This is a genomic window from Chryseobacterium piperi, assembly GCF_002285635.2.
Lineage (GTDB): Bacteria > Bacteroidota > Bacteroidia > Flavobacteriales > Weeksellaceae > Chryseobacterium > Chryseobacterium piperi.
Genome location: NZ_CP023049.2, coordinates 1787811 through 1845481 on the forward strand (window position 1 = coordinate 1787811; position 57671 = coordinate 1845481).

The following is a 57671-nucleotide window of genomic DNA, read 5'->3' on the forward strand; positions in this document are numbered from 1 at the left end:
CCTTATGGAAGTATCCCCAGGCTCTGTTTACATCACTTGCCGGCAAACTAGGATTAACCTGTACATTCGACACATTAGGCGTAACACAAGAGTTGGTTCCCGATGAAATCAAAACATCCTTTACCAATTGTGTAATATTGTAAGCCGATTCATTATAGCCCGCAGCATTAACATCAATAAAAGCACCGGCTTTTGCTGTTAAGTTAGCTCTTGGCTTAGGAACCTTCCTGGGATAAATATTTTGCGAATGATAAAAATTCAGCGAGACGAGAAAAAAAGAAAACAATAGTAGATATCTCTTCATAATATTTTTGTTTCAACAAATTTAATTTTTTTTTAAACATACCACATACATAATTAATAATATTATGTTAAAAAGTAAAGCCCTCCATTTATGGAAGGCTTTACTTTTTTTCGATATTTTTAAATATTAATTTCTATTTTTTAATAATATCCATCCTGTTCGTAATTCCAGTTTCTTACTGGCAGGATTTTCCCATTGCACTCTATACCAGTAAGTAGCGGTAGGAAGGATATTGCCTTTTAAAGTTCCGTTCCAGACAGGATCAGCTTTAGTTGCTTTGAATAACTCCTGACCATATCTATTAAAAATAGAAGCGGCAAAATTATTATAATTACTAATTCCTGAAAAATCAATGACATCATTACGTCCATCTGAATTAGGAGTGATAGCGTTGTTAATCACAAAAGTATAATAACTTAAAGCTGTATTACATTTAGCATCTTTAGTTCTTACGACCAGATTATAATTGGCATTGTCTAAAACATTGTGAAATATATTGGATGTCTGCCATGTCAATCCACCGTCAATAGAATACTCTAAAATACCGTTAGTAGGATTACTTGCCGTCAGCGTAAGCATATGGTTATCGTAAACAATATTGGTAAACTGAGGCAGGTTCGGGTTTAATAACTGACCTGTAAAAGCTTTGGAACAAGTTCCGTTGCTAATGGTTACGGTATAGGTTCCCGGAATATTCGTTGAAATCGTCTGAGTAGTTGCTCCCGTACTCCATATATAAGTATAGTTAAGCCCGCTGCCTGCGTCTAAAACTCCTGTATCCCCTGCACAAACATATACATCTTCTAAAGTAGAAGTAATAGCAGGAACTACTTCAATAGTTATCGTAGCAGGCTGGGTAGAGCTACACCCGTTTCCTCCTAACGCATACACTGAATAAGTAGTGGTCATAGTAGGTGATACTACCTGCGTATTTCCATTCCCTGTCAGGCCTACCCAGTTATAGGTAATACCGCCTGAAGCAGTTAATGTCACTGACTCTCCAGCACATATTTTAGATTTAGAAGCTGCAACGGTTGCTGTTGGAGGTCCCACGATAACAGTAACCGTTGCAGGATTTGTTGAAACACATCCATTGGCCCCTACTGCATAAACAGTATAAGTAGTGGTTACCGTAGGAGATACTGTTTGGGTATTTCCGTTACCAGTCAATCCGGTCCAGTTATAGGTTGCTCCTCCTCCCGCTGTTAAGGTAACCGACTCCCCTACACAAATCTGTGCATGAGAAGACACCAATGTAGCTACAGGAAGCGTTTTATTTTCGTTTACCGTTACATTCTCAGTATAAGTACAGGTTAAATTCCCGGGCTGAGAAGTATTCTGAACCGTCAGCGTATAAGTTCCCCCTGCATTGACTACAGGGTTTAGTGTATTAGCTCCTGAAACAATATTTCCCCCGGTAGTCGTCCACGCAATCGTAGAACCTGGAGGGATTGTAGAAGCTGAAGCGTTTAAAGTAATTTGTGACGTCGTACAGGTAATAGTTTGCGGCGCAGCTATCGTAAGGGTAGTTGTCGGTGTTTTCAACAACTGTAATGTTACTACATAACTACAACCTCCGTTTTTCACAAGTACATAAACCGTTTGGTTCCCCGGACTTGAATACGCTGTCGGCGTTGGAATCGTATTCCCATTTCCGGCATTAGCATCTGCTACGTTGACATAATAAGCGAAAGTAGCTGTTCCTACTGAAGTCATCTGTGGTTCCGCCGAAGTCAAATCATAGGTAATATTACCCGGTTGATAACATTTAAGCAACGTTGCATTTTGTACTGTAATAGGCTGAGACACCTGAATTGTTATAGTTGCGGGACTCTGGGAAACACAACCATTAGCTCCAACTGCAGTCACCGTATAGGTAGTTGTAGTGGTAGGAGTGACAGTCTGTGTATTTCCATTACCTGTTAATCCGTTCCAATTATACGTTGCTCCACCTGAAGCAGTTAATGTTACAGATTCTCCCGCGCATATTAATACTTTACTTGCGGTTACGGTAGTCGCCGGTACCGCACTGTCCCCTACTACCGTTACATTAGCAGTAGTCGTACATGTTATATTTCCAGGCTGGTAAACCTTAGAGATGGTTAACGTATAAGTCCCGGCGGCATTCACTAAAGGAGTCAATGTATTTCCACCCGAAACAATATTTCCTCCGGTAGTAGTCCAGTTGAACGTAGCTCCTGCAGGATATACTGAAGCAGACGCATTCAGGGTTATCTGTGAATTCGTACAGGTTAAAGCAGTTGGAGGAGCTATAGTCCCTGTCATCTGAGGTGCCTTGACCAATTGCAGCTGGGCTACTTTTGAACAAAATCCACTTTTTACCTGAACATAGATAGTTTGCCCACCCGCACTTGAATAAGCTGTTGGCGTCTGTATATTATTGGCATTTCCGGCATTAGCATCAGCAAGCGTAGTATAATAAGTATATGATACTCCCGGTGTTGTACTGATTGATGCCTGTGCATTTGTTAAATTATAAACTGCATTTCCAGGAGTATAGCACGCTGTTAATGTAGCATTTTGAACGGTAGGAGATGTTCCTCCCACAATAGTCACACTCGCTGTACCAGGGCATGTATTTCCGGCAATAAAAACCTGAAGCTTATAAACACCCGGTTGAGTAGCTGTGTAACTTGGATTAGTAGCTCCTGGAATAGGAGTATTATTAAAAAACCATTGGTAGGTTGCTGTAGAATTCTGAAGGGAAGCCGTAAGCACTTGCGGAGCATTATCACAAACATTGATGGAGGCAGGAAGAGCAACTCCGGTAGGCCCTACAATCTGAACACCAATATCAAAAGATCCGGCTTCTAAAAAAACAGCAGAATCAAAGTTCTTATCCTGATAATCTGCCAATACCATTTTGAAGTGATAAGTCTGACCCGGAATTACCGTCGCTTTTGCTGTCAATGGGATGGTGCGTCCGTTAAAATTCGTTTCAATCTGTGGATTATTTAAGCTTCCGAAATACTGAGCATTTTTAGGGCCACATGGTAAACTTGCAGGAATAATATTGGTTACGCTTACAGGTCCTGCACCATTGGGCAAAATCGCTAAATTAGTATAATTAGGATCCCCTACTTTTTTTAAGAGTAATGCGAACCCATCTGAAATGTTACACGTAAAATTCCCCAAAGCCTGGTATTCTTTGGAAGCAAACAAATACCTGAATGAAACCTCAGTAGAGCTTGGAACAAAATCAAACTCAATATAGGTTGCATCTCTTAATTTGGTATTGTCAACATTTAAAGCCGTTGCCAGATCAATATCCCCTCCGGAAGGCGTTAATTCATCACTTAAGGTACCCTGAAAGTCGTTACCAGCTTTTCTTGCAAATCCTGTAACAAGAACAATTCCATTGGCAAAAGGAAAATTGGTCGTTGCCTTATTAAAATACCCCCAGCTTCTGTTCTGATCACTTGCTGATAAATTAGGAGATACAGCAACATTACTTACATTAGCTGTAGTACAGGTAGATCCTCCTGCGATGAGAACATCTTTTACTAACTGAGTAATATTATAGTTCGATTCTGCATATCCAGGAGCATTCACATCAATAAAAGCCCCGGCTTTCATACTTTCAGCTGAAGGTGCTTTCATTTTAATCATCTGCCCTCTGTCCTGAGCAAAACTGAAATGACCTATAAGAACTAAAAATAAAACCAGAAATAAACTTCTTGTTCTCCTATTTAACATTTTATATTGTTTTCAACAAAAATACTATTTTTTTTGATTGAAATATAAATCTAACGTATTGTATTATTGTTAAAATAAACTTATTTATCTTCAAATATTCATTTTATTTTACGCCAAATACGAAAAAAGACTAACAAATTGTTAGCCTTTTTAGAAATATGATTAATATATTATTCAAAATTCTTTAATAAGATCCAGCCAGTTTTTAAGGCTTTTTCTTTACTTGCCGGATCATCAAAAGTTACCTGATACCAATAGGACGCGGTAGGCAAACGCTTACCCTGGAAATATCCATCCCAATAAGGTCTCACTTTTTCCGCTTTATAAACTTCACGCCCGTAACGATCAAATATACTTGCTGTAAAGTTTTTGTAGTCACTTATCCCCCGGAAATCAATGATATCATTAACATTGTCTCCATTCGGAGTAATTACATTTTTCATAACAAATGTGAAATATTCCAGGACTCCTACACAACTTGTATTTTTAATCCGCACTCTAATCGTGATGACTTTATTTTTAGGAACATTATTAAATACATTCGAAGGCTGCCATGTTAATCCGTTATCAATAGAATATTCCAAAGGTCCGTTACTTGGATTACCCGCTGTAACAACTATAGTTTCGTTACTATCATAATCTACTTTAATAATCCTAGGAGCAACAGCACGGATTACCTGAGTAGTAAATACTTTGGTACAAACCCCGTTGTCAATGGTTACTGTAAATGTCCCATTAACAGCAGTAGTAATAGTTTGTGTCGTTGCACCTGTATTCCAGGTATACGTATAATTAGGACCTGCTCCTGCATCCAAAGTAATATTATCTCCGGTACAAATCATTCCACCCGTAAGATTAGAGGTAATTGCAGGAACTACCTCTACAGTTATTGTAGCTGGCTGCAAAGACTTACATCCTTTAGGACCAATAGCATATACAGTATAAGTCGTCGTCTGAGTAGGACTTACCGTTCTTGTTGCTCCGGTTGCTGAAATATCACCCCATTGATAAGTAGCTCCTCCTGAAGCAGTCAGGATTGCAGAATCTCCGGAACATATTTTCATTTTTGAAGAAACAAGCTGAGCAACAGGGGTTGCCTCTTTGAACAGGGTTAGCTTAACCATTTTACTACAGAAGCCACCATTGGAAACCACTACATACAAGATCTGCCCATCCGTCCCATCATAACTCCCTACATTCGTAATAAAATTATTATTTTGAGCTACCGCATCAGCCTGATTGACATAAAAATGAAATACAGCACCAGTTGTAGTACTTATTAAAGGCATTGCTGTATTCAAATCAAAATTAGGAGAATTCGGAGTGGTACAAATCTGTAGTGCAGCATCATGTGCTGTAGGCGTTGTACCTCCAAGAATTGTGATAGTAGCCGACCCCGGACATTGATTTCCAGGAACCGAAACTTTCACCTCGTATACTCCAGGCTGCGTAGCGGTATATGAAATATTCGTCGCTCCGGCAATCGGAGCCCCATCTTTAAACCATTGGAAAGTCATCCCTGGAACGGTAACCACCTGAGCTTTTAGTATTTGTGGTGTATTATCACACATATGGATAGTACCAGGCAATATTGTTCCTGCCCCGTCTGTAATCTTAATTCCTATATCAAAAGAACCTCCTTCCAGGAATACAGCAGAATCCAAAGTCTGATCGTTATAATCCGCTAAGACCATTTTAAAATGATAGGCTACTCCAGGCATTACATCAGCTACAGCTGTTAAAGGCACTGTTCTTCCATTATAGTTTGTTTCAATATTACTTGAATTGTATCCTGCAAAATAAGATGCATTAAGAGCCCCACACGATAGCGGGATACCAGAATCCTGATTGGCGGGACGTATATTAGTTACACTTACCGCTCCTGCGCCTCCCGGAAGTATGGCAACATTCACATAAGGTCCTCCGGCGACCGGCTTTATAAGCAGTGCAAATGCATCTGAATAGCTACACGGAAATCCTCCGGTATATTCTTCAGAAGAAAATAAATAATTAAATTTAACCTGGTTTGAATTAGGAACAAAATCAAATTCCAAAGCCACTGCATCACGTTGACTTGACAGATTGGTATTGGTTGCTGCGGCAAGATCCGCATCCCCTTGCATTGAAATCGTTCCACCCAAGTTACCACTTACCAAAGTATTTCCAGCTTCTCTTGCATATCCTGTCGTCAAAACTATTCCGTCAGTAAAAGGAAAGTTTGTATTCGCTTTATGGAAATATCCCCAAAACCTATTATTGTTACTAACTGCATGATTCGGACTTACTGTAACGTTGGTTACATTAGGCGTTGAACAGTTGGTTCCTCCATTGATAAGAATATCCTTAACCAATTGTTCAGGAGTATAGCCTGAAGGCGCATACGAAGCTGCGTTTACATCAATAAATGCTCCTGCCTTCAAACTGGCAGCAGTAAATTTTTCCTTCTGTAATTTTCGTTGGGGTTTTTGCTTTGTATTTTGAGAAAATGCAAATACGGGAGCTAGAAGTAATATTAAAAATAAAGAGTAGTTTTTCAGTCTATAATTTAACATTTTGGTATTGTTTGTCCAAAAATAACAAAAATAAACATATCACGTTAATATTTTACCAATCAAATTAGCATTAGATAAAATAAATGATAATTTAATATTCCCATGAATCTAACTACAGTTAAAATCATATTTGAAGATAAAAAATATAGTATTTTACTTAAAATCAGAAAATAACCAATCCTAAACTAACCTTAAAGCGATAAAAAAATATAGGTATTAATTGAAGTTGCAGCTGTATTTTTTTCATTAATCTTTTTTCAGCTCATCAATTTTATTTTGAAGTTCAAATATTTTATCCTTCAGCGCCTTGATCTCATTCTTATTTGAATTTACATTGCTTTTCAGCATTACATTTTTAGCTCGTTCACTATGATCATCTTCATCCTCATTGATTTCCTCTATATCTTCCTGGATATCTTCAATATCTTCATTAATCTCTTCAATATCCTCGCTAATCTCTTCTATATCTTCACTGATCTCTTCAATATCTTCCTGGATATCCTCAATATCTTCATGAATATCTTCAATCCTCTCACGGCTTTTATTAACGGACATTTGAATAAAAATAGCCAGATAAATAGCTTCCAGGGATACCACTGTGGTAAGAATCAGGAGCATTTTATCAAATTCAATAATATTTAAGATTGGGAGAAGAAAAGAAACAATAAAAAACAACGTATGAAACACCAACGACGGAATAGAACCTACCCACCAGGTTATACCATTAGCGATTTTTTCTAACATTTCTGTTTTTTCCTGATGTGTTTTCATTCTTTCTCCTTTTATAATAATTCTTTACTCACTCCTAAGCCAAACAATGCAAAATCATATTTTGCAGGATCCTGATCATCAAACTTTCTAATAGCGATATCTAATTCTTCCACCGTTTTCCAATCATTCTGTGTTCTTGTTATTAAACCCAGTTTTCTGGAAATATTCCCTGTATGAACATCTAACGGAATAGACAGGTATTTCTGATCAATATTTTTCCAGATTCCAAAATCAACTCCTCGTTTGTCTTTTCTGATCATCCAACGTAAAAACATAACAATTCTTTTCGCAGAAGAGTTTTTATACGGAGAGCTTATATGCTTATGGGTTCTGTGTTTTTCAGCCTCTAAAAATTCCGCTCTAAATCTTTCTATAGCATAAAAGAAATTGGTTTCGTCATTTTTAACTTCAAATAAATGCTCCAGACTTTCATGTTGGATATAAACCTTATTGAATTGTTTAATAAAGTAGGTAAAATCCTGACCATTAAAGGTTCTGTGAATACTTTTATCCTGGATTGACTCTAGATCCTTTTCAGAAAAATTCATCACAAAATCATATGGAGAATTCCCCATGATGTCAAGCATTTTCTCAGCAGATTTAATAATTGCTTTTCTATTTCCCCATGATATGGTTGCAGACAAAAAGCCTGCTATTTCAATATCCTGTTTTAAAGAAAAACGATGAGGAATCTGCAGCGGATCATTTTCAATAAAATCAGTATTATTGTATTGATCTGCCTTTTCATTTAAAAAATCTCTTAATTCATCAAAATTCATATCCTCTTTAAATTTTTACGCTTTCTAATGCTTTAGGTAAAAACGTATTAGGAAAAATAGTTCTGGCTTCATCTGTAAAAACAGTCAAATCACCGTATCGGTTAGAAAAATGCCCCAGGATCAGTTTCCCGACCTCAGCTTTCTTAGCTATTCTAGCTGCTTCCAAAGCTGTTGTATGCCCTGTATAATCGGCCATTTCCTTTAAGTCATGTAAAAATGTCGATTCATGATACAATACCGTTACGTTCTTAATGATAGGAATCACCGTCTCAAGATACCTGGTATCACTACAAAAAGCATAGGAAACAGACGGAAGAGGATCAATTGTCAAAATTTCATTTTTCAGAACATATCCATCACTGAGGACAAAGTCTTTTCCCGCTTTGATATTATGATAATCACAAACCTCAATTTCATCGTATTTGGCAATCTCTTTCATATTGATATGCCTGTCTTTTGGTTTCTCTCTAAAAAGATAACCATTACAATATATTCTGTGATCTAAAGGAATAGTGTATACCTCCACCCTATTATCCTCGTATATTTTCTCAGAATAATCTTTATCTAATTCATGATAAACAACTTCAAAGCCACGATGGGTTTCTGTTATCGTAAAAATAGTTTCAAGCATCTTTTTTATTCCTTTGGGCCCGTATACATGCAAAGGCATTTCTCTACCCAGCAACCTAAAGGAAGCTATAAGTCCGGGCAGCCCAAAGCAGTGATCCCCATGAAGATGGGAAATAAAAATATGATTAATTTTCGAAAATCTTGCTTTCGCTTTTCTCAGCTGAACCTGCGTACCTTCTCCACAATCGATTAAGAAATGTCTTTCTTCCATTTCTAACAATTGTGCCGTAGGAGAAGAATTGATTGTCGGAATCGCTGAATTAAAGCCTAATATCGTTAAATAAGTACTCAAATCAATAGTTTATTACAACAAATGTACGACAGAAATTTTGTATATGAATACATACAGGGGTTTTATTACTGCCCATCAGCCACTTTCAGATAATCCAAGAATAAGTCCAATGCCTGCTTACGGTGACTGATCTTATTTTTATCTTCAGGATTCATTTCTGCAAAGGTTCTGTCATAACCTTCGGGAACAAAAACAGGATCATAACCAAATCCTTTAAATCCTTTATTTTCAGTCAAAAGATTCCCATGTGCTCTTCCTTCAAAATATAAGGCTCCGTTTTCATCGTAATAGCAAAGCACCGTAATAAAATAGGCTTTTCTATTTTCAATACCTTCCATTTCACTTAAAACCTTTTCAATATTTTTAGCAAAATCATGATCTCCTGCATAACGTGCAGAAAAAATTCCGGGTCTTCCATCTAATGCTTCAACCACCAATCCACTATCATCACCCAGACTTGGAATTCCTGTTTTTTCAAAACAATATTTTGCTTTTATCAAAGCATTGGCCCGGAAAGAGTCCCCATCTTCGACAATCTCTTCATGAATATCGTAATCGGTAAGGCTTTTAACAATATAATCCTTTCCTAAAATTTGCTGAATCTCTTCTTTTTTATGTTGATTATGTGTAGCTACTAATAATTCCATATCCTTTTTCATTTTTTAAATTAATTTTCTGAATAATGTACTCTATATCTCTTCATAAAAAGATAATAGAATAAAGAAAAGAGTATAATTCCAATGACAAGCAACAGCCATTCTGAGACTTTAAATGCTTCTGAAAAACTTTCATTTTTTGTATAAGTAATCAATAATGAAGAACATAAATTGTTGAATCCGTGCAGAAGCATTGGCAATAGCAGAGACTTGGTTTTAAAATAAACAAACCCTAAAACACATCCCAACAGCACTGCACCCACAAACTGCCAGGGATTAGCATGAACCAATCCAAAAATAACGGAAGCACTTAAAATCGCTTTCCATGGTTCTACACCTTTATTGATAAGTCCTTTTTGTATAATCCCCCTAAAAATAATTTCTTCAAAGATCGGAGCCAGAATAACTGCCGTAATAATCATAACAACCGGATCATCGGTCAGCTGGTTCATCAATTCATTGAAAAACTCATAATATTTTCCAAAGAAAGGTCCTGTTACAGGAATCTGGGCCGTAATAAACTCTGAAATTAACATCATTCCCATCATGAGAGGAAAAATGAGAAGATATGTATAGAAATTTGTTGAAGAAAAATTAAAATTGAGCTTTTTCTTAGTAGTAGGTCGTACGATAAAAAAATCGAAAAATGCTATTGCAGTCACAAATCCTGCAGAATTGGAAAGCATAAAAAACCAATCTTTTAATTGTAGGTTTTCTTTAAAAACAGCCATCCAGAAGACATTAAAAAAAGAAACGAACATTGTTCCCACAAATAATCCACCCAACAAAACAACGCCTCCCATCCATGTAAAAGTAAACTTTGGATATATGCTGTTTTCCATGTTTTTTCTTTAATAATTTATTGAACAAAGATAATTTATTTTAATGATTTATTGAAACTTTCCCCACCTGTAGGGCTTATTATATTATTCCTTTTTTTTAAATTGTTAATAAAAGAGGCTGTCTCAAAAGGACAGTCTCTTTTTAGTATTTCATTGAAAAAAGATTTCGATATTTTGAATAAAAAAAATATCTTGGAAAAAAGAAGATATAAGTCAAAAAAGCAGTCTGTTTTAGGCTGCTTTTGACATTTTCTTTAGATTGTGGGCAATTGCGAGTATGCCGATTTCTACCTCGACTTTATTTTTTCCCCGAAGCATGAATCGTTTAAAATTTTTGTTGTGTTTGAGCTCTGCAAAAACAGGTTCAACATCATGGCATCTTTGTTTTCTGAGTTTGATGCCCTTGCTGGTATTAAGAAGTTTGAAAACCTTTTCTCTGATTTTTGCCAATTTAGGATTGTTTTGTGAAGTGGTTATTTGTCCCGATTTCTGATCTTTTCTGAAGTAATTATATTTAACATAAGCTTTTATTTTCTTAGATTTTAACAAGTTGTAATTTTCTTCTGAGCCATAACCAGCATCAGCAACAAGCTCTTTGGGAGCTTTATGATAGCTTTCTTCAAAACCCAGTAAATGAGTCGCTAATGTTTTGGTGTCTGTTGGGTTGGGATGAATTGAATAATGTAAAATGAATTGTCTATGGGTAGAAATTTGTAGATTGTAAGCGGGTTTTAGTTGTCCGTTTCGCATATGATCCTCCTTCATTCGCATAAAAGTAGCGTCTGTATCGGTTTTGGAATAGGAATTTCTATCTTCTAATAATTCTTGCTGTTTTTTATATTTCTCTAAATTATCTGCCCAGTTTTTCTTAGCATAATTCAGTTTCTGACGAACTTTTGAAGCTACTTTTTTATCTTTCAAAACTTCATTGATCTTTTCGATGGTTTGAGTTACTTTTTCAGAATCTACTTCTTTAAAATCAATACTTTCTGTATTTTCAAGCTCGTCTTTGGCAACTGTTTCTGCATAGTTCCAAAGCTCTTCTAATTGCTCTGCAATCCTTTCTTTGTGTTTTTTGACAGCTCTTCCCCAAACAAAAGTATAGCGATTGGCATTGGCTTCTATCTTGGTGCCATCTACAAAAGTGGTTTTCAGACTTACCAAACCTTCCTTTTCCAAAAGAAGAACAATTTGTGTGAAAATAGCTTTAATCTCACCTTTCAATCGTTCACTACGGAACCTGTTTAAGGTGTTATGATCGGGACGGCTCATTGCAGAGAGCCACATAAAATGGATGTTTTCTTTCAAGGCCTGCTCCATTTTGCGGCTTGAATAGATATTGCTTAAATAGCCATAAATCAAAACTTTCAAAAGCATTTTCGGGTGGTAGCAAGATGTTCCGCCAGGTTTGTAGGTTTTAATTAAGCTTTTGATATCCAAGCCATCAATAATGTTTGAAACAATTTTCACAGGATGTCGCTCATCAATCAACTCCGATAAATTGGGAGGAAAAAGCAGATTTTCTTTGGGGGTGTAATCTTTAAAGACTACTTTTGACGTACTTAACACAATGCAAATTAATCAATTTGCAACTATTAGGAAAGCGAAAGCTTTCCTTTTTGCATAAAAAAGGCTATCTCTTTTGAGACAGCCTCTTATGCCTAATACAATGACCTTATTGCTGCTGATAGAAATTCTTTCTTTATTGAGAACCCATTTATATCAATAAGCGTTGATAATAAATTACAATGTAATATTATCTAAAAGATAGGCTATTGTATTATGTATAAATCTTTCTTGGGGAGTATCTACCGGACCTGTTACAGATGCACGGAAAAGACCTTCATCCCAAAAGAAAACAGCTCTTCCGCCTGTTCCGGTAATCCATCCTCCTGCATTATTTGTGGCTTCAGTAGCAAGAAGTCTACTCCCTGTCGGCAGTTGGTTCATAAATACCCTACCTGCTGTACCAGCTCCCGATAACGGTATATCTCTTGTATCTCCAAAAATACCATTGTTGACACTATCATCTGTACTTCTCGCAACAAGTGCTCCACTAGTCACATTTCCACTACCTCCAAAAGCCTGAAACAACGGCGTTCCTGAATTCGCATCAAGCAATATAAGAGCAACTCCTCCTCTATCAACAAATTCCTTAACCTTAGCAGCATCAGTAGCATTTAAACCGGCTCCGCCTACCCATCCCGTACATATCATATCATAGTTGGCCAACAGATCTTCAACCGTCATGCCTCCCAAAGTAGAAGTAATGTCGGTAATCTGAATTCTGGAAAATTTCTTATAAGTTCCAAAAGAACTATAATTATTAGCATCACGAAGCTGATTATTAAAAGGCTCCCCAGCAGAAGGAACATTCCATTGACCTACTCGTGCAACAGGCCCTCTTCTCTTTTTACCACCAGACAAACACTGAGACCAACCACTTGGTTTGTAAAATCTGACACAGTCCAGAGTAGCATCATAGATCACGGTTCCAGCAGCAACATTACCTCCCTGTGGATTAACAATATTATCCGTATTCGAATTAGTAGGAAGCACCAATCCTGAAGTATTCGTAGTAGACTGATTAATATCTAAAGCCCCTCTCGGTGTTTTTGTACCTAGCCCCACTTGCCCATATACCAGGAACAGTGTACTGCACAAAACAATAATACTATATATAAATTTCTTTTTCATTCTGTTATTTATTATTAATTGAATTGGATTTAGGAAAAATAAATACTGTTATTACAAGTCTTATTTTCCTTAAAACCTGTATAAAGCAAAGCCCTGTAAGCTTTCTTTTTGATTAATTAATAGATTATTTATTTTACTTACCGTAAATACCTTCTTTACCAATACTCCTTATATCATATAGGTTTGTATAAGTAAAAATATATACGTTAATACAGTAAAAAAATATAAAATAAGGTTATTATAATGCAGTTCTACTCAAGGCGTATGCCATTACATTATGTAAAAATAATTCCTGAGGGGTATCTACTACAGTTCCTGCTACAGCGGGTGCACGAAAAACACCTTCATCCCAAAAGAAAATAGCTCTTCCATTTGTCCCCGTAATCCATACTCTAGCATTACTTGTGGCCTCATTGGCTAGAAGTTTGTTATCTGTTGGAAGCTGAGACATTGTTATCCTTCCGGAAGTGGCAACACCTGTTAAAGCGATGTCCCTTGCATCTCCAAAAACACCATTGTTAACGTCGTCTGTTGTACTCGTTCCGTTAATTGTTCCGGTAGCCACCGTTCCATTACCTCCAAAAGCCGTAAGCAGTTCCGACCCTCTAGCTGGGTCAAGCATAATAAGAGCAACTCCTCCTCTATCTACATATTCCTTAACCTTGGCAGCATCAGCAGCACTCATATTAACTCCAGTCCCCGTACTGATAATATCAAAATTAGCCAGCAAACTTTCAACTGTTGTACCTGCCAAAGTAGATGTAACATTGGTAAACTCAAAACCGGAAACATTCTTATAAGTTCCAAATGCACTGTAATTATTAGCACTAGTAAGCTGAGAATTAAAATTCGGAAAATTGGTACTTCCAATAGAAAATGTAGACCAGAAGGCAACACGAGCAGATTCTGGTCTGCCTCCTCCTCCTGCATCAGACAAACACTGAGACCATCCACTTGCTCCGTATAACTTGATACAATTCTGGGTAGAATCATATATTATAGTACCTACTGCAACATTTCCCCCTTGAGGATTAACAATATTCCTCGTATCCGAATTAGTAGGAAGCCACCAATCCTTGTGTATTGGTTGTAGGCTTGTTAATATCTAACGCACCTCTTGGTGTAGGAGTACCAATTCCAACTTGAGCACACACTAATAACATCATATTGCATGTAGCTACAATACTTAAAATAATTTTTTTTTCATTGTTTTCTCTTTTAAATTTTTAATTGCTATAATATAATTAGTTTGATTTTTTAAAATGGCACCCGTATTCCATCATTAATACAGTCATTTTATCAAATTAACGTATTTTTAATAATTCTCAACAACGTGACACATGTTTCTTTATCAAATTCACATCAGTGAAAACAGACAAAGGTATTAAAAAAAACTACATAAAAATTATAATTATAATGCCTCTGATTTATTTGCAATAAGTAATATTTCTAAGGATGAATTACTACTTTAAGGGTGTTTGGAGGATAATCATCAGTTTTATTTGAAATCCTCATAAAAAATCCCGATTTTTGCAACTTCAAAATACACTATGCCAGACTTAATCAAAGAAATAGAAAAAAGAAAAACATTTGGAATTATTTCTCACCCCGATGCCGGAAAAACGACTCTTACAGAAAAGCTGCTACTTTTCGGGGGTGCAATTCAGGAGGCTGGTGCTGTAAAATCCAACAAAATAAAAAAAGGAGCTACTTCCGACTTTATGGAAATTGAAAGACAGAGAGGGATTTCTGTTGCAACTTCCGTACTGGCTTTTGAATACAAAGGACATAAAATCAATATTCTCGATACTCCCGGTCACAAGGATTTTGCAGAAGATACCTATAGAACGCTAACAGCTGTAGATTCTGTAATCGTCGTAATTGACGTTGCGAAAGGGGTTGAGGAACAAACTGAAAAATTGGTTCAGGTTTGTAGAATGAGAAATATCCCAATGCTTGTTTTTATTAATAAGCTTGACCGTGAAGGTAAGGACGCTTTTGATCTATTGGATGAAGTAGAGCAAAAATTAGGATTAAGCGTAGTTCCACTTTCTTTACCTATAGGAATGGGAAGTGATTTCCAGGGCATTTACAATATCTGGGAAAATAACATTCAGCTATTCCTTGAAGAAAAAAAACAAAAGGTAGGTGATACCGTTAAATTTGATAATATTAATGATGCGGCAATTGATGAATTGATTGGTGAAAAAGCTGCACAGACATTACGTGATGAGCTTGAGCTTGTACAATCTGTTTATCCCGAATTTAATCGGGAAGATTATATGAATGGAGATTTACAGCCGGTATTCTTTGGTTCTGCTTTAAATAATTTTGGAGTTCGTGAACTTCTGGATGCTTTTATTGAAATTGCTCCAATGCCACAACCTAAAGAAAGCGATACCCGTCTTGTAAAACCTGAGGAAAATACTTTTACAGGATTTGTTTTTAAAATCCACGCTAACATGGATCCTAAGCACAGAGACCGTCTGGCTTTCGTTAAAATAGTTTCAGGAACCTTCAAAAGAAATGAAAATTATCTATTGGTAAGAGAAGGTAAAAAAATGAAATTCTCATCACCTAATGCTTTTTTCGCTGATAAAAAAGAGGTTGTGGATGAAAGTTTCCCTGGGGATATTGTAGGTTTGCATGATACCGGAAGCTTCAGAATCGGAGATACTTTAACAGGTGGTGAAAAACTGAGCTTTAAAGGAATTCCGAGTTTCTCTCCGGAACACTTCCGTTATATCAATAATAATGATCCACTTAAGGCTAAACAATTGGCTAAAGGTATCGATCAGCTAATGGACGAAGGAGTTGCCCAGTTGTTTACCCTTGAAATGAATAACAGAAAAATTATCGGAACGGTAGGAGCACTCCAGTATGAAGTTATCCAATATCGTTTAGAACATGAATATGGAGCTAAATGTACTTACGAACCTCTGTCCATGCATAAGGCATGTTGGGTTGAGGCTGATGAGAAATCTGAAGAATTTAAAGAATTTGCAAGATTAAAACAAAGATTTCTTGCCAGAGATAAATACAATCAATTGGTATTTTTAGCGGATTCTTCCTTTACCATTCATATGACACAGGAGAAATTCCCGAATGTAAAACTTCATTTCATCAGTGAGTTCAATCAGGAATAAAATCTTATAGAAAATAAAAAAGCCGCCCAGTTTTTACTGCGCGGCTTTTTTTATAGTACAGATTAGATTTTATTTACTAATCATTAATTTCTTAGAAATTTTCTGTCCGTCTTTATCTACCTGCAGCATATATACTCCTGAAGGAAGCCCCGTAAGATTTAACTGTTCAGTAATTTTTCCTGTTCTGTTAATATCTTTTTTAGGATTTACTAATTTTCCATCCATCGCAAAAATAGTATAAGAAAGGCCTTTTTTCACATCACTTTCAATAGTAAAGATTCCTTTGGAAGGGTTAGGATAAATAACCAATTCGGTTTCTGCTTTCCCAGCATCAATAACTCCTAAATTCGAATTGATGGTAAAATTTGTGGTATTTACATTTAAAAATACGTTGTCAATTGCTTTGATCATTAATCTGGCATTTGATGTTACTCCTAAGCCATCAGGAACATTAAAGGTGTATGACCCGTTATTAGGAGTGCTTGCAATCAGCGTATGAGGAAAAGTCAACCCTCCGTCTGTTGAAACCAGAATCATAACGTTTGCCGTATTTATAGGAGCTGCATTGGTATTCGCTACATCCCATGTAATAGTCCTGGATTCACCAGTATTCCAGACAACTCCGGCTGCATTTTGAGATGTTACTATAAAAGGTCCCGCAGCAACTGATACCGTTAATTGAATATCATCGCGCCCGGTTTGTCCGCCAGCAGGGTTATTATCTCTTACCAATAATGAAAAAGTTAATGTCCTGGCTACAGAAGATAGTTTTTCCCATGATCTGTAATTACTTGCTGTTAATATGGTAGAATTATACCCCTCAATGATTGTAGATAACCTTGGGAAATACCTGGATGGTGAAGTGGTTGCCCATAATGACCTGAACATTGGCCCCACTGTATTCGTAGGCCTTGGAGGCATTTGTGCTGCCCCAAAATCTATCTGCTCCCAATTATAGGTAATAGCATCACCATCCGGATCATTAGCTAGTCCTGTTAATACAAAAGGAGTTTCTTTCGGTATCGTTCTATCGAATCCTGCATTAACAGTGGGTTCATTATTCCCTGTAGCTGTATTCACACTACAGTTTCTCGATGGAGAAGTAATCGTTGTATACATTTCCCGGATACTAACCGTATGGAAATAAGCATCACTGCTGTTCTGAACATTAGGAGAACAAATTCCTGCATATCCCATAATGGTACTTCCGCTTCCAGGCTCTATAGAAGTTGCTTCATTTCTGTTACATCCGTTGTTTTGGGTATGATTTGCCCCAAACTGATGTCCCATTTCATGTGCTACAAAATCAATTACAAAAGGATCACCCACCGGTGCTGCAGAGCCGGTAACACCGCCTGCTTTTACAGAATTACTACATACAGCAGGAGTATAGGCTAAACCATTATCATTTCCTTGTGTTGCCTGAAAAAAAACATGTCCAATATCATAATTTGCTAACCCTATAACGTTATTAGTTACTGTAATATTTTCATCAATCATCTGATCGGCATCAAGAGGATCGAAAGTATCTGTAGTAGTAAAAAACAACAAATCTGCATTGGCAATCAACTGTAAACTCACAGAAATATCATTTTCAAAAATTCCATTAAGACGGGCTACAGCTAAATTAACAGCTGCTAAAACGGCTGCTTTCTTCTGGGCATCTGTTCCCATACCCACCCCGGCCTGTTGTGCGGTATATGCTGTATATTCTATTGTCGTAGAAATGGCCAGTCTGTATTTACGTAATTGTCCATCCACCACCGTCTTCCCTTCTAAACCTGATCCAATATGCTTCAACGCATTATCTTCTTTAAAAAGACAATCAAATTTACTAGAAGAAATCGCATTTTTTCTGTCATATACTCTATAAGTTTTATTATCCGCGGAATAAGGATCTATATAGTACATTCCTTCTGTATTTCTAATCATCGCATTCAATCCAAAATAAGGATCCATAGAAAGCCTTATTTCAGTAGCAGGATCTCCTACTTTATTTCCGATATAAGATCTGATATCTGAATATCTTGATTGCAAATCAGGATGCATTGTTGAAGCTTCAAAAACTTCATAAGTTTCAAAAGTTCCTTTGTTATTGGGAAATTTTATTAAAACACCTTTTTCAGAAGAGATCATCATTCTGTCAGGAGCCTTTAACAACTGTGATTTAAGTTCATCTGCATTCAATCGTAATACCTCAAAGTCAGAAATACGAAGCGATGACTCTTTTGATTCTTTAACGCTTTGCTTCGAGACTTTGATCCAAGGATTTTGCTGAGCAAAACCTGTTGCCGATAGAACAAGAAAGCTTGCAAGAAATAATAATCTTTTTTTTCATATATCTATTTGTATCTATTTGATTAAGTTTAAATGTATTTCACCAGGCTTACTCAATACCTTCACTATAAGAACAGGATTGGATAGCTTTTTTTCAGCATACTCCCAATTTTCAATTTCTTTATAATTAACGATTAAAACTGGTCCTTTGGCTTCTATTTTTTCAATATGGATATCTCCATACTGGACATTCTTCAATTTTGGTTTTAATACCAGAAAGAATTCGTTATTATTTTCTAAAACAGGTATTGGAGCAGATCTTGAAAAGCCTTCATTCAGCCGACCATACAATTCTTTAATACCGGTCGTTGAATGGATTACAGAAAGCTCCTTCAGATTAATCCCGGAATTAAGCCTTCTCATTTCAACAAACTCTACATTCTCTCCACTCTGCTTCACATTCACATTATTTTTTGAATTAGCACATGAAAACATCATGAAAAATACAAAAATGTAAAAAATAGAAATTTTTATTATATAATTCATAACCAAAAATATGAAAATCTTCGCAAATGAAAACCACAAATTAAGATTTTGTAAATCAACAAATTAATATATATAAAACAACCATATATATAGCGTATACCAAAACCTATTTAAATAATTATTTTTTTTAATTATTTAAATAAAAAATAAAGAAAAATATAATTTAAAAACTCTAAAATAGCGATTTGTAATTTTTGTAAAATATTTGTAAAAATTCTACAAATCACTAGCAGTAATACACTTATGCGTTTACCAGAATAATACTATTCTTTTACAAAACACCTTTGAATATCCCACCTACTTTTACTTCATCAAAAAATTAAACTTATGAAAAAATTCATTGTATTGATAGTACTATCAACTATGTTCATCATGTGTAAAAAGAGCGAAACTACACAATCATCACTCAAAGAATCCATAAAATCGGCGGACAGTACCTTGTCTTCCGTCAATGAAAAAATACATGATATCAACAATGCAACAGGCGCTGTTTTCGATTCTGCTCATGTGAAAATTAAAGAGTTTGATAATACTAAAAATGTCATTAATGAAAAGATTGAAGCAACTACGAAAAGTATAAATTCATTATCTGACAAAATAGCCTCCACAAAACTGGAATCTAAACCGAATCAGAAAGATTCTGTTCAGAAGAAACCAGAAAAAATTATTGTTCATGTACCTTCTTCTAAAATCATTAAGGAAACAAAAGTGATCTATAAAAACGAACCTAAAAAAGAAAGTATCCCAGGAAATAAACTCATCAAAACCGGAACATTAGAATTAAATGTTGACAATGCAGAAACAGCGAAAGAAATCGCAATTCAGGAAATCAGAAAATATGACGGCTTCTTAAGAAGTGAATCCATATCATCAAACAATAACGATAGAAAAATAGCCTATTTAAGAATCAAAGTCCCGATTCAAAAATTCGAATATCTCATGAATGACCTAAGTACTATAGGCACTGTTGAAAACAAAGGCGTTGAAGTCTCCGGACAAAACTATGTTGAAAATACCATGTGTGATCTGGAAATTACATTGTATGGAAAAACCGGACAATCAATAGCCGATGATCAGCCAAAAACATTTGGGCAACAGTCTTTTACAGCTATTTCTTCGGGGTGGAATGTTATCACTGCCATTTTCCTATTTCTCCTTCCGTTCTGGCCTTTATTTCTAGTGGCAGGAATAGCTTATTATTTTTATAAAAAGAAAAAGAAAGACCTATCTGATCATCATTCAAGCTGATTTTGAAGCTATTTACCATAATAGCTATTCATTTTAATTTTATTTTAATGTTGTAAGCTATTTGGAAAAAATATTCTTCACTAATTTTATGTCAAATTAAAGTTTAGATATTTTCGCCAGGTGTAAAAGAATTAATGTCAGCGGAAGTATTAAAGGTTGAAGTATTATACATCTTGCATAATTTATTATGAATCAGATGTAAATAATTAGAATGCTTCATTAAAATGATCCTTTGTAAAAACGGATCCTGTCATCTCAAAATGACAAAAATGTGAAAAACAGGAATGAAAAATATATTATTATTTTGTGGTTTGTGATGGTGAAAAGGCTCTCAATTTGAGAGCCTTTTACTTTTATTTCATATTCACTACTTTATCTACAATATACCTTGTATTTCCTCTCCATGGCAATGCTCCTTTATATTCTTTATAATGAAGATCAAAGCTTTTTCCGCTGTTGCTCTCCAATTGTTTAAATACTTCGGGATCACTAACAGAAAATTCAAACTCATAGCTGGTAATACCTCCGGCTCTACCTTTTCCGAATCCTTCCTGAATTAACTTACCTTCATACGTTTTAAAAACGTAACCTTTTCTGATCGCATAATTCAGATAACCTGATTTTACTCCTTCGCCAAATACGAAGAAATATTTATACCATACAAATACTCCTAAAAGAAGTAAAACGATACCTAGGGTGATCCACCAGCCTTTTTTCATAGTAGTGTGTTTTAAATGTTTTTATTTTGCAATACTTCTGGAAATCACAATTTTCTGGATTTCTGAAGTTCCTTCATATATCTGAGTAATTTTTGCATCACGCATTAATCGCTCTACGTGGTATTCTTTCACATATCCATACCCGCCATGAATTTGTACTGCTTCAATAGTAGTATCCATGGCTACCTGGGAAGAATATAATTTCGCCATAGCACCGCTTTCAGAGATGTCTTTTCCTGCATCTTTTTCTGTTGCCGCTTTGAAACAAAGCATTCTTGCTGCAGTAATCTGAGTTGCCATATCAGCTAATTTGAAAGCAATAGCCTGATGATTGATAATCTCTGTCTTGAACGCTTTTCTTGTTTTAGCATATTTAAGAGCCATTTCATAAGCTCCTGAAGCAATTCCTAAAGCCTGAGAAGCAATACCAATTCTACCTCCGTTCAATACAGCCATTGCAAAGTTGAAGCCAAAGCCGTCTTCACCGATTCTATTTTCTTTTGGTACTTTTACATTGTTGAAAATCAAAGAATGTGTATCACTACCTCTGATTCCAAGTTTATCCTCTTTCGGTCCGATTTCAAAGCCTTCCCAACCTCTTTCTACAATAAACGCGTTGATTCCTTTATGCTTTTTTTCAGGATCAGTCTGTGCAATTACAATATAATAGGAAGCAGTACCTCCGTTTGTAATCCAGTTTTTGATTCCGTTTAAAAGGTAATAATCTCCTTTATCTTCTGCTGTTGTTTTTTGAGATGTAGCATCAGATCCTGCTTCCGGCTCAGATAAAGCAAATGCTCCGATCACCTGTCCGCTCGCTAATGGAGTAAGATATTTTTGTTTTTGTTCTTCAGAAGCAAATTTTTCAAGACCTGCACAAACTAATGAATTGTTTACAGACATTACAACAGCTGCAGAAGCATCTATTTTTGCAATCTCCTCCATTGCCAAAACGTAAGAAACACTATCCATTCCTGCTCCTCCGTATTTAGGGTCTACCATCATTCCCAAAAGTCCCATTTCTCCCATTTTCTTCACTTGCTCTGTAGGGAATTTTTGATCGCGATCTCTTTCAATCACTCCAGGTAGTAATTCGTTTTGTGCAAAATCCCTTGCCGCCTGCTGAATCATCAGCTGTTCTTCCGATAAATTAAAGTCCATAAAAATTAATAATTAGATGGTCGTAAATTTACACTTTTTAAGCAAATCTGAAAAAATAATTGACATTTGAAAATTATGGATAGATGTACGCTATTTTTACAAAAATGCTTATATTTAGATTTCTTTATAAATTACATAAAAAATTATGACGATCAAAAGATTATTCGATATACCTCATTATGCTTTGGAAAAATTCCCTAAAAGCGATATGTTTGTGACCAAATATCATGGGGAATGGAAAAAAACCTCTACACAAGAGTTTATCAATCAGGGAAATAAAATCTCGAGAGGGCTTTTAAAGCTAGGCATAAAACCAGGTGACAAAATTGCATTGATTACAACCAATTCCCGTACGGAATGGGCAGTAATGGACTTAGGCCTTTCTCAGATTGGGGTCGTTTCCGTACCTGTGTATCCTAGCATTTCACATGAAGACTACGAATTCATTTTTAGTAACGCCGAAATAAAGTATTGTTTTGTTTCAGATAAAGAGCTTCTGAATAAAGTCATGAAAGTGAAGCATAATATTCCTTCTCTACAGGGGGTTTTCACTTTCGACACGATCAGCGGCGCTGCCAACTGGCGTGAAATTTTGGATTTGGGAGAGGATGATTCTACTCAAATCGAGGTAGAAGATCTTTCCAACGCTATCAATACCGAAGATCTGGCAACCATAATATATACTTCAGGAACCACAGGACGACCTAAAGGAGTAATGCTTACGCACCATAATATTGTATCCAATGTTCTGGGATCAATGCCGAGAATTCCAAGGAAAAAAAGCCTGGATTATAAAGACACAAGAGTGCTCAGCTTCTTACCGATCTGTCATATTTTTGAAAGAATGCTTTTCTATCTTTTCCAATATAGTGGCTTCTCTGTATATTTTGCAGAAAGCATTGATAAAATGGGAGAAAATGTAAAAGAGGTAAAACCTCATTACATGAGTGTAGTTCCAAGATTAGTAGAAAAAGTATACGATAAAATATATAATACAGGATCTTCCGCAGGAGGATTAAAATCAAAAATATTCTTTTGGGCACTGAACCTAATTTCTAAAAAGAAAGAAGTTTCAAAACCATCCGGATTACAGCAACTTATTGCAGATAAATTAGTATTCTCTAAATGGAGAGAAGGTTTGGGAGGTGAAATCATCACTTTGGTTTCCGGTTCTGCAGCACTTTCCACCAGATTAAACCTGATGTTCCAGAATGCAGGAATTCCTATTCTTGAAGGATACGGACTAACCGAAACCTCTCCCGTAATTTCTGTAAATAGTTTCGATAAAATGAAAATCGGAACCGTTGGGCTTCCATTGGATAATCTTAAAGTAAAAATTCAGGAAGATGGAGAAATAACCGTAAAAGGACCTTCTATCTTCAGTGGTTATTTTAAAAATGATGAAATGACCAAAGAAGTATTTACCGATGATGGATATTTTAAAACAGGAGATATTGGAAATATAGATGCAGATGGCTTTTTACAGATCACTGATCGTAAAAAAGAAATGTTTAAAACATCCGGTGGTAAATATATAGCTCCACAAACTATTGAAAATCTGGCAAAAGCTTCCAAGTTCATTGAACAGATTATGGTAGTAGGTGATGGTGAAAAAATGCCGTGTGCACTTGTTCAGCCTGACTTTGAGTTTGCCAAAAGCTGGGCAATGAGAAACAATTTAACTATAGGCTCTACTCCTCAGGAAATTGCAAAAAGTAAAGAATTGAAGGAGAGAATCGAAAAAGAAATGAACGGAATCAACGAACATCTTGGAAACTGGGAAAAAATCAAAAAGATTGAGTTAACTCCCGAAGTATGGTCGATCGATGCCGGACTTCTTACTCCTACTTTAAAGCTCAAAAGAAAAGCTATCAAAGAAAAGTTCATAGATCTGTATAACAAAATGTACGAGCATCACGAATAAAACATAGACCGCTTCCTTACCGAAGCGGTTTTTTGTTGACTAATATTTATATTTTACAATAACATGAAGCTTCATTAGATCGAAATAGGTTTGTAATTTTAATATTGAATAAAACATCGAGCTTGTCATATAAAATTTAAGCATTGCTTTACTACTCTATAGTAGAAATGCTCTGATATATTCATTAACCCTATTTTAATATTACTTTGGAGTAAATATTAAAACCAGAATTAGGAATTATAAATAAAAAAAAGCTGCTTCATTTCTGAAACAGCTTTTTATATTTTAAAAAACAGTAATTAAAACTTAATTACAGATTTCATTCTTTCATTTTCTTCCATTACCAACTCATCATCTACAAGGATTTTCCCTGAATGTTCATCAATAATAATTTTCTTTCTCTGAGCAATTTCCATTTGCTTTTGAGGTGGAATCGTAAAGAACGATCCTTTTGGAGCACCTCTTTCTAATCCTACAACAGCTAAGCCATTAATAGAATTGGTTCTGATTCTGTTATAAGAAGCCAGTAATCTTTCGTCAATTTTACCTGCGTATTCTTTAGACTGCTCGATCAGATATTCTTCTTCTTTCTGAGTTTCAGCGACCAAACCATCTAATTCTTCTTTTTTGAATTTCAAGTGGTTTTTCAAATCGTCAATTTTTGAATTCAGCTCGCTTAACGTTTCATTCTTATGAGCGATTTTAGCACCAAATTCTTTAATTCTTTTTTCAGCTAGTTGAATTTCAAGATCTTGAAATTCAATCTCCTTACCTAAAGCTTCAAACTCTTTATTGTTTCTTACATTATCTTGTTGAGATTTGTATTTTTCAATTAAAGTTTTTGCGTGGTTAATAACTTCATGCTTTGTTTTGATCTGGTCATCCTGATCTTTAATATCTGCATGAAATTTTTCAGCTCTTTTTTCAAGCCCTTCTATCTCGATTTCAAGATCTTCAACCTCAATTGGCAACTCTCCTCTTGTATTTCGGATTTCATCCAATCTTGAATCTATGATTTGTAAATCGTATAAAGCTCTTAATTTCTCTTCAACTGAAATATCGTTGGTTTTTGCCATATCTAAAGGAAATAATTTACTGGGTTTGTTTTTTCGTTGGATTTTGAGATTGCAAATGTACTAAATTTTTGTGACAAAATTTCAAATAATTGTTGCGCAACCCATTGTTCTGATTCATAATGTCCTATATCACAAATCAGCATTTTAGATTCTGCTAAAAAATAATCATGATATTTAAGGTCTCCGGTAAGGTAGGCATCACATTTTTTAGATAATGCAGATTTTATTCCACTTGCCCCCGAACCTCCCAGAACTCCAACCCTCTTTATTTTTTTATTATTGAATTCAGAATGCTTGATCACGTCAAGATTAAATCTCTCTTTTACCAATTTCAAAAAATCTGTCTCATCCATCCCTTCTTCAAACTCTCCATACATTCCTAAGCCTGAATATTGATTTTCATTATCCAGATTATAAATCTGATACGCCACTTCTTCATAAGGATGTGCAGATTTCATAGCTGAAAGAATCTGCCCTTGTTTATAGCTTTCAAAAATAACAAAAATCATGTCTTCATCTGCATTCTCCCGGATATTCTTTTGCCCCGAGAAAGGATTCGAACCTTCAATGGGTCTAAAAGTCCCGTTACCATTAATGCTGAAACTACATTCATCATAAAATCCTATATTTCCTGCGCCGGCAGAGAAAAGAGATTCTTTTAATAATTCGGAATGTGTTTTGGGAACAAAAACCGTCAGCTGTTTCAGATTATTTTTTTTCGGCTGAAGAATTTTCAAATCTTTTAATCCTAAATGATTGCATATCCCTGCGTTGACTCCAAAAAAATCATTATCAAAAGCAGTATGGATAGCGTAGATAGCAATTTTATTTTCAATAGCCTTAATCACTGCTCTTTCAACATAGTTTTTTCCAGTTAAAGATTTTAAACCCGAAAAAATAATAGGATGAAAACATACAATAAAATTGAGTCCTTTTTCAATAGCTTCTGTCACAACACTTTCCAAAGCATCATGACAAACCAAAACTCCAGTAACGATCCGATCCGGCAATCCGCATAACAAGCCGACGTTATCAAAATCCTCCGCCTGCTGTATTGGAATACGTTTTTCTATTTCTGAAATTACTTCACTTATTGTCATTTATTGTGTATGTTTGCTACGAAAATAGGGATAATTTATTAAATTTAAAAAAACTCTAAGTATGGAAAGAGAACACAACCTTATTCCCGAGGATACTTTATGGAAAAGGTTTCTTTATCGTGTTATTTATCGCGCTGATACAAGGCTTGGAATGTTATTTGACGTGGTGCTGCTATTTTTGATTCTGGCCAGTACCCTGATTGTTATGATGGAAAGTGTTCCTCAGCTGGATAAGAGATTCCATTTTACATTTATTGTTCTTGAATGGATCATATCGTTGTTTTTCTCTATAGAGTATGTCTTGCGCATCATGGTTGTCAAGAATAAAAAAAGTTATATTTTCAGTTTTTTCGGAATTATTGACTTCCTTGCCCTGATTCCTTTTTATTTAAGTTTTTTCTTTCCGATCACGAAGTATTTTTTGATTTTCAGAATGCTAAGAATGTTGAGAATTTTCAGGATCTTCAATCTATTAGACTTCATGAACGATGGTTATTTCATCGTAAGAGCTTTAAAAAACAGTTCAAGAAAGATTTATATATTCCTGCTATTCCTGATTATTTTCTCTGTGATCGTAGGATCATTGATGTTTATGGTAGAAGGCGGAAGAACCGGTTTTGAAACGATTCCGCAATCTATATATTGGGCCGTGGTTACCGTAACGACAGTAGGTTACGGAGATGTTTCTCCTATTACTCCAATGGGGAAGTTTTTCGCGGTTATACTTATGCTTGCAGGCTATTCTATCATTGCTGTTCCTACAGGGATTGTAACCGCTGAGATGCGCAACAAAAGACAAAACCTGGAAAAGATCTGTGAGCGGTGTGGAAATGATGATATTGATGATGATGCAAGGTACTGCAAACAGTGTGGCAAGAAATTAGCTTAATATTCTTTATCAAAGTAATCTATTAACCCAATATCATAAAATCATGGAACCAAAAAAGAACAAACCCAACAGTTTAGTAATTATTCTTTTCGCTTTAGTCGCGTTAATGATCATCATTTATTTTATATTAGCCATGTTTTTCCCAACTGTTTTCGAACATATGAGTACAGGAGACATCCAACCTGTTCCAGATAAATAGTGCAATAGTAAAAAAATAAAGGTGGCCATGAGCCACCTTTTATTTTATCTGAACATCAGCATTTTATTTTTTAATAATTTTAGTGGTCTGCTTAGAACCATCTTTCATATCTAGTGTCATCAAATATACTCCAGATTTAATATCATTTAAATAAAGAGCAGAACCCGGTTTATCAATAGTTTTCATCAACCTTCCTGAAAAATCAGAAATAGTAATAGTCTTAACATTTGCAACCTCTGATATATTCAGGATATCATTGAATGGATTAGGGTAAAGCTTAATTCCATTTTTATTTCCACTCACCTCAGATGTCCCTAAGTTATTTTTGGTAATATTTATTGTAAACGGTCCTTCTAAATTATCTGTAAATCCACTGTAGTTCCCTATGTTTACATAATAGGTTGTTCCTGCTATAGTCGGTATTGAAATAGTTTCAGATTCTCCTGTTCCAGTATCGTCTACAGTATTTTCACATGACAAACTTCCACAGGTACCACTATACACTCCGATCTGAGAATCAAAATCACTACCTGTCGGCATAGTCACGGTAATATCAAAAGTACTTCCATCCCCAACAAATGTAAACCATGTACCATCATTCATTGTATTAGTGCAGGTATTTACAAACCCACCGTTATTCGTCGTGTTGGCTCCATCAGCTTGTACATAATTATAAGGGAATGCAGAAGCAACCAAAGCTCCTGAACATTCATCATTGGCAGGCGGCGGTGGCATAGTACCTACACAAATATCAAAGCTTTGATTGCTTCCCGCACCAAAATAGCTATAAACTCTCACGTAATAAGTTTCACCTACCGTCAGCCCTGAAATTACAGACGAAGGATCATCTGAGCAAAGAATACTGGACAAGGTTCCGCAAGCTCCGCTAAATACCTGGAAATAGGTATCGTCATCATCATCCGTCCCTACAGAAGTAATATTCAGAAGCGAAACCTTATGAGCTGTTGCCGTTGCAACAAACTTAAACCATACATCATCGTCAGGAGTACCATAACACGGATCAGGAATCAATCCGGAATCTGTAGCTCCTAAAGTATATCCTGAAGTTACTGCTCCACAATTTAAATCCGGATTCACAGTCAGCGCAATAGCATCAGCACATTCATCATTGGCAGGCAAAGACGGAACGGTTTTAAACGCAATCTCAGAACAGCCTGATGATTCGCCCGCTGATCCTACTGAGGTCACTTTTAGATAATACATTGTATTGTTAACTAATGAAGCAGGTGGCGTAAAGCTATTCGTTGTTACAGCTTGTTGGTTAACAATATCCGTTCCTCCGGGAGTTGTACCTATCGAAACCTTATATCCTGTAGCTCCGGAAACACCATTCCAGTTAATGGTAGGTGCCAATGGAACAAAAGTAGCATTATTTGTTGGGTAAGTCACCAACGGACAAGCTGGAATAGGGTTTACAGTTAACCCATTAATCGTAACCACTGATTTATACATTTCCAAATCGCCTGCGGGAGGAGAAGCAGGATCCGGATTAGTACTATCACTTCTATAGTAAAGAGTAGAATTAGGTGCCAAAGGATATACATACATCGCTTCGTCATTATTATCATCATAACCCTGAGAGTTTTCTTCAGCAGCAATAACTAAATTATCTGTATTATTATAGGGAAATGGTGTCGTAAAAGTAATTTCCACCACTCCATTGGAATTGGTAATCGTTCCAGCATAAACTTGTGTAAGCTGTGTAAGTGGTATCCAATCTGTATCAGAAGTAAAGCTCGACTTTGTTGTATGACCTAAATATACCACCCAATCCGATGAATTCGTTAAAGACATTGTCGGATCAAGATAAAAGGTGAGCCCGGTAATATTCCCAGCCGCATTTGCATTGATTTCCTGCTTTGTAAAAATCTGCTGTACGTAAGAATATCCGTAATATGTACTAATCGGAGCAGCTCCAACTTCAGTACTTCCTGTACCCAAACTAATTTGGGCGTTCAAGGCCATGCCAACCATCATTAAGCATGAAAGTAAAAATTTTACCATAAATTAAAGTATTTAGTGTTTAAAATACTAATTTACTAATAAATAGGTATATAAAATAAAATAATGACAGTTAAAAACTTAACTGTCATTATAATTTATAAAATAAATCAAATTTTATTTTTTGATTGTTTTAAGCGTTTGCTTAGAGCCATCTTTCATTTCAAGTGTTACCAGATATATTCCCGATTTCAATTCTCCTAAATGAAGTATTGATCCCGGGTTACTGATTGTTTTTACTAATCTGCCGGCAATATCAGATATCGAAACAGATTTAACAAGAGCAGCATCTGAAATATTTAATATATCATCAAATGGATTCGGATATACTTCATTTTTGGTTTTAATCACTTTAGGACCAGCTACCATTCTTGAAGATTCCGAACTGCTATTATTATTAATCGTGATCGTAAATGCTCCTTCCAGATCATCGGTATATTCACTATAATAACCTATATTTACATAATACGTAGTTCCAAGTTGAGTGTTTACAGAAATCATCTCTGTTTCCCCAGCTCCCATACTATCAACAGTACCTTCACATACTAAACTGCTGCAACTTCCGCTGTAAACTCCAATCTGAGGATCGAAATCACTTCCTGAAGGCAGAGTAACCATAATATCAAAAGCATTTCCGTCTCCTACAAACGTAAACCATGTGCCATCATTCATTCCATTGGTACAAGCAGTAATAAATCCTCCATTATTTGTTGCTCCGCCTCCATCATACTGATCATAAGTATATGGGAATGATGATGCCTCCAAAGCCCCTGAACATTCATCATTTACAGGTGGCGGTGGAATACTGCCTACGCAAATATCAAAGCTTTGATTACTTCCTGCACCAGAATAACTATATACCCTTACATAATAGGTTTGCCCCACTGTAAGTCCTGAAACCAGAGATGAAGTAGCATCAGAGCAAAGAATACTGGATAAGCTTCCACAAGCTCCGCTGAATACCTGGAAATAAGTATCCTCATCATCAACACTTCCAATAGAAGTTACATTCAGAAGAGAAACCTTATGAGTTGTTGCCGTTGCTACAAATTTATACCATACATCATCATCAGGCTCACCATAACATGGGCTTGGAGCTAATCCCGAATTTGTAGCTCCAAGCGTATAACCTGAAGTTACTGTTCCACAATTTAAATCAGGATTTACAGTTAATGTGATTGCCTGTGCACATTCGTCGTTTAACGGCAATGGAGGAGCAGACTTAAATGTAATTTCAGAGCAAGCTGATGATTCCCCGGCATCTCCAACAGAAATCACCCTCAGGTAATGCATTGTATTAGCCGCCAATGGCACAGAAAGAATAAAGCTATTGGTCGTTACATACTGCTGGTTAACCACATCGGTACCTCCAGGAGTAGTACCAAGGGAAACTTTATATCCGGTAGCTCCGGAAACAATATTCCAGGTAATCGCAGATAATAAAGGAACGAAATCTGAATTATTTGTCGGATAGGTTATCAAGGGACAAACCGGAATTGCACTCTGTGCTAGCCCTTCTATTGTAATCACCGATTTATATGATGCCAGATGCCCTACAGGAGGAAAAGCCGGGTTTGGATTAGTCCCATCATTTCTAAAATACAAGGTAGAGCCTGGTGATGATGGATACACATACATAGCTTCATCACTATTGTCATCATATCCTGGAGCATTTTCATCAGTGGCAATGACCAAATTATCTATATTATTATAAGGAAAGGGTGTTGCAAAAGTAACCTGCACCACTCCATTAACATTGGCAACTGTACCTGCAAAAACCTGTGTTAATTCATTAACAGAAATCCAATCCGACTCAGAGTCAAAGCTGGACTTTGTTGTATGGCCTAAATATACCACCCAATCCGATGAATTGGTTAGAGGCATTGTAGGGTCCATATAGAATTTCAATCCGGTAATATTCCCTGCAGCATTCGTATTGATTTCCTGTTTTGTAAAAATCTGCTGTACATAAGAATATCCGTAATACGTACTTATCGGGGCTGCACCCACATCCGTACTTCCTGTACCCAAACTAACCTGGGCACCCAAAGTCATGCTGAAGATTAATAAGCATGAAAGTAAAAATTTTGTCATAAATTAAAGTATTTACTATTTATAGACACTAATTTACCAATAATAAAGGATATAATTTAAAAAAAATGACAGCTAAAAAACTTTAGCTGTCATCCTTATTTTATCAATTAAATCAATTTTTATTTCTTAATTGTTTTAACTGTTTGATTAGAACCATCTTTCATTTCCATCGTCACCAGATACATTCCTGATTTTAACTCTCCTAATTGAAGCGCTGCTCCAGGGTTATTGATTGTTTTCACCAGTCTTCCGGCAATATCAGAAATAGAAATTGACTTCACTTTGCTTACATCTGAGATATTTAAGATATCCCCAAATGGATTGGGATACACCTTGATCGTATTCTTAGCATTTGAAACTTCAGAAGTCCCCAAATTAGGATCAAGCATATAGCTGATGTCATCAATAAGAACACTATTCGAAGGTGAGCCTGTATGCTTAAGAATAAGCTTATTCACTCCCGCCGGTACACCAGTGATGCTTAGCAAATAGTCATCAGCAGTCGTAACACTAGTAGACGTATAAGTTCCTAACACAACAAAAGTGGATGTATTAGCAGGATCTGTTAAATACCCTATCTGAACCACTCCACCAGCAGAATAATTAGCTCTACCTTTAAATTTAAAGATGTAATTATTAGATTGCAAATTAGCAATTTCAGGAGTAGCTAACATCCCAGTACTTGTTCCACTTGTATAAATATACAATGCATTAGCTCCACTTATTACAGCTCCAGTATTTGCATTTGTATAAGCCATTACCCTTGCGTACGTTGATGTAGAACCAACACTGCTCCAACATGAAGGAAGACTTCCTTCAGCTGTAGAATCAAAGTTTTCCGATAATGTCTGCGCTGTAATACAAGCTGTGATAAATGTTGCTGGTGCTGACCACGCACTCTTATCCGAAGAACTACATACAGAACGTACCCATACATAATAAGTAGCAGCAGCAGAAAGGCCTGCTAAAGACGCCGTAGTCGTAGTACTTGTACCCGATGCAACCGTAGTAGATGTAGGAGCTGTATTAGTGGTTGAATAATAATATTCATATCCACTTCCAGGAGCAGCAGATGGTGCAGTCCAGGCAATATCCGCTGTAGCAGATGTTATATTGGAAACAGCCAATGCGGTAGGCTCAGCACATGTAGGTGTCACATCAATACTGATGTTATCTACATATAATCTATTCATATTAGCTGCTGAATAAGCATTAAATCCAAAATAATACACTCCGGAAGCTGTCGGGGTAAAATCCACACTCACAGAATTCGCAGTAGTTCCATTAACAATATTAGGATGATCTGCAAGCACGGTGGTCATAGAGGTACTATTAGTAGATGTACCATAAGCTACTTTTAATTTTTCAGGATAAGTTGCAGCACTCGCATTTCCGTAGATATACTTTATTCTGTATGATGTTCCCGCTGTAAGATTCAGCCCTTGCGTATAGAACCATGTATTCGCTGCACTGGAAAAACTATAACTGTAATTCAGAACTTTAGTAGTAAAGCTACCAGCAGCTGGTGAATAGGTTGTCCAGTTATTTCCTGTTCCCACATTCTCAACAGAAGTACAACCAGGTAAAGCTGGTGTTGCTACACTTTCAAAGTTTTGAGTATAAGGAACATTCGTGGCTCCGCAAACCGTTGTAAAAGTTCTTTCCGTACAAGACGAAGAAGTACTGGTTGCATTATACGAATTCACCGTATAATAATAAGTAGTAGCTGGAATCAGCGGAGTTGAAAACATATATGAAGTAACATTTCCTACATCCTGATTATTCATCACATCAGTTCCACCCGCTGTAGTTCCTACACTTAGCTTGTAACCTGTTGCCACGGCAATAGCATCCCAGGTTATCGTAGGAGTCAAAGACTGCCCAATCGCTCCAGATGATGGCGCTGTTACTGTAGGGCAAATAATATTACGCGTTGTAAATGATGAACTCGAACAGCCCGACGCTGATCCAATACTGTTTTTAGGAATGACAGTCACATAATATTGTGTCGAATAATTCAACGGCGTTGCACTTGGAGTTGAATAAGTAGTCACCCCTCCAACATCAAGTCCATTGATAACATCAACACCACCAGCCGTAGTCCCTACATTCAAAGTATAACCTGTCGCTCCTCCGGCCGCTCCCCAAGTAATTGTAGGAGTAACGGAAATTCCTGTTGCAGCATCTGCCGGAGCAGAAACTGTAGTACAGGTAGGAGCACTTGTTACAGGTTGTGCCAGCTGAACATCATCGAAGCCAAGATAAAAATCACCCGGACTCGTACGTGTTCCTTTTAAACGAAACTTAAAGCTGGCGCCTGAAGGAATTGTTCCAGCCGGAATAGTTCCGGATACTGTTGTACAAGGTATAGCAACCTGACCGGTTATAGTAACCGGAGTCAAAATATTCACCCAGGTAGTCCCTCCATCTACAGAATAATCTGCAGCTACTGCTCCACTGATAGCAGAAGAAGAATCATAAGGCTTTGAGAGATACTTAAAAGAATACGTAAGCTCACCCCCATTAGACACAGCAGAACTGTACGTCACATTCCAGGTAGGAGCGCTACCCCATAAGTTGTAATAAATAGTTTTAGACCCGGCACAAGCTGGTCCTGCATTGGTGCCAAATCCCTGATAAGTTGAAGAATTTACCGTCCAGCCGGTAGGCAGACTGGTCCCTTCAAAACTTTCATTGACTAAAATTTGTGCAGAAGCCCCGATGCCGAGCGTCAACATACACGATAGTAGAAGTTTTTTCATATGTAGTAAAAAATTTAATTGGGTGGTAAAAATATAAAATAATTCAATTAAACTTAATAAATATTAAAAATTATTATAAATAAATAATAAATTTAATAATTTTATTACAATAAACTAAACAAACATTTAATTACAATTAAATATTCAATAATAAATGAATTGAAAAATCACAACTGACTATCAATTAGTTAAAAATATAATTCACTTTTCAATGCTATGTAAAATTTAATTAAAAACACAATAAATAAAGAAAATTTTTATTTGAATTTTTAAAATCTCCTCTCGTATAAAAACAAAAAAAAGCGGTCAAAAACCGCTTTTTATTATTGAATATATCGAATTAGTTCAGATAAAACTCATATTTATTGAGTAATTGAATCTCTTTAATCAAATCACCATTCAAGTCTACAGAATGTTTCATCGACTGCACCTCTATCTGGGAGTCATCTTCAATATCTTTAATGTAGAACTTAAATTTCTGGTCCCCCTTATTTCGATCAAGTACATTTCTGAAAAATTCTAAATCCTCAGGTCTGAAATCCATAACATCCATAACCAAAGATATACTTTTCGCAAATCTTTCAAAGGCCTCCTGAAGCTCAATCACATCATTCACATTAACAAAAACCCTACCATCTTTAACCTGCGCAAATTTTATTTTAAATATAACAAATCGTTGCACCTCAAGCTTTTCTTTCAACTTCATATAATCCCGATCCCCGAGTCTGAATGAATAAGATCCGGAATAATCTTCCAATGTGACAAATGCCACTTTTTCACCACTTCTGAACCCATCCTGAACTCTGTATTCCGTAATCAATCCCGCAACTGTATATTCTTTACCCGCGCCACCATTCTCTCTTTCCTTCTGTAAGGTTTTCCAGTCTTTTTTCTTTTCTTCAAACAATTCTTCCTGCTTATTGGCAAAAGCCTGTTCTTTATAAGCGTCAACCTCATCAAGATTTAAGAATAGAAAATTACCTTTTGGTTCTGCTTTTTTAGTTACCTCTTCAATAATCTCCTCTCCTACAAGAACCTCATCAGAAACAATTTCCGTTAAATCAACAACCTCATCCTGGGAATCCGTCTCAAGGATAGGAACTTCTTCTACAACCGCTTTACTTTCATCTTCTTTTTCTAAAACAGATTTTTTAGAAAGCCTTCCTTGTATAAACTGAAACTGATATTTAAATTCATCCAGCGGGTGGGCAGAAAGATAGAAGCCAATAGTCTCTTTTTCTTTATTAAGCTTATGCATATTTGGCCATTCAGGGCAAGGCAATAGTTTAGGCTGCTCAATTTGTACCTCTTCGGCAAAATCCGCAAACAGAGAGTTTTCCATTTCATTTTTACTTTCCTGAAAACTTTGCCCATAACGGATCAGCCTTTCCAAATTGGTTCTTCCAGCCATATCTATATCAAAATATTGACCCCTGTGAAAAGAGCTCAATTCATCGAAAGCACCAGCAACCACTAAACTTTCCGCTACTCTTTTATTCATTTGAGAAGGAAGGATCCTTTCAAAGAAATCATATACATTTTTAAATCTTCCATTCTGCCTTTCTCTGGTAATACCCTCACTCGGACCTTCTCCAATCCCCTTAATCGCCCCTAAACCAAAACGAACCTGTCCCTTTTCGTTTACAGAGAATTTATATTGAGATTCATTAACATCAGGTCCCAAAACGTCAACCCCCATACTTTTACAATCCTCCATGAACATAGTAATTGCCTCTGTATTGTTAATGTTATTACTCATTACACTCGCCATATATTCAGCCGGATAATTAGCTTTTAAATAAGCAGTCTGATAGGCAATAAAAGCATAGCAGGTAGAGTGAGACTTATTGAAAGCATACTCGGCAAAAGCTTTCCAGTCATTCCATATTTTTTCTAGCCGCGTTTCATCCAGATTGTTTTTACGTCCACCTTCAATAAATTTCGGGTACATTTTATTAAGAACATCAATCTGTTTTTTACCCATAGCTTTTCTCAGAGTATCAGCTTCACCCTTGGTGAAATTTGCCAATTTCTGAGACAGAAGCATTACCTGCTCCTGGTAAACGGTAATTCCATATGTTTCCTTTAGATACTCTTCAGTTTCAGGTAAATCATAAACAATTTCCTCGATACCATGCTTCCTGTTAATAAAGTTAGGGATATATTTAATTGGCCCCGGACGATACAATGCGTTCATTGCAATAAGGTCGGCAAATACTGTTGGCTTAAGCTCCCTCATGTACTTCTGCATCCCGGGACTTTCATATTGGAAAATCCCAACTGTTCTCCCTTCTTTAAATAACTGATAGGTTTTATTATCATCCAAAGGAATTTCATCCGGATCAATATCAACATTATGTCGTTCTTTAACCAGCTTCAATGCATCTTTGATAATGGTCAGCGTTCTAAGTCCCAGGAAATCCATTTTAAGAAGCCCTGCACTTTCCGCTACTGAGTTATCAAATTGAGAGACTAAAATATCTGCATCTTTTGCCGCAATCGTAACCGGAACAAGATTACTCACATCTTCAGGCGTAATAATTACACCACACGCGTGAATTCCTGTATTCCGGATACACCCTTCCATTTTTTTAGCACTCGCTAAAACATCATGTCGGGAATCTCCGGGAGTATTCAGAACAAACCTCATTTCATCAACAAGCATTTGTTCTTCCGGCTTTAATTTATCATATTTTGCCAAAGCTTTGGCAATATTCATTCCCGGTGTAGAAGGAATCAGCTTTGCAATATTATTGGTATCGGGAATCGGAAGATCCAAAACCCTTCCGGCATCTTTAATCGCTGATTTCCCCCCCAAAACAGAATAGGTAATAATCTGCGCTACCTGGTTCTGACCGTATTTATCAATTACCCATTTAATAATCCTGTCCCGACCCTCATCATCAAAGTCAATATCAATATCGGGCATGGAAACCCTTTCCGGATTCAGGAATCTCTCAAAAAGGAGATCATACTTAATAGGGTCCACATTCGTAATTCCGATACAGTAAGCAACGGCAGATCCTGCCGCAGATCCCCTTCCCGGACCTACCCAAACCCCCATGTTACGGGCTTCGTTACAAAAATCCTGTACAATCAGGAAGTATCCCGGATATCCGGTATTGGCAATTACATCCAGCTCAAAGTCCAAACGTTCCTTTACACTCTCTGTAATTCCATCCTCACCATATCTTCTTCTGGCTCCCTCGTAGGTCAAATGAGTCAAATAAGCCATTTCCCCTCTCTTTCCACCATCTACATCATCCTCAGCATGTATAAACTCCTGCGGAATATCGAACTTCGGAAGAAGAACATCCCGCTTTAAAGTATAAGGACTGAATTTGGCAAAAAATTCTTCATAAGCATCAAAAGCATCAGGATACGCTAAAAATGTTTCTTTTATTTCATCACCGCTTTTAATATAATATTCTCCGGTTGCTAGTCCTCTTCTTTTTCCAAATCCTTTTCCAACTGGGGTGGACAACTTTTCACCATCCTTTATACAGCTAACAATATCCTGAATATTAGAATCATCTTTATTCGTATAGAAAGTCTGATTCTGAGCAAGGATCTTCACATCATATTTATCTGCAAAATACAGCAATACTTCATTTAAGTGTTCCTCCTCAGGAAGATTATGATTTTGAATCTGAACATAAAAATCATCTTCAAAAGTATCTTTCCACCATTTGAAAAGCTCTTCCCCTTTCTGCTCACCCGTATTTAAAACAGCATCCGGGATATCTCCCAAAATACCCGAGGTCAAAGCAATCAAACCTTCCTTATATTCCGCAATCAGTTCGCGGCTGATTCTGGGAACCCCAAAATAGAATCCCTTTAAAAATCCTATACTTGAAAGTTTCGCCAGATTTTTATATCCATTAAAATCTTTGGCAAGTAGCACAACCTGGGTTCTCCTGTCCGGATCATCTTTTGTAAACTGCTTTTGTTCATATCTGTCTGAGATGTAAAATTCACATCCTACTACAGGAATCAAAGGTTCTGAAACCGGCTCTTCTTCCGTAAAAGCCTCTCCTTTCTCTTCCGCTTCCTGTTTTTTAGAAAGATATTCCTTGTGCTGTTTAGATCTGTCTGAATTCGCAGATTCTACAGCAGACACAAACTTAAACGCTCCCATCATATTTCCTAAATCCACCATTCCAACGGCAGGGAAATTATCATCAGTAGCCTTTTTAATTAAATCCGAAATACTTGAAGTCGCAGATAATGTAGAGAAAACACTGTGGTTATCAAAATTAAAATATTTACCAAGGTCAATTTCATCAATACTTCCGAAATCCTGCTGTTTTTTCTTATTATGAAAATCAGCAACCTGCCTTCTGATAACAATTCCAAAAGGCTTGATAGGATCAGGGTATAAAGATCTGAAATAAGCAAGCTGATCTTCAGAGATTTTAAGCACATCAGCAGGAATAATTCCAATCCTCATCATTTCAAAAAAGACCTGAGCCGTTGCATTTACATCGGCAGCTGCATTATGCGCTTCATCGAATTTATTCCCGTAAAGCTTTTCATAAAGCTCTTCCAATTTCGGAGGTTTAAATCTTCCTCCTCTTCCTCCACCTAACTGACAATAGTTGGTTCCCAAAACCATTGTATCAGCCTTTGGCTTTTCCTGAAGATTGTCTTTTATATTTTTTCTGAAGAATTCAGCACCTACAATATTGTAGTCGAATTCCACATTATGCCCCGAAACAATTCTTACCTTTTCTAAAACTTTTGAAAATTCCTCCAGGATCTCCTGAAGATCCCGTCCTTCTTCATTAGCAATTTTAGTAGTGATCCCATGAATCCTGGCAGCGTTAAAGGGGATATCATATCCTTCAGGCTTAATAATATAATCCTGATTTTCTATCAAAGTTCCGTCATCATCATGCAACTGCCAAGCAATCTGCACCATTCTTGGCCAGTTATCTGAGTCTGAAAGCGGAGCATTGAAATTTTTCGGTAAACCTGTGGTTTCTGTGTCAAAAACTAAATACATGTATTTTCTAGCTTTTTAATTAAAAAAGAGAATGTAAAGTTACTCCAATTTTTTTTGTCTTAAAATTAGTTTTTATAAATAGGTGCTAATCATACTGTGTATCACAACTCAATAATTTATAAAAAAAATTAAAACTCTCTGACATTACTAAGATAAACTTTAAAAGAACATTCTTTTAAAAAGAAAAAATAAATCATCAACTCAACATAATATCTATTTGTATTATAAAAATAATCAAAGAATAAATTACAAAATAAATAGCGATTACAAAATACTAACGATTGTTAGTATTTTGTTTTTTTATGTATATTTGCTTCCTATGGAAAATACACTTCACGAAAAGGTTTCTCAGGATATTTTACTTAAGGCTTATACCCATATGATGCTTGCTAAAGCCATGGCAGACATCTACGAAGAAAATAGAAATGTTTGTAAATATGTTCATAGTACTTCAAGAGGTCATGAAGCCATTCAACTGGCAACCGCTTATCAGCTAAAGAAAGAAGACTGGGTTTCACCTTATTACAGGGATGAAAGTATTCTGCTTGGTATCGGTTTTGAACCTTATCAATTAATGTTACAGCTACTGGCTAAAGCTGATGATCCTTTTTCAGGAGGTAGATCCTATTACTCCCATCCTTCAAGCAGGGATGAAAACATGCCTAAAATTATCCACCAAAGTTCCGCAACAGGAATGCAGACTATTCCTACAACCGGAGTAGCACAAGGGATTAAATATATTCAGGATTTTGACTTACAGAATTTTGAAAACAACCCCGTGGTTGTATGCAGCCTTGGAGATAATTCAGTAACGGAAGGTGAAGTCAGTGAAGCGCTACAATTTGCTGCTCTACACCAGCTTCCTATTATATTCCTGATACAGGATAACGAATGGGGTATTTCGGTAACCAAAGAAGAAGCCAGAACATGTGATGCTTATGATTTTGTAGCAGGCTTTACAGGTCTAAGCAGAATGAGAGTAGACGGAACAGACTTTGCTGAAAGTTTTGAAGTAATGAAGAAAGCCGTAGACTTCGTACGAACAGAAAGAAAACCTTTGGTAGTCTGCGCAAAAACAGTACTTATCGGACACCACACTTCCGGAGTAAGAAGAGAATTCTATAGAGACGATGAAGATTTAGAAAAACACAGAGCTAAAGATCCGGGAGAAATCCTTAGAAAACAGCTCCTTGAAACTGGTGTTGATGAAGATCTTTTAAAGCAGATTACAAAAAAGACCAGACTGGAAGCAGAAGAAGCTTTCGAAAAAGCTAAAAATGCCGAAGACCCAAAACCGGAAACGGTAATGCAACATATTTTTGCTCCTACTCCCATTACAGAAGAAACAGGAGTACGTGAACCTGCGGGAGGAGAAAAGATTGTAATGGTAGACGCGGCTATTCATGCTATACAGGAACTCATGTGGAAACATCCAGAAGCACTGCTTTACGGACAGGATGTTGGAGAAAGAATTGGTGGAGTTTTCCGAGAAACGGTTACATTGGGTAAAAAATTCGGAAGTAAAAGAGTTTTCAATACAGCCATCCAGGAAGCCTATATCATTGGCTCTACTGCAGGAATGAGCGCTGTTGGATTAAAGCCTATAGTTGAAGTCCAATTTGCAGATTATATTTACCCTGGAATCAATCAGTTAATTACTGAAATTTCAAAATCAAACTATTTAAGTAATGGCAAGTTCCCGGTAAGTAATATCATCCGAGTTCCAATCGGGGCTTACGGCGGTGGCGGACCTTACCACAGTGGCAGTGTTGAAAGTATCCTCGCCAATATCAAAGGAATAAAAATAGCATATCCTAGTAATGCTGCCGACTTTAAAGGATTACTCAAAGCAGCTTATTATGATCCTAATCCGGTTATTATGCTTGAACATAAAGGTTTATACTGGAGTAAAGTTCCGGGAACGGAAGATGCAAAAACAATTGAACCGGCAGAAGATTATATTCTACCGTTTGGAAAGGGCAAAGTAATTATTGAAGCCGATAAAGACGAAACATCTAAAGGAAGAACATTAGTCATTGTAACCTATGGAATGGGTGTTTATTGGGCTAAAGAGGCTGTTAAAAACTTCAACGGAAGAGTTGAAGTAATTGATTTAAGAACCCTGATTCCATTAGACGAAGAACTTGTTTTCGAAAGGGTAAAAGCCCATGGTAAATGCATTGTCTTAACAGAAGAACAAATTAATAACTCATTTGCAGAATCTTTTGCACACAGGATTTCTAAAAATTGCTTCAAACACCTTGATGCACCGGTAGAAACAATGGGAGCCTTAAATACCCCTGCTGTACCGATCAACCTCGTTTTAGAAAAAGAAATGCTCCCTAATGCAGAGAAGCTTTCCAGAAAAATAGAGGAAATGCTTCAATATTAAGGATTAAGGCTAAATCGTAAAATCGTTGATTTGCTAAATTGTAAATTAACAAGAATTTGTCATTCAGAATGAAGCGAATGCGAAATGAAGAATCTAAACATAGAAAAGTTCTCATCTAACGAAGGAATTCTTTGTTTACCTAAGTATGAAGAGCTATTATTCATCCTTGCATGAAAAAATATACAATCTGATAATCTGCAATAAAAACAAAAAGTTCTTTATTATTTTAAATACACTCAAAATATAACCTCTAAATTTATTAGAGGTTTTTTTATTCATTTTTTTTACTAATTTTAATAAACATTTATCAAGTTTATTCACTCAATTGCAAAGAATACTTAAACCATAACAATTTCTTTATCATAATGATGAAATTAATACCATGATATCCCATTATAACTTGGTATTTTTTTTGCTTAAGACACACCCATAAGACACATCCATTTTCTATGATCACAACCAAGTATTTTAATTATAAACAAATATTCAATCTTGCTGGTGCGCACCTTATATGGCTTACTGCTTGGTGTTCATTGGTAGCTGCCATTTATTATTTCTTCAATTGGCAATGGATGATCATTCCGTGGGTCCCTCTCGCATTAATTGGAACCGCTGAGGCTTTCTATGTTGGCTTTAAAAACAACCAGGCTTACGACAGATTATGGGAAGCCCGTAAAATATGGGGTGGAATTGTTAACTCCAGTCGTTCCTTTACAGCTATGTTGTACGCTTTCGATACAGAAAATGGAGATAGTACGAACCTTGAAGAAAGAAGAAAAATCATTACCTACCGCCACATTGCATGGCTATACGCATTCCGTGAACAACTGTTAATTCCTACCGAATGGGAACACATCAGTTTGAAAAAACATTTTGGTGCGATTAATATAAAGAGACACCGACTTATAAAAGCTGGATTTCCTGATTATGGAAGAACTCCTATCTTTTTACATAAATACCTTTCAACGGAAGAATTTACGCTACAATCAGACTATAAGAACTTTGCTACTTATCTAATTTCGAAACAGGCAAAAGAAATCAATGAATTAAAAAACGATAAAATTATATCTGATTTCAACCAAATGCAGTTACAAAGCTGTCTGAATCAATTTTATGACTATCAGGGACAGGCAGAAAGAATTAAAAAATTCCCGTCACCAAGACAATTTGCCAGTACAGCATTTGTCTTTAACGTTATTTTAATCATGCTTCTTCCATTGGGTTTGGTCAATGAATTTGCCAAGTTGGGAGACTGGGGAATATGGACAAGTATTCCTTTCTGTGTGGTCATCGGATGGATTTATATTGTTATGGAATTGGTTGGAGATTATTCTGAAAATCCTTTTGGCGGACTCATGTTTGATATCCCCATGCTTTCTATCTGCCGGACTATTGAAATTGATTTATTGCAAATGGTGGGCGAAGAAAATCTTCCTGATCCTATTGCTTCAAAGAACGGAGTTCTCGTTTAGTAAAGCTTAAGCAATTCAAAATAACTACTATCTAAAGCTTCCCTTAAATAGTTATAGAAGTGGTATTTTTAACCTCAGAAATCATAAAAGAACTATGGGTACTTGCAATATGTTCTAACGTTGTCAGTTTCGTCAGCATAAAGTTCCGGTAGTCTGCAATGTCTTTAACGCATATTTTCAAGATATAATCATAATCACCACTTACATGAAAGCACTCGGTGACTTCATGTAAATTCATGACCTCTCTTTCAAATTGCAGAACATATTCCTTTTTATGCTGGGTTAACTTTACATGGCACAGTACCATAAAATCTTTTGCAATCTTTTGCTTATTCAATAAAGCTACATATTTTGAAATAACTCCCGTATTTTCCAGTTTCCGGATTCGTTCATACACAGCCGTAACTGATAAGCCAAGCTTATAAGATAATTCTTTGGTGGTTTGTTTAGCATCTTCCTGCAAAAACAACAGCAGTTTTTTATCAATTTCATCAAAGCTCATAGATTATTTTTTGGCAAACGTTTACAGTATTCAAATATAATAAACATATTTTCTATAATATAATAAAATATTAGATTTATATTCTAATATACAAATAATTCGTTGTAATAAAACTTGAAATAGTTCAAATTTAAAAACAAAAAGATATGAAAGATTTCAACGCAGCAAACGAAATACAAGATTTGCAATATTTTGGAGAATTTGGAGGAGTAAACCCTTCTATTTCAGACAGCTCTACTTACACATTTCTTTCAGCCAAAACAATGTTTGACACTTTTGAAGGAAATGCTGAAGGATGCTATTTATATTCAAGGCATTCTTCTCCCATGAATTTATATTTAGCACAAGCCCTTGCAAAACTGGAGAATACAGAGGCTGCCAATGTAACAGCTTCAGGAATGGGTGCCATCACCTCGGTTCTTTTGCAGGTTTGCAAAAGTGGTGACCACATTATTTCCAGCAGAACCATTTATGGTGGAACCTATGCCTTTCTGAAGAATTTTCTTCCTCCTTTTAATATTGAAACAACTTTCTTGGATATCAACAATTTTGAAGCTATTGAAAGCTCAATACAGCCCAATACCAAAGTAATCTATTGTGAGAGTGTGAGTAATCCTTTATTGGAAGTGGCAGATTTAAGAAAACTTTCAGAGATCTGTAAAAAACATAATCTCAAGCTGATTGTAGACAATACATTTTCCCCGTTATCCATTTCACCAACATTGTTGGGAGCGGATATCGTTATTCACAGCTTAACAAAATTCATTAACGGAAGCAGCGATACGGTAGGTGGTGTTTATTGCGGAACACAAGAATTCATTGATGATACCAAGAATGTCAACACCGGTGCCTGCATGCTTCTGGGTCCTACTATGGACAGCATGCGCTCTTCCAGCATCCTGAAAAATTTAAGAACGCTTCATATCCGTATGAAACAACACAGCTATAATGCCTTATATCTTGCAGAAAGATTTGAGCAAGATGGGCTGAAAGTTTCTTATCCGGGATTGCCTTCCCATAAAAATCATGAGCTTATGAAAAGTATGATGCATGAAGAATATGGATTTGGCGGATTGATGACTTTAGACGCAGGAACTACGGAAAAAGCAAACGAGCTGATGGAAATGATGCAACAGAAAAATCTTGGATACCTGGCTGTAAGTCTTGGGTTCTATAAAACACTATTTTCATGTTCGGGCAGTTCTACCTCATCTGAAATCCCTGAAGAAGAGCGTATAACCATGGGAATTTCCGATGGACTTATCAGATTTTCTATCGGTTTGGACCATGACATTGAAAGAACTTACCAGAAAATGAAAGAATGCATGCAAAAAACAGGCGTTCTCAATCATGAAAACGTATCCACATACTAATTATATTATTGTTATAAATGTTGTTGAGATTCAACAGCATTTATTTTTTGTGAAAATGTTTCGGGAATGCATCTTCAGGTTTCATTCTGAATATATTCAGCAGAACCCAGGATTTGAGAAATCCATACCCATAAGAAAACATTTGGATATATGTGGAAATCACTGCCATTCCCGCAATACTGATATTTTTAGTCACTAGCAAAGCGTGAAAAAACACTAAAAACGTGTACAGACCGTAAAAGGCAAGAATAATCCCTCTCCCCATTACAAAATATTCTAAAAATCCCATCACATATCCCAATAAGAATAGTGTTGGAAACGCAAAAGAGATTTTCACATAATTAGGGTGTCGTTGATTAAGAATAGGTCTCGCACAGCCAAACTGAAATACCTGTTTCGAAAATTTACCAAAATCCACTCTTCGCTTATGATAAACAGCAATATCATCAAAAAAAGCAGTCGTAAAACCATGCTCCCAAAGCGTCATAGATAAATCCGGGTCCTCTCCTATTCTCATTTCCGAAAAACCGCCTACTTTATCAAACACTTCTTTTTTAACCCCCATATTAAAGCTTCTTGGCTGAAATTTTGACACGGCTTTTTTATTCCCCCTAATCCCTCCTGTCGTAAATACCGAAGTCATGGAATATGAAATCGCTTTCTGCATCAGATTAAAACCTTTATGGGCTTTATCCGCGCCACCGAAAGCATCACAAGGTATTTCTACAATATCCTTTTTGATATTCTCAATATAATTATCCTCTACAATAACATCACTATCTACAAAAACAAGCCATTCATTTTCCACTCTTTTTGCTCCATAATTTCTTGTTAAACCAGGTCCCGAATTATCTTTTCTGAAATATTTAATATTTAAGAACTCATCAAAGTTTTTTATGGTAGGTTTAAGATCGATCAAAGAGCCATCATCTACTATAATAATTTCAAATTCTTTATCCGTTTGCTGAGCTAACGAGGTTAAAAGCTCGAAAAGCTCATCTTTCCGATTAAAAATAGCAACGACTATGGATATTGTAGGTTTCAAATTGAAAATTTTTCAAAATTAACCATTCATAAAAGAATTCACAAACAGTTTAACAGGTATTCACCTAAATTAACACCACAAATACATTAGCTCAGCAAGCGATAGATTTATTAGTTTCTCCATAAAGGCCTATAAAAAAAGAACAAACTTCAACTTGAAATTTGTTCTTTTTTATTTGATAGTAAAGAAATTATAGTTTTACCAGCTTCCATTTTTGAGCATTACCTGTATTGGCAGTCCAGATCTGGATTTTTGTTCCGTTCGTTGCAGAACCGTTATTGACATCCAGATTAAAACCCAAAGCATGCGCCGGAGACAATGTATAATAATCATTCCCGATAGGTGTTATCTTCCATTTTTGGGCATTGGTATTATTGTCCGTATAGATCTGAACCTGTGTTCCATTGGCTGTACCTGAATTAGATACATCTAAAGACTTAGCCGGAGCATTTAACGGCTGTAGTTTATAATAACCACCTCCTACGTCAGTAATCTTCCATTTTTGTGCAGTATTACCATTAGATGCCCAAAGCTGAACTTTGGTTCCATCAGATGTACCTGCATTTAAAACATCCAATACACTTGTTCCGTTCGCTGCAGAAACCAACTGGTAAGTTGCACCGGATACAATTCCTGTATCGGGAACTGTTGTATTTCCATATACTGTACTTTGTCCGTAAAGCACATTCGAAGGTCCGGAAAAATAGGAAGCTATATTCGTAGCACCTAAATCGTAATACAGATAAACTCCATAGCCATCATTTTTGGTTCTCTGTGCATAGCTTGTAGCTGTAGCAACATTAGTATAGGTAGAGGTTGAAGGATTTACATTCACTGCTGCAGCTCCTTTATGGGCATTGTCAAGCCCCGGAATATTAGGTGCTGAATAAGTACTGTAATATGGATTCCAGGCATAATCCACTTTCGATCCCACCGTTACTCCATTGTAAGAAAGATTATTGGCAGAAGGACCAATATTGTAAAAGGAAATAATCTTATCAGGCAGTAATTCTCTTAAAGCCGTCACAAGATACACAAATGAAGACGCATTAGGTTGCGAAGTTCCGTTAGCACCATAGTTCGCATACTCATCATCGAAGTCGATACCATCCAAACCATAGGTATTCACCGCATCGGCTAATTCCTGAGCAAAAGCCTGAGCAGCAGCCTGATTAGGAAAATTAGCAAATCCGGCTCCCTGATGATTGCCTAGAATAGATAACATCACTTTGATCCCTTTGTCCTGCAAAGGTTTGATATAGGTATTCTTATTACTAAGCACATTGGTAACCTGTGTGTTAAAATATAAATAAGCTTTCTGCGTAGAGGTATTATAATTGATGTTTGCAGCAAAAATAATGGCAACATCAAAAAGCTGCCTCCCATCTGCAAGCTTGTATTGTCCTACTTCTCTGATGTCGTTGTTATTTACTTCAACATACATTACAGAAAGTGGATTTTTTCCGAAAGCGGCAACTTTGCTTGCCGTACTATTTCCGGAGCCTAGTGCAACGTCTTTTGGAGTTGCAGCATCATCCAGGCTATCAGAATTACACGAAATAATACTAAAAGCACCGATGAATAAAATAAGTAAAGATATTAAGCTAATTTTTTTCATAAGTAAATCATTTTAATTGTTTGTTACGAATGTAAAACAAGACTTAATAAATAATTAATAATAAATCATCAAAAACGACTACTATTTTGTCAAAAACACAAGACCAAAATAATTAATATCAAAATAAATATTCAAAATCCATTCGAAATCATCAATAATCTAATATAAAATATACTTGATTATTAATATTTATAACAATTAAAACAATCCGGATTTAAAATATATCCATAAAACGATAGCTGTAAAAAATGTAATCAGCGCGATACAAAACAACAACATAGAAAAGAAACTTTTGAAATAAAATAAATCTAGGATATATAGGGCAAAGCAACACGCTGATGAAATAAACACGCCTATTAATACGGTAATCATTACAGTTTGAAAAGCATGTTGAACAGGTAAGGGGTCTTTTAAGACAGTCCACAGAAAAATTGAAGCAACTGCCAATAAAAGCAAGCTAATTCTTTCAGCAAAATACTTTCTTTTTTTCATTTTCCGTGATTCATCCTTATTGTATGATGAATTACCGGAAAATAAATCAAGTATATCAAACACCCAATCTAGCACATCAAGAAAATTCCAGAACATAGATCAAATTTTAAATGATTTTGAATCTCACAAAACTAAGAATTTTTCCAACAGAGGGCTTCCTCTAAAATAAATAATTTTTCTCATTAAATATCCTCATATTCGTGATTGAAATCATTCGATATCTACCCATGAAAAAATACACCTTCACATTATTTATTTTACTTTCTTCATTCATGATTATTTCTGCTCAAAACAATGATGCCCTAATAAAGGAAGGAGTTAAAAGTGACAGCCTGTTCTGGGTTGCTTATAACAAATGCAATGTTAACGAAATGATGCGCTTTATTCCTAATGATGTTGAATTTTATCACGATAAAGGAGGAATAACAAAAGGAGGTTCTGACTTAAAAATTACCTTTCAGAAAAATTTATGTGGTAATGAAAATTTCCGACTGAGACGAGAAGCAATTGACACAACCGTGCGGGTTTTTCCTATGAAAAAAGACAACAAACTGTATGGCCTGATCATTTCTGGTGATCATTACTTTTATATCAATGAAACAGGCAAAAAAGAATTTCGTGATGGCTTGGCTAAATTCACAGATCTTTGGACATTGGAAAACGGAGAATGGAAAATGTCAAGAGTTTTAAGCTATGACCACGGCCCTGCACCCTACCTTAACGAAAGAAAAGAAATAAAGCTAAATCCCGGTAGTACAAAAATCTACCATGGAAAATACAATAGTATAAAAAACGGAGTGATCACCATTGAACCTAAAGATTCTGTCTTACATCTAGTTGCCGGAGGAAAAACAATGATCATCTACCCGGAAACCCAAAATAAATTTTTCATGAAAGAAAAAGACCTGGTTTTTGAGTTTATAAAAGAGAAAAATAAGGTTACAAAAATGAAAGTGTATGAAAACGGTAACCTGATTGAAGAAAACCAGGCTATAGAATAATAAAAAGACCTTCCAATCGGAAGGCCTTTTTTGAATATCTTATTGATTTTCGAGCTTATGAACTTTCTTCGTTCCTTCATACATCTCATATTGCAGGAATCTCGTCTCTAGTTTTCCATTGAAAAGTTTAATCTTTCTCGATGGGCGAAGACCTATTTTCTTAACCGCTTCAAGGTCTGAAGAAATCAACCAGGCCAATGTATTAGGATAATTCGTTTTAAAGGTATCCCCTATTTTCTTATAAAAATCATCGTCATTGATCGAAATCCTTTCATCATAAGGAGGATTGAAGACCATCAACAATGGGAAAAGTTCTTTTTTAGAATCAAAGAAGTTTTGTCTTTTCACTTCAATAACATCTTCCATCTCTGCTGCTTCAATATTCACGCTTGCTGCATTCAGCATTCTTCCGTCAATATCATACCCTACGATTTTCCCTTGAAACTCTTTAATTCTGTTTACTCTAAATTCTTTGATTTTGTTAAACAAGTCTGCATCATAATTATTCCAGTTTTGAAAAGCAAATCTCTTTCTGTAAAGCTGTGCCGGAAGATCCATAGCGATCATGGCTGCTTCTATTAAAAGTGTTCCTGAACCACACATTGGATCAAGGAAATTTCCTTTTCCATCCCATCCTGCCAGCTGAAGCATTCCGCTTGCCAGAACCTCATTAATCGGAGCTTCTCCCTGCTCTTTTCTGTATCCTCTTTTAAATAAAGGGTCACCTGAAGAATCCAAAGAAATGGTTACCAGCTCTCTGTCGATATGCAAGTGGAATTTAATATCCGGACTTTTAGGCTCCACATTAGGACGTCTTTTAAACTTCTCCTGAAAATAATCTACAATAGCATCTTTCATTTTCAATGTAACAAATTGGGAATGTTTAAATGTCTCAGAGTTTACTGTTGCATCAATAGCAAATGACTGATCAACATCCATGTATTGCTCCCACTCCATTTTATATAGCTTGTCATAAAACTGGTGTTGATTAAAAGCTTTAAACTCAAAAACAGGTACTAAAATTTTCAAAGCTGTTCTTGCAGAATAATTAATCTTATAAAGGAAGCCTAAATCCCCTTCACAATTCACTGCACGGTTTTTAACCTCAACATTCCTGCCTCCCAGCTTTTTAATTTCTTCTGCTAAAACCTGTTCAAGCCCGAAGAACGTCTTTATCTGAATTTTTATATTTTCCGTATCCATAAGTTGTCATTAAAAAATTTAATAATTTAAAAATTAAAAGATTAGCGGTTTATTATTCTAATTAATTGAATCTTTTAATCTTTCAATATTAAAATACTTTTCCTTTTACCGCACAAATTTAGTTATTTTTGCATTATGGAATGGTTTGAATCTTGGTTTGATACACCTTATTATCATTTGCTTTATAGTAACAGAGACTATACGGAAGCAGAAAACTTCATTACAAAACTCACAGCGAGTCTTGAACTGCCTCCTTCTTCCAAGATTATTGATTTGGCTTGCGGGAAGGGAAGACACTCAGTATTTCTTAATAAACTGGGATATGACGTTCTGGGGCTTGATCTTTCAAGACAGAGTATAGAATTTGACAAGCAATTTGAAAATCAGACTCTTCTATTTGATGTTCATGACATGAGAAACCCTATTGATGCTGATCCTATGGATGCGGTTTTCAATTTATTTACCAGCTTTGGTTATTTTGACAAGGAAAGTGATGATAAAAAAGTTTTTCACTCGGTTTATTCTGCCTTAAAACCTGGAGGATATTTTGTTTTGGATTATCTCAATGAAGAATATGTAAGAAAAAACATGGTTGCCGAATCTATTATCAAACGGGGTGATATTGATTTTAAAATCAATAAAAAAATTGAAGGGAGACATGTCATCAAAGATATTCAATTCGAAGCCAAAGGAAAATCCTATCACTTTTTTGAAAAAGTGAAACTTCATACCCTGGAAGAAATTAATTCATATGCTTCAGAATGTGGGTTTGAAAGAATAAAAATATGGGGTGATTACCAGCTGAATGATTTTGAAAAAGAAACTTCTCCTCGCTGCATCAACTTATTTAAGAAAAAAATATGATCATAGTTCTTTTACTGATTCTTAGCGTAATTGCCGGTGTATTCCTGGGCAAACATTTTGGAAAAAAAGAAAAGCTTGCAAAAAACTTACTGATTCTAAGTGCCGGCTTTCTGATCACCATTTGTTTGAATGAGGTTTTTCCACAGGTATATACTTCCGAAAAAAGTGCGAGCATTGGCATCTTCGTTATTCTGGGAGTTTTATTGCAAATGATTTTAGAGGCTCTCACCAAAGGGTTTGAACATGGTCATTTTCATCATCATAATGAGCATAACATTATTCCTGTTGCTTTAATGGTAGGCTTATTTGTTCATGCTTTTATTGAAGGAATTCCCCTAGCTAATGAAAAGGTAGTGCTATCTCCATATCTTTTAGGAATTGTCTTTCACAATATTCCGATTTCGTTCATTTTAGGTGCATTTCTGTTCAACAGAAAAGAAGGTAAAAGTACATCGCCATATCCTACTTTTCTGATTATCGCATTATTTGCGCTGGCTTCCCCTCTAGGAATGCTATTGGGAAATTATTTTAATCCGGATTTACAGCCTTATTTCCTTGCTGTTGTTGGAGGAATTTTCCTACACATTTCCTCGGTTATTATTTTTGAAAGCAATAAAAACCACAATATTGACTGGACTAAAATAGGATTGGTAATTGTGGGAGTTTCACTCGCACTTTTCATGCATCTGTTTCATTCTCATACCCATTAGGATTTCTACAACAGACATTAGTAATACTCCAAAATAAAGTCGATATACTTTAACATCTCATTGTTTTCACATTATAGTCAATACCTTATTTCTCCTTATTATTTAAATTAAATTTAAAAATTTAACATATTTTACCACCACATCGCACAGATATGGTGATTTTTTGTATCTTGGAGTAACCGAAATCATATATGAAAATTAAAGACAAAAATCTTAGAAAGCTAGGAGTATGCTTTTTCCTAATGTCCGGATTAGCATCTGCCCAAACACAAAAAAAAACAGATTCCCTAAGAGAAAAAGACATCGAAGATGTCGTAATCGTGGGATACAAAACTCAAAAAAGATCCAGCCTCACAGCAGCAGTTTCAATTATCTCTGATAAAAAACTAAAGGATGCCAGTACTTCCGATGTCTCAACCTTGCTTCAAGGGAAAGCCGCAGGAGCTCAAGTTACTCTGGGAGGAGGAGCACCCGGATCTTCAGCCACCGTAAAAATCAGAGGAACCTCTACCATCAATGGTCCCAGCCAGGCCTTATGGGTAGTAGATGGAGTCATGATGACAGGAACACCTAATTTAGACCCTAATCAGATTGAAAGCATTAACATACTAAAAGACGCTACCTCAACGGCGTTATATGGATCCAGAGGAGCCAATGGCATTGTACAGGTATTCACAAAATCAGGAAACTCCGGAAAAGGAACCCTGAGTGTCTCTATGAATAATTCTTTTAATACCTTTAATAACGGTCGTTTCAAACTGATGGACGGCACACAATTGTATGACTATTTCACGTCATTAAAAAATGCCCCGGCCATACCAAAGGAACTTAGAAACAATGGATACAACTGGCTAGAAGATGGTACACAGACAGGTGTTGTACAAAACTATACTATAGACTTTAGAGGAGGTTCCCAAAATTCAAAGACTTATATATCCGGTAACTATTATAATGAAACCGGAACTGTAAAGAGCTATGATTTCAATAGATTATCTTTCAGAATCAATCACGAACAAAAGGTAAAGCCCTGGCTAACTCTAAAGCCAAAGGTGAGTCTTTCTTATACGACAGGAAAAGACAGACAAGGCTCTCTTTACCAAATGTATCTGAATATGCCCTGGGATAATCCAAGAGATGCTAACGGAAACCTTATCAATCCTAATAATTATAATGGAACCTGGTATGGAAGGGATAACTCCAACTATCTGCATGATTTACAATGGAACTATGGAAGGAGCAATCAACTGGACTTGATTGGAAATCTTGATGCAGAAATTAAGCTGACCGATTATTTAAAATTTGTTACAACAAATAATGTCACCTATAAAAATTACGATGACATGTCCTATGTAGATCCCAGATCAGCATCAGGAGATAGCAATAAAGGTGAATTATCGGAATCTTATGTAAAGGACATCAGTAAATTCTTTAACCAAATGCTGAGATTTGATAAAGACTTTGGAGTTCATAATGTCAATGCACTTGCTGCCTATGAATACTCCGACAGGTTCTACAAAATTTCACGGGCTGGCGTATATGGTGTCGTTCCTGGAACAGATATCTTTGATACCGGAGCTACAACAGGACGTAAACCATCAGGAACAAAATACGACAGAGCCTACAACGCATTTCTCTTCAACGCTGAATATGTATATGATAAAAAATACTTCGTTCAGGGATCTTTAAGAAGCGAATCCTCTTCTGCATTTGGTACCAGCCAAAGAAACGGCTTATTTTACTCTTATAGTATAGGATGGAACGTTCAGAAAGAAAAATTCTTTCATGTAAAACAAATTGATGAATGGAAATTAAGAGCCAGCAGAGGTTTGGTAGGAAACACACCGAGCCCCAACTACGGATGGCAGGACCTGTATGCTCTAACCCAGACATACAACGGACAAATAGGCGCCACATGGAACCAGCTGGGGAATCCGAATTTAACCTGGGAATCTATTTATCAGAATAATATCGGTACAGATATCAGGGCATTTAATAATAGATTGACCCTGAATGTTGATTATTTTAATAATAAAACCAAAGATTTATTGGTCTTGGTTACTTTGCCTTCGCTTACAGGTGTTGACAGACAATATCTGAATGTAGGAGATGTAAAGAACGAAGGATGGGAATTCAATTTGAATTATACCATCCTCAGATCAGAAGCTGTTAGCTGGGATTTAGGATTCAATATCAGTACTTATAAGAACAGAGTTCTTTCAACCAGAAATAACAGCACGCAGTTGTTATCCAACAATCAGGTAGCAATAGCCGGAAATGACGTTACTTCTTTCTATATGAGAAAGTGGATGGGTGTAAATCCTGATAACGGTGCAGGTCAGTGGGAAGTCATTAACGCTGATGGAAGCAGAAGCCTGACATCCAATTATAACCAGGCATCATTACAAATCGTAGGAGCAGCTACTCCGGATTATTACGGATCTTTTACGACCAACCTCACTATAAAAAATTTCTATCTTAACGCTAATCTTTATTTTTCACAGGGAGGACAGATTTACAACTCCTACAGAGAATTGTTTGATTCAGATGGTGCCTATCCTTATTACAATCAAATGGTATTAAAAGACGGTTGGAACAGATGGGAAAAACCCGGAGATATTGCTACACATCCGGTAGCAACATTTAACAATAATAGTTTAACCAACAGACCATCTTCCCGTTATCTGGAAGACGCAAGCTATGTTAAATTGAGATCTCTCAGAATAGGATATAATTTTCCGGAAGGTTTAACAGAAAAGATAGGTGTTAATTCAGCGAGTATTTATATTATGGGTGAAAATTTATTTACAATTACCCGGTTCTCCGGCATTGATCCGGAAGTAGGACCTGCAGATAGCCAAACCGCATATTCCGGTAGAGCCGGAGCGATTTATCCTATTCCAAAAAGATTTTCACTAGGCTTTAACTTCTCTTTTTAAAATGGACATTATTATGAAAAAAATACTTTTATCATTCATTGCACTTACATTCATTTCATGCAATATAGATCGTTCACCTTACGACTCTAAAGAGTCTGATGAAATACTCACAGACCCGACAGGGCTACAAACAATAACCCTTGGCAATTATGCTTTACTAAAAGGCGATGCCAGTGGTGGCGGATTTTTCAATAATCTTTACAGGGTAGGTGAATATGGCGGAGACAATATCAACATCAGCGGAACAACATCAGATGAGTTTTTCTATTACTACAATTACAGAAGCATTAAAAACAACGGGCGCTCTAATACGATTTGGAATGCCGGCTATAAAGCGATCATAGGATGTAACAGGGTAATCTCCAAAACCTCCGAAGGAAAAGACGTCAATATAGACCAGTTGATCGGCGAGAATTACTTCCTGAGAGCGTATGTATACTTCTCTTTAGTCAATGTATTTGGTAAGCCTTACAATCAAGGAGCCGGAAATCTAGGAGTTCCGTTAAAAATCACTGATGATGTGAATGAATTGCCCGGCAGAGCTACTGTTGGAGCAATTTATGATCAGGTGGTCAGTGATCTGAAAAAAGCGGAGCAACTTATGACCCTTGATAAAAATAATACGTACGCCTCCAAAGAAGCTGCTCAGGCATTACTTTCCCGTGTATATCTATATATGGAAAATAATGATAAGGCCATTGAGTATGCAGACAAAGTTATCAGCTCTGGAAAGTATTCACTCTTATCCAATGCCGAGCTTCCATCCTATGCCACTAAAACTCCGGAAACGAATAGAGAAACGATTTTTGCATTCAAGTATAATCGGGATGGTGATTACAGTGATGGCTGGTACACCATAGGCTCTATGTATGCCAATATTCAGAATGTTGGTTGGGGTGAGATGTATGCATCTTCTTCCTATTTAGATCTTATCAACAAAAATCCTCAGGATGCAAGGTCAAAATTTATTTCACCCAAATATAGCACCCCGCAAACATCGGTTGCTTATTGGGTACAACAGGGAACCAATGCTTCCGGAGGGGTAACTTATAATTATAGCTTTCAGAAAACGTTTCAACAAGGCGGTAATACTTATTTTACCATGAATAATATCAACTATCAGATATATTCTGAGGTACTACCTAACAAAACGAATTATTATTTTAATAATTCAGGTGGTAGTAAAACCTATGTCACTTTAGATCATGACATGGATAAAAGAAACGGATATCCTAAGTTTTACATTCTAAAATGCTCATTACAGGAAGGTGTTGCCCAGCTATGGTCACCAGTAGTCATAAGATTAGGGGAAATATACCTGAACCGGGCAGAAGCACTTGCAAAAAAAGGGAATACCAATTCTGCAATGGCTGATGTTAATACCATCAGAACAAGAGCCGGAATCCCAGCATATACCTCCGTTCCCGCAGGACAAAATGCTTTAGAGATAGTTCTGGATGAAAGAAGACTTGAATTGGCTTTTGAAGCACAAAGAAAATATGACATTTTCAGAAATAAACTAAACCTGAACAGGGAATATCCCGGTTCTCATTTAAGTGGAAATAACCCATTCTATACAGTACCTTATACAAATAATAGAATTATAGAATACATTCCGGAACAACAAATACAAATCCAGCCTAATCTGGTTCAAAACCCGGATTGATTATAAAAAAATAAGCTCCGAATTTTTCAATTCGGAGCATCAATTTAATCACTCATTACACAATCTGGAAATTAAAATTTCCAGCCAAATGTAAGGAAGAAGTTATCTCTGTTGTTTTTCACACTCGAAACAACGGAAGTAGGTGTATTTACATCAAAGTCCCCTGAATAGTAACCTGATCCATCGTCAGCACTTCCTCTCAGGAAAGGATTGTTATATTTGGAACTCACATTCTGGTAAGCAGCATCTACATAGAAATTTCCAAAATCATAACCAACACCAGCTCCAATGGTATTTCTTTGTCCCAAAATAAGATTACTGTAATTATTATCTCCAGCAACTCCGGCATTGGAATACGAGCTGATAGTCATTGCATTGAAAGGATTTGAACTATATGAATATCCTCCTCTTAATCTAAATGCTTTAATTCTGTATTCAGCCCCCACTCTTACTTCTGATAGGTTTTTATAATTATCATCAAAGAAACCGTTCAGTTCTCTTTCAGCATTTCCCTGTACAGTATACTTAGGCTTGGTTACCCCTAACGTATAATCAACATTGATGGCAAAATTCTTATTAGGAACGAAAGCACCACTTACAGTAGCTTTCATCGGAGATCTGAAATTTCTGCCTTCAACATAATTGTTATAATAAACACCATCATCCTGTAAAGAATATTCACGGAAAGCTCTATCTATATTCCACCAGGTTGGTGTTTCAATAGATGCTCCCAATCTGAATTGATTGCTTAGCTTTCCGATAACCCCTATTGTAGCTGAAAAACCATTTGATTTCTCAGAGAAAGGAGTGTATTGTTTATCAAACGTATTAACAGAATTATCCAGGTTCAATCCTAATAAGGCACTGTCATACTGATCAATCTCAGCATAGTGCATATTGATGCTTGCCCCTATGTATAAAGAGTTATTATAGTTAGCTCCAACCCCGAGATTGAATCTAGTCTGATTCCCATATCTGTTATAAGCATG

Annotated in this window: 40 protein-coding genes (2 of these 40 cut by a window edge); 13 read left to right on the forward strand and 27 right to left on the reverse strand. The window is 36.2% G+C overall.

All coding sequences use genetic code 11. The annotated features are described in order from the left end of the window. The 11 genes from CJF12_RS07815 to CJF12_RS07870 form a co-directional block, all read right to left on the reverse strand. Window positions 1–304 carry the 5' portion of a T9SS C-terminal target domain-containing protein gene (locus CJF12_RS07815; protein ID WP_034686634.1) on the reverse strand. 2069 nt of this gene lie to the left of the window's left edge, so 304 of the gene's 2373 nt are visible here — the first part of the coding sequence; the start codon lies at window positions 302–304; its stop codon lies beyond the left edge, outside the window. A 126-nt stretch (window positions 305–430) separates the two neighbouring features. Continuing rightward, window positions 431–4021 carry a T9SS C-terminal target domain-containing protein gene (locus CJF12_RS07820; protein ID WP_034686633.1) on the reverse strand — a complete coding sequence of 1197 codons (3591 nt, stop codon included), beginning with the start codon at window positions 4019–4021 and terminating at the stop codon, window positions 431–433. 170 nt (window positions 4022–4191) lie between these two features. Next, complete coding sequence (locus CJF12_RS07825; RefSeq protein ID WP_034686632.1) at window positions 4192–6573, reverse strand: T9SS C-terminal target domain-containing protein; 2382 nt, start codon at window positions 6571–6573, stop codon at window positions 4192–4194. 246 nt (window positions 6574–6819) lie between these two features. Continuing rightward, window positions 6820–7344: a DUF1003 domain-containing protein gene (locus CJF12_RS07830; protein ID WP_034686630.1), complete on the reverse strand. Its 525-nt coding sequence runs from the start codon at window positions 7342–7344 to the stop codon at window positions 6820–6822. An 11-nt stretch (window positions 7345–7355) separates the two neighbouring features. Then, the gene (locus CJF12_RS07835) at window positions 7356–8123 is read right to left on the reverse strand and encodes a TIGR02757 family protein (protein ID WP_034686629.1); all 768 of its coding nucleotides are present in this window, start codon (window positions 8121–8123) and stop codon (window positions 7356–7358) included. 7 nt (window positions 8124–8130) lie between these two features. Continuing rightward, window positions 8131–9045, reverse strand: coding sequence for a ribonuclease Z (locus CJF12_RS07840; RefSeq protein ID WP_034686628.1), 915 nt, complete (start codon window positions 9043–9045; stop codon window positions 8131–8133). 65 nt (window positions 9046–9110) lie between these two features. Beyond that, window positions 9111–9704, reverse strand: coding sequence for an RdgB/HAM1 family non-canonical purine NTP pyrophosphatase (gene rdgB / locus CJF12_RS07845; protein WP_034686626.1), 594 nt, complete (start codon window positions 9702–9704; stop codon window positions 9111–9113). Window positions 9705–9712: 8 nt separating this feature from the next. Continuing rightward, entirely contained in the window at window positions 9713–10543 is an 831-nt protein-coding gene (locus tag CJF12_RS07850; protein WP_034686624.1) for a CPBP family intramembrane glutamic endopeptidase, read from the reverse strand. 231 nt (window positions 10544–10774) lie between these two features. Further along, a complete protein-coding gene (locus CJF12_RS07860; protein ID WP_095591034.1) occupies window positions 10775–12112 on the reverse strand; it encodes an IS1182 family transposase in 1338 nt (445 codons plus the stop codon). A gap of 174 nt (window positions 12113–12286) precedes the next feature. Further along, complete coding sequence (locus CJF12_RS07865; RefSeq protein ID WP_034685435.1) at window positions 12287–13240, reverse strand: hypothetical protein; 954 nt, start codon at window positions 13238–13240, stop codon at window positions 12287–12289. A 238-nt stretch (window positions 13241–13478) separates the two neighbouring features. Beyond that, window positions 13479–14177, reverse strand: coding sequence for a hypothetical protein (locus tag CJF12_RS07870; protein ID WP_034685437.1), 699 nt, complete (start codon window positions 14175–14177; stop codon window positions 13479–13481). Between the two features lie 613 nt (window positions 14178–14790). Between CJF12_RS07870 and CJF12_RS07875 the strand changes: the two genes are divergently transcribed. After that, a complete protein-coding gene (locus CJF12_RS07875; RefSeq protein WP_034685438.1) occupies window positions 14791–16386 on the forward strand; it encodes a peptide chain release factor 3 in 1596 nt (531 codons plus the stop codon). A gap of 69 nt (window positions 16387–16455) precedes the next feature. On the opposite strand, the gene CJF12_RS07880 is transcribed toward CJF12_RS07875, so the two are convergent. Further along, the gene (locus CJF12_RS07880; RefSeq protein ID WP_131329548.1) at window positions 16456–18546 is read right to left on the reverse strand and encodes a zinc-dependent metalloprotease; all 2091 of its coding nucleotides are present in this window, start codon (window positions 18544–18546) and stop codon (window positions 16456–16458) included. Between the two features lie 192 nt (window positions 18547–18738). Continuing rightward, on the reverse strand, window positions 18739–19209 hold the full coding sequence (locus CJF12_RS07885; RefSeq protein ID WP_034685439.1) for a hypothetical protein: 471 nt from the start codon (window positions 19207–19209) through the stop codon (window positions 18739–18741). Between the two features lie 327 nt (window positions 19210–19536). Here CJF12_RS07885 and CJF12_RS07890 point away from each other — a divergent pair, with 327 nt between their 5' ends. Continuing rightward, a complete protein-coding gene (locus CJF12_RS07890) occupies window positions 19537–20457 on the forward strand; it encodes a DUF4349 domain-containing protein (RefSeq protein ID WP_034685441.1) in 921 nt (306 codons plus the stop codon). Between the two features lie 353 nt (window positions 20458–20810). On the opposite strand, the gene CJF12_RS07895 is transcribed toward CJF12_RS07890, so the two are convergent. Continuing rightward, window positions 20811–21176 carry a hypothetical protein gene (locus CJF12_RS07895; protein WP_034685443.1) on the reverse strand — a complete coding sequence of 122 codons (366 nt, stop codon included), beginning with the start codon at window positions 21174–21176 and terminating at the stop codon, window positions 20811–20813. Window positions 21177–21197: 21 nt separating this feature from the next. Continuing rightward, window positions 21198–22337: an acyl-CoA dehydrogenase gene (locus tag CJF12_RS07900; RefSeq protein WP_034685444.1), complete on the reverse strand. Its 1140-nt coding sequence runs from the start codon at window positions 22335–22337 to the stop codon at window positions 21198–21200. A 145-nt stretch (window positions 22338–22482) separates the two neighbouring features. On the opposite strand from CJF12_RS07900, the gene CJF12_RS07905 reads away from it, so the two are divergent. Next, window positions 22483–24261, forward strand: a complete 1779-nt coding sequence (locus tag CJF12_RS07905) for an AMP-dependent synthetase/ligase (protein WP_034685447.1) — start codon at window positions 22483–22485, stop codon at window positions 24259–24261. Between the two features lie 299 nt (window positions 24262–24560). Here CJF12_RS07905 and CJF12_RS07910 read toward each other — a convergent pair whose 3' ends face one another. Both CJF12_RS07910 and CJF12_RS07915 read right to left on the reverse strand, forming a co-directional pair. Continuing rightward, window positions 24561–25337 carry a zinc ribbon domain-containing protein gene (locus tag CJF12_RS07910; protein WP_034685449.1) on the reverse strand — a complete coding sequence of 259 codons (777 nt, stop codon included), beginning with the start codon at window positions 25335–25337 and terminating at the stop codon, window positions 24561–24563. Between the two features lie 2 nt (window positions 25338–25339). Then, entirely contained in the window at window positions 25340–26437 is a 1098-nt protein-coding gene (locus CJF12_RS07915) for a Nif3-like dinuclear metal center hexameric protein (protein ID WP_034685450.1), read from the reverse strand. Between the two features lie 61 nt (window positions 26438–26498). Between CJF12_RS07915 and CJF12_RS07920 the strand changes: the two genes are divergently transcribed. Together CJF12_RS07920 and CJF12_RS19880 are read left to right on the forward strand one after the other, a co-directional pair. Continuing rightward, the gene (locus CJF12_RS07920) at window positions 26499–27326 is read left to right on the forward strand and encodes an ion transporter (RefSeq protein ID WP_034685452.1); all 828 of its coding nucleotides are present in this window, start codon (window positions 26499–26501) and stop codon (window positions 27324–27326) included. A 43-nt stretch (window positions 27327–27369) separates the two neighbouring features. Continuing rightward, window positions 27370–27525: a hypothetical protein gene (locus CJF12_RS19880; protein WP_157759845.1), complete on the forward strand. Its 156-nt coding sequence runs from the start codon at window positions 27370–27372 to the stop codon at window positions 27523–27525. A 63-nt stretch (window positions 27526–27588) separates the two neighbouring features. On the opposite strand, the gene CJF12_RS07925 is transcribed toward CJF12_RS19880, so the two are convergent. From CJF12_RS07925 to dnaE, 4 genes are all read right to left on the reverse strand, one after another. Continuing rightward, a complete protein-coding gene (locus tag CJF12_RS07925; protein WP_084675654.1) occupies window positions 27589–29550 on the reverse strand; it encodes a T9SS type A sorting domain-containing protein in 1962 nt (653 codons plus the stop codon). Between the two features lie 114 nt (window positions 29551–29664). Further along, a complete protein-coding gene (locus CJF12_RS07930; RefSeq protein WP_084675655.1) occupies window positions 29665–31641 on the reverse strand; it encodes a T9SS type A sorting domain-containing protein in 1977 nt (658 codons plus the stop codon). Between the two features lie 119 nt (window positions 31642–31760). After that, window positions 31761–34403, reverse strand: coding sequence for a fibronectin type III domain-containing protein (locus CJF12_RS07935; protein WP_084675656.1), 2643 nt, complete (start codon window positions 34401–34403; stop codon window positions 31761–31763). 340 nt (window positions 34404–34743) lie between these two features. Continuing rightward, complete coding sequence (dnaE, locus tag CJF12_RS07940) at window positions 34744–39408, reverse strand: DNA polymerase III subunit alpha (protein ID WP_034685454.1); 4665 nt, start codon at window positions 39406–39408, stop codon at window positions 34744–34746. 319 nt (window positions 39409–39727) lie between these two features. Here dnaE and CJF12_RS07945 point away from each other — a divergent pair, with 319 nt between their 5' ends. Continuing rightward, on the forward strand, window positions 39728–41800 hold the full coding sequence (locus CJF12_RS07945; protein ID WP_034685456.1) for an alpha-ketoacid dehydrogenase subunit alpha/beta: 2073 nt from the start codon (window positions 39728–39730) through the stop codon (window positions 41798–41800). Between the two features lie 449 nt (window positions 41801–42249). Then, window positions 42250–43272, forward strand: a complete 1023-nt coding sequence (locus tag CJF12_RS07950) for a bestrophin family protein (RefSeq protein ID WP_034685457.1) — start codon at window positions 42250–42252, stop codon at window positions 43270–43272. 43 nt (window positions 43273–43315) lie between these two features. Here the strand turns inward: CJF12_RS07950 and CJF12_RS07955 are convergent, their stop codons facing one another. Continuing rightward, window positions 43316–43774: an Lrp/AsnC family transcriptional regulator gene (locus CJF12_RS07955; RefSeq protein ID WP_034685459.1), complete on the reverse strand. Its 459-nt coding sequence runs from the start codon at window positions 43772–43774 to the stop codon at window positions 43316–43318. 146 nt (window positions 43775–43920) lie between these two features. On the opposite strand from CJF12_RS07955, the gene CJF12_RS07960 reads away from it, so the two are divergent. Beyond that, a complete protein-coding gene (locus CJF12_RS07960; protein ID WP_034685460.1) occupies window positions 43921–45147 on the forward strand; it encodes an aminotransferase class I/II-fold pyridoxal phosphate-dependent enzyme in 1227 nt (408 codons plus the stop codon). Window positions 45148–45187: 40 nt separating this feature from the next. Here CJF12_RS07960 and CJF12_RS07965 read toward each other — a convergent pair whose 3' ends face one another. The 3 genes from CJF12_RS07965 to CJF12_RS07975 all read right to left on the reverse strand — a co-directional run bounded on the left by CJF12_RS07965 (window position 45188) and on the right by CJF12_RS07975 (window position 48398). Next, window positions 45188–46192, reverse strand: coding sequence for a glycosyltransferase (locus tag CJF12_RS07965; protein WP_034685461.1), 1005 nt, complete (start codon window positions 46190–46192; stop codon window positions 45188–45190). A 190-nt stretch (window positions 46193–46382) separates the two neighbouring features. After that, window positions 46383–47810, reverse strand: a complete 1428-nt coding sequence (locus CJF12_RS07970; protein ID WP_034685463.1) for an endo-beta-N-acetylglucosaminidase H — start codon at window positions 47808–47810, stop codon at window positions 46383–46385. 198 nt (window positions 47811–48008) lie between these two features. Further along, window positions 48009–48398, reverse strand: a complete 390-nt coding sequence (locus CJF12_RS07975) for a hypothetical protein (RefSeq protein WP_034685465.1) — start codon at window positions 48396–48398, stop codon at window positions 48009–48011. A gap of 131 nt (window positions 48399–48529) precedes the next feature. Between CJF12_RS07975 and CJF12_RS07980 the strand changes: the two genes are divergently transcribed. After that, window positions 48530–49303, forward strand: coding sequence for a nuclear transport factor 2 family protein (locus tag CJF12_RS07980; RefSeq protein WP_034685467.1), 774 nt, complete (start codon window positions 48530–48532; stop codon window positions 49301–49303). Between the two features lie 39 nt (window positions 49304–49342). Here the strand turns inward: CJF12_RS07980 and CJF12_RS07985 are convergent, their stop codons facing one another. Then, the gene (locus tag CJF12_RS07985) at window positions 49343–50506 is read right to left on the reverse strand and encodes a THUMP domain-containing class I SAM-dependent RNA methyltransferase (protein ID WP_034685469.1); all 1164 of its coding nucleotides are present in this window, start codon (window positions 50504–50506) and stop codon (window positions 49343–49345) included. Window positions 50507–50641: 135 nt separating this feature from the next. Between CJF12_RS07985 and CJF12_RS07990 the strand changes: the two genes are divergently transcribed. The 4 genes from CJF12_RS07990 to CJF12_RS08005 all read left to right on the forward strand — a co-directional run bounded on the left by CJF12_RS07990 (window position 50642) and on the right by CJF12_RS08005 (window position 56682). Then, window positions 50642–51370, forward strand: coding sequence for a class I SAM-dependent DNA methyltransferase (locus tag CJF12_RS07990; RefSeq protein WP_034685471.1), 729 nt, complete (start codon window positions 50642–50644; stop codon window positions 51368–51370). Further along, window positions 51370–52080, forward strand: coding sequence for a ZIP family metal transporter (locus CJF12_RS07995; RefSeq protein ID WP_034685524.1), 711 nt, complete (start codon window positions 51370–51372; stop codon window positions 52078–52080). Before CJF12_RS07990 ends, CJF12_RS07995 begins: the two co-directional genes overlap by 1 nt. A gap of 191 nt (window positions 52081–52271) precedes the next feature. Next, entirely contained in the window at window positions 52272–55016 is a 2745-nt protein-coding gene (locus tag CJF12_RS08000) for a SusC/RagA family TonB-linked outer membrane protein (RefSeq protein WP_034685474.1), read from the forward strand. A gap of 13 nt (window positions 55017–55029) precedes the next feature. Continuing rightward, window positions 55030–56682, forward strand: coding sequence for a RagB/SusD family nutrient uptake outer membrane protein (locus CJF12_RS08005; RefSeq protein WP_034685526.1), 1653 nt, complete (start codon window positions 55030–55032; stop codon window positions 56680–56682). Between the two features lie 71 nt (window positions 56683–56753). Here CJF12_RS08005 and CJF12_RS08010 read toward each other — a convergent pair whose 3' ends face one another. Continuing rightward, window positions 56754–57671, reverse strand: the 3' portion of a protein-coding gene (locus tag CJF12_RS08010) for an OmpP1/FadL family transporter (protein ID WP_034685476.1). The gene runs 507 nt beyond the window's last position; only the last 918 of its 1425 coding nucleotides appear in the window; its start codon lies beyond the right edge, outside the window — the gene reads right to left on this strand; the stop codon is at window positions 56754–56756.

Excerpts from the sequence above, each read along its gene's own strand:
- CJF12_RS07990 (WP_034685471.1), top strand. The coding sequence starts at position 50,642 with ATGGAATGGTTTGAATCTTGGTTTGATACACCTTATTATCATTTGCTT.
- CJF12_RS07980 (WP_034685467.1), top strand. The coding sequence starts at position 48,530 with ATGAAAAAATACACCTTCACATTATTTATTTTACTTTCTTCATTCATG.
- CJF12_RS07955 (WP_034685459.1), bottom strand. The coding sequence starts at position 43,774 with ATGAGCTTTGATGAAATTGATAAAAAACTGCTGTTGTTTTTGCAGGAA.
- CJF12_RS07950 (WP_034685457.1), top strand. The coding sequence starts at position 42,250 with ATGATCACAACCAAGTATTTTAATTATAAACAAATATTCAATCTTGCT.
- CJF12_RS07910 (WP_034685449.1), bottom strand. The coding sequence starts at position 25,337 with ATGGCAAAAACCAACGATATTTCAGTTGAAGAGAAATTAAGAGCTTTA.
- rdgB (WP_034686626.1), bottom strand. The coding sequence starts at position 9,704 with ATGAAAAAGGATATGGAATTATTAGTAGCTACACATAATCAACATAAA.
- CJF12_RS07830 (WP_034686630.1), bottom strand. The coding sequence starts at position 7,344 with ATGAAAACACATCAGGAAAAAACAGAAATGTTAGAAAAAATCGCTAAT.
- CJF12_RS07820 (WP_034686633.1), bottom strand. The coding sequence starts at position 4,021 with ATGTTAAATAGGAGAACAAGAAGTTTATTTCTGGTTTTATTTTTAGTT.
- CJF12_RS07825 (WP_034686632.1), bottom strand. The coding sequence starts at position 6,573 with ATGTTAAATTATAGACTGAAAAACTACTCTTTATTTTTAATATTACTT.
- CJF12_RS07885 (WP_034685439.1), bottom strand. The coding sequence starts at position 19,209 with ATGAATTATATAATAAAAATTTCTATTTTTTACATTTTTGTATTTTTC.
- CJF12_RS07850 (WP_034686624.1), bottom strand. The coding sequence starts at position 10,543 with ATGGAAAACAGCATATATCCAAAGTTTACTTTTACATGGATGGGAGGC.
- CJF12_RS07960 (WP_034685460.1), top strand. The coding sequence starts at position 43,921 with ATGAAAGATTTCAACGCAGCAAACGAAATACAAGATTTGCAATATTTT.
- CJF12_RS07935 (WP_084675656.1), bottom strand. The coding sequence starts at position 34,403 with ATGAAAAAACTTCTACTATCGTGTATGTTGACGCTCGGCATCGGGGCT.
- CJF12_RS08005 (WP_034685526.1), top strand. The coding sequence starts at position 55,030 with ATGAAAAAAATACTTTTATCATTCATTGCACTTACATTCATTTCATGC.
- CJF12_RS07920 (WP_034685452.1), top strand. The coding sequence starts at position 26,499 with ATGGAAAGAGAACACAACCTTATTCCCGAGGATACTTTATGGAAAAGG.
- dnaE (WP_034685454.1), bottom strand. The coding sequence starts at position 39,408 with ATGTATTTAGTTTTTGACACAGAAACCACAGGTTTACCGAAAAATTTC.
- CJF12_RS19880 (WP_157759845.1), top strand. The coding sequence starts at position 27,370 with ATGGAACCAAAAAAGAACAAACCCAACAGTTTAGTAATTATTCTTTTC.
- CJF12_RS07915 (WP_034685450.1), bottom strand. The coding sequence starts at position 26,437 with ATGACAATAAGTGAAGTAATTTCAGAAATAGAAAAACGTATTCCAATA.
- CJF12_RS07900 (WP_034685444.1), bottom strand. The coding sequence starts at position 22,337 with ATGGACTTTAATTTATCGGAAGAACAGCTGATGATTCAGCAGGCGGCA.
- CJF12_RS07865 (WP_034685435.1), bottom strand. The coding sequence starts at position 13,240 with ATGAAAAAGAAATTTATATATAGTATTATTGTTTTGTGCAGTACACTG.
- CJF12_RS07875 (WP_034685438.1), top strand. The coding sequence starts at position 14,791 with ATGCCAGACTTAATCAAAGAAATAGAAAAAAGAAAAACATTTGGAATT.
- CJF12_RS07905 (WP_034685447.1), top strand. The coding sequence starts at position 22,483 with ATGACGATCAAAAGATTATTCGATATACCTCATTATGCTTTGGAAAAA.
- CJF12_RS07975 (WP_034685465.1), bottom strand. The coding sequence starts at position 48,398 with ATGTTCTGGAATTTTCTTGATGTGCTAGATTGGGTGTTTGATATACTT.
- CJF12_RS07985 (WP_034685469.1), bottom strand. The coding sequence starts at position 50,506 with ATGGATACGGAAAATATAAAAATTCAGATAAAGACGTTCTTCGGGCTT.
- CJF12_RS07970 (WP_034685463.1), bottom strand. The coding sequence starts at position 47,810 with ATGAAAAAAATTAGCTTAATATCTTTACTTATTTTATTCATCGGTGCT.
- CJF12_RS07890 (WP_034685441.1), top strand. The coding sequence starts at position 19,537 with ATGAAAAAATTCATTGTATTGATAGTACTATCAACTATGTTCATCATG.
- CJF12_RS07930 (WP_084675655.1), bottom strand. The coding sequence starts at position 31,641 with ATGACAAAATTTTTACTTTCATGCTTATTAATCTTCAGCATGACTTTG.
- CJF12_RS07945 (WP_034685456.1), top strand. The coding sequence starts at position 39,728 with ATGGAAAATACACTTCACGAAAAGGTTTCTCAGGATATTTTACTTAAG.
- CJF12_RS07895 (WP_034685443.1), bottom strand. The coding sequence starts at position 21,176 with ATGAAAAAAGGCTGGTGGATCACCCTAGGTATCGTTTTACTTCTTTTA.
- CJF12_RS08000 (WP_034685474.1), top strand. The coding sequence starts at position 52,272 with ATGAAAATTAAAGACAAAAATCTTAGAAAGCTAGGAGTATGCTTTTTC.
- CJF12_RS07835 (WP_034686629.1), bottom strand. The coding sequence starts at position 8,123 with ATGAATTTTGATGAATTAAGAGATTTTTTAAATGAAAAGGCAGATCAA.
- CJF12_RS07925 (WP_084675654.1), bottom strand. The coding sequence starts at position 29,550 with ATGGTAAAATTTTTACTTTCATGCTTAATGATGGTTGGCATGGCCTTG.